Origin of the sequence: Clostridium estertheticum (genome assembly GCF_018861295.1) — a bacterium.
GTDB classification, from domain to species: domain Bacteria; phylum Bacillota; class Clostridia; order Clostridiales; family Clostridiaceae; genus Clostridium_AD; species Clostridium_AD estertheticum_D.
This window is the reverse complement of the sequence record NZ_JAHLDM010000024.1, coordinates 1-57,671: the sequence shown is the minus strand read 5'-3', so window position 1 is coordinate 57,671 and position 57,671 is coordinate 1. Positions and strand designations below refer to the sequence as shown.

The following is a 57,671-nucleotide window of genomic DNA, read 5'->3' as shown; positions in this document are numbered from 1 at the left end:
GAACTGGATCTTTAAAATGTCTTACGACAAAACCCACTTCCATTTGATACTTGGTTGCAATAGTTTTGATATAATCAGAAAGTTCATCATAATATTTCATGTGAATCATTCCTAAAATCACATGAAGTTTATTCATAAATTCATGGGTTTGAGCTCTAAGAGCATTTGCATATAATTTTACTCCAGTTAATTGCTCAGCGAGCATAATTAATTCAGTTTTGTCTCTGAAAGTAGCTATTGCTCCAATTATTTTGTGGTCTACAATTATTGGTATCCGATTTGTCATAATTGTTATTCCATTTAAATCTTGCTCTTGATCTAATTCTGTTTTTCCTGTTATAAGAAGCTCGGGTAATCTTGTATTAGGAATGCACTCATCTACCTTTTTCCTAAAAGGGTTAATATAAATGCCTGCTTTTTGAAATACTCTTGTTGCTTCATTGTTTATAAGAGTAATATATCCTTTATTATCTATAGCAAGTACACCTTCTCTAATCGATTTTAGCATAGCACTTTTTTCTTGAAAAAGTTTGGCAATAGCTAGTGGCTCTAATCCAAACATTGTTTTTTTTATGTTTTTACTTAAAAGTAAAGCTCCTATTATTCCAGCTAATAAACCAAAACCTATACCAAAATAAATTGCGTCCTTACTTTGTTCAACAGTTTGCTCTATTTTATTTAATGATATTCCAACAATAACAATTCCGATTTGTTTGCCGCTACTATTAAATATTGGAACAAACGCTCTAAGAGATTTGCCTAAAGTTCCTACTGCTGTCGAGACATATTCAGAACCGTTAAGAGCCTTATAGAAATCATTTCCAACGATTTTCTTTCCTAGATTTGATTCATCTGGGTGCGATTTTCTGATTCCATTTTTATCTGTTACAACTACAAATTGTACATTAGTTGAATTTGTAATTTTGGTTGTAAATGTCTGAATGGCTTTAGCATTGGAAGAATCATTTAAGCTATTAATTACTACTGGTGAATAGGCTACAATGTGTGCAATATTAAATGCTTTATCTTCTATATTTTTCATTGTTATAAAAGTGATTTTTTCACTTATTAGCACATTAGTAATAATCATCACTACTGAAATAATTACACACACAAATAATGTAATTCTAGTTTGCAATTTCATATGAGCATTAATTTTCATAATTAGTTTTTTCACGAGTTAATCCCCCAAACGGTTTAGATATTTTAAATATAATGTTAGATTGACTAAAAAATTGCTACACATCAAATTAATTATACAGTAAATTAGTTACTTTAGTTACTAAATTATTACAAAAGTTTAATAAACTGTTAAATTAGTAGCTATACCTTTATTATAAAAAGTAACATAACTTAAACAAAATTATTAGGGGGGGATTGTGTTGGAAGTAAACGTTAACAAATCAAATGCTAAAATAAGTCTATTTTCAAAAATCATTAATTTTAGAATAGGTGAAATACCTATACCGTTATTTATTGTAATAGCAGCTATAATTTATCTTGCCTGTATCAATAAAGTGTTACCCGTAGATATGATCGGTGGATTTGCAGTAATAATAATTATGGGATTATTACTTGGACAGATTGGATCTTCAGTTCCAATTCTAAAGAATATAGGTGGACCAGCAATCTGTACTATATTCATACCATCAGCAATGGTATATTATAAACTATTGAATCCAACAGCTATAAAAGCTATTACAGCACTTATGAAAACTTCAAATTTCTTATACTTATATATTTCTGTTCTTGTAGTTGGAAGTATACTTGGTATGAATAGGAAAGTTATGATAAAAGGATTTGTAAGAATGTTTGTTCCTTTGATAATAGGAACAATATGTGCTGTCCTAGGTGGAATGATTGTAGGTTTATTATTTGGATATACTCCATATAAATCATTTTTCTATGTAATTGCTCCAATTATATCAGGAGGTATAGGAGAAGGTATTTTGCCACTTTCTATGGGATATTCTCAAGTGCTTACAACTAGCCAAGATGCTTTTATTGCTCAACTTGTTCCAGCAGCAATGATTGGAAATGTAATTGCTATAATAATATCCGGTATTTTAATGCGTATAGCTAAAAAGAAACCTGAACTTACAGGCAATGGAGTACTTGTAAAGACTGGTGATGATCAAGAAATGCTTAAAGCTAAAATAGAAGAAAAACCAATTGATTTTCAACTTATGGGTGCTGGATTTCTTGTTGCATGTACTTTCTTCATATTTGGTACGTTTTTAAGTAAATTCATTGGTATCCCTGGTGCAATAATAATGATATTTAGTGCTGCAATTGCTAAATATTTTAAATTATTACCAAAACATATAGAGTTAGGGGCAAGTCAAGTATATAAACAAGTAAGTAAAACCCTTACTTGGCCTTTACTAATAGGAGTTGGTGTTGTTTATACTCCATGGAGTAGTTTAATAGCAACAGTAACCGTCGGATATGTTGCTATTTGTATTGCAGCTGTTGCATCAATGGTTACATCAGGCTTTTATATTGGAAAACTTATGAATATGTATCCAATTGAATCAGCACTTGTTACATCATGTCACAGCGGTCTAGGGGGAACTGGAGACGTTGCAATATTGTCTGGCGCAAATCGTATGGAATTAATGCCATTTTCACAAGTATCTACAAGACTTGGTGGTGCTGCTACAGTTGTATTAGCAGTTATATTGTTAAAGCTATTTGTTTAAATAATTAGCTCATATTGTTTTAGTGTGAAAAATATAGTAGTAGATAGTGAATTTAACAACTTATATAAACAAGGACAAAATGCTTATGTAGAAAGTATAAAATAAATTTGACTTATTTTTAATGTGAGGTGACACCATGAAAATTAATAAACCATCCAAAGCGGGAACAATGGAATCTAATGATATATACATTATGCTAATGCCAAATCCTAAGGGTGGCATTAAAATAAAGCTTCAAAGTATTGTTATGAAACAATTTGGGGATGAAATAAAAAGAGTAATACTAGAGACACTTAATGAAATTGGAGTGGAAGATGTTATAGTAACTGCTCTAGATAAGGGTGCATTAAACTATACAATAAAGGCTAGAATTGAAACTGCTACAAAAAGAGCTCAGTAGGAGGTGATTTATATGAAAAGATTCAGAAGGACTATGCTTTTTATGCCAGGAAATAATTCAGGGATGCTTCAGAATGCAGGAATTCTAGGTGCTGATTCAATTATATTAGATTTAGAGGATGCTGTTAGTTTAACAGAAAAAGATAGTGCTAGAATTTTGGTTAAAGAAGCAATAAAGAACGTAGATTACAATAATGTGGAAGTAGTAGTAAGGGTAAATCCATTTACTACTGAATATTCACAAAAGGATATTGATGTAATTGCAAGAGTTAAACCGGATGCATTAATGATACCAAAAGCTACAGAAGAAGAACTTGTGGCTATAGATGAAATACTTACAAAAATAGAAATCCAGGAAGATTTCTCAAATGGAAGTATAAAGTTAATTCCTATTGTGGAAACTGCTTATGGAGTTGAAAATGTATATAATATAATAAAATCTTCCAAAAGGGTAGTAGCTGTTTTACTTGGAGGAGAGGACTTAACCTCAGATTTAGGTATAAAAAGAACTAAAGAAGGAGAAGAAATCTTCTATGCAAGAAATCGGGTTGCAATTGCATGTAAGGCGATGAAGATAGATTCTATTGATACCCCATTTACAGATACTAACGATTTTGAGGGACTAGCAAAAGACACAGTTAGAGCTAAAAGCTTAGGACTCACAGGTAAAGCTGCAATAAATCCAAGACAAATTGATCTTATTCATTCTGTATTTGCTCCAACTCAAGAAGAAATAAAACACGCCAAAAGAGTTCTCGCGGCTATGATAGAAGCAGAAAAGGATGGTAAAGGAGTATTTTCCTTAGATGGGAAAATGGTAGATGCACCAGTTATAAATAGAGCTAAAAATACAGTAGAATTAGCAAAGCTTTTAGGTATTATGTAAAAGTATAGGTGAAATCTACTTTAGTGGATTAGCTAATTGAGGTGATAATAATGAAAAATATATTAGAGAGAGAGATACCGGAATATATAGAAGGCTATGGAAAAGTAATCCCATTTGAAGGTGCATTTAAAAATGCAGGTTCTAAACTTAAGAAAGAAGTAAAACTAAATTCTGTAATACCAGATAATGAAAAGGTTTTACCTAACATGGATAGTGTTTTTGATAAGGTTTCTTTAAAGGATGGGATGACTATTTCATTCCATCATCATTTAAGAAATGGCGATAATGTATTGAATTTAGTGGTGGATGCTATTGCTAAAAGAGGAATAAAAAATATTACCCTAGCTGCAAGCGCTCTGTTCCCAAATAATTTTCCTTTAATAAAGCATATAAAAAACGGTGTAATTACTAGAATTGTGACTAATTATATGTCAGGTCCAATAGCTGAAGAAATTTCCAGGGGAATATTAAAAACACCAGTTATAATGCACACCCATGGTGGACGTGCTAGAGCAATAGAAAGTGGAGATTTACACATAGATGTTGCTTTCATTGCAGCGCCAACAGCAGATAACTATGGAAACATCAATGGATTATATGGGAAATCTGCCTGCGGAGCGCTAGGATATGCAGTAGCAGATGCCCAGTGTGCAGATATGGTTGTAGCAGTTACTGATAATTTAGTTCCATATCCAGCTTGCCCAATAGAGATAAGTCAAATATATGTGGATTATATTGTAAAAATAGATTCCATCGGTGATCTAGATGGAATAGTATCGGGTACTACAAAAATAACTAAGGATCCAGTAGGACTTAAAATAGCTAAAATGGCAAGTGACGTTATGGTGGCGACGGGGCTTGTAAAAAATGAAATGTCATTTCAAACAGGTGCAGGTGGAATTTCTTTAGCTGTAGCTGCGGAGCTAAGAAAATATATGAAAGAGAATGCTATAGTTGGAAGTTTTGCATCAGGTGGAATAACTGGATATCTTGTAGACATGTTTGAAGAAGGCTTATTTAGATCTTTATTTGATGTACAGTGTTTTGATATGCAAGCAATTAAGTCTTATGTAAGTACTTATAAACATCAAAGAATGTCTGCGTCCATGTACGCAAATCCAGATAACAAAGGTGCAGTTGTAAACAAACTAGATATAGTTATCTTAGGTGCTACAGAAATAGACACAAATTTTAATGTTAATGTAACCACGGGTTCAGATGGAACTATCATGGGTGGTTCCGGAGGCCATAGTGATACAGCATCAGGGGCTAAACTCACAATAATTGTAACGCAATTAACTAAGGCAAGGCTTCCAATTATAAAGGATAATATAACTACTATAACTACTCCAGGAGAGAGTATTGATGTTATTGTAACAGAAAGAGGAGTAGCAGTTAATCCAAAACGGACAGACATAATAGATAAATTAAAGAATACTAACCTTCCTATAAGGAAAATTGGTGAGTTAAAAGATATAGCTGAGAAAATAACAGGTAAACCCGAGGCAATTGAATTTTCAGATGAAATAGTTGCAGTTATAGAATATAGGGATGGGTCTGTAATTGATGTGGTTCGAAAGCCACTATAAAAAATAAAATAAAGTTGAAAATAACAATTTCAACTTTATTTTATTTATATGGAGAATATATCATTTCTCAGGCTACCTTCCCATCCTATTTTTTAAGAAAAGAAGATGAAATACTAAAAGTATATACCAAAAATTCAGCATGTCAGAAATTCCGACGAACTGGAGCAAATTGACTACTAAAATATATAACTTATATGTTTTAGTAGTTTTTTTGTCGTTGAAGTATAATCCAATATCAGTTATAGAAGGTACGATATATTATGTAAAAAATCATGTTAAAAATATAGTAAACTCACAATAATGTTCTCCAATGGAGGAATTAAACATAATATGTTATAATTAAGCAATTAATGAAAAGATGGGGGATATTATGGGCATTTTTGATGTAATAAAAAAAAGTATACTTGGTGCCAGTTTTGAAAGTAAACTTATGAAATCAATAAGTACACCAATTTTTATAAATGAATTTAACAAGGAAAGTAAGAATATACTTAATCTTAAGGAGCTTTTAAACAATTCAGCTGATCAGATTGTAAAAAGTAAAATAGATAATGAACTTAATCTTCAAAAGTAATCATATTGTTAATAATACACCGGAATTACAACTAAAAGCGGCTTTCTCAACAATAAAAGATGTAGCAAGTGATGAGGACATGTTAGTTAAGGCTTTAAAAGTCTATAGAACATCTAAAGCTACATTAAATAAAATTCCACCTTATTATATTTTTAATAATCAAGAAATGGGCAAAATAGTAGAGGTTATGCCAAAAGATAAACATGAGTTTATTGCAATTAAAGGATTTGGAGAAGTTAAGTTTGAGAAGTATGGTCAAGATATTATAAATATAATTAAGAGCTTTACGAATTAGGGGGGAATTAACTAAAAAAACAAGAAAATTCTATTAGATTATATTGAAGGGAAATTGATATTATGTTACCTGGTAAAGATTATAGTAAAAGCAGAAAATTATTAGAAACATTTAGACTTATAAAATGTGAAATAGCAACAACACCACAAGAAATTGCAGACATATTTGAAATTTTACCGGAGAACATTCATAATTATGTGAAAGAATTAAATGAGGAATGGGAAACGGTTATTAAATATGATAAGTCTGATAAAAAATATAGAGTAAGTGATGAAGAAGGGGTAAATGGGGATGGAATACTTGAGGCTAATAAATATGTACAGCCTATTACAGCTGATGATGTAAATCTAATATTAGTATCTTTAATTCAATCACAAACATTTATGGAAACAAAAATGGCAATAATAAAAAATAGTTTATTAAGGCTACTTCCTAAAAATGAGGCGCGAAAATTAAAGGACATGCTATATTTTGAGAAGAATCCTAACATTGATCATCAATATATTGAATTCAATGTTAAACACTTAAGATCAGCAATAGCTGAAGAGAAAAAAGTAAGTTTCAGTTATATTTCTGCAGTAGGAAATCATAAAAACCACATAATAATCCCATATAGTTTCGCTTGTGAACTTGGAAAATATTATATTATTGGATATGAAGAAAGCAAAGATTGTTTGATACATTTTAGAATAGATAGAATATCAAATGTTATTATTTTAGAGGAAGATGGAAGAAGAGATAGTAAGTTTAATGTGTATGACTATCTTAAAAGAACTTGGTATATGTATGGTGGAGATGAAATAAGAGTAAAGGTTAAATTTGATAAATGTTGCTATAAGGTAGTAACTGAAAAGAGTTTACTCGAGGGAAGTCTAATTAAAGAAAATGAAGACAACTTTGTTTATGAGTTTGTTTGTAATGGTACATATGGAATAAAGCTATGGATTATGGGCTTTGGTGCAGATGCAGAAGTTATAGAACCAGTGGAGTTTAGAGAAGAAATTATAGATAGTATAAGAAAAATGAATAAGGTCTATAGTATATAGGCGAGGGTAAAAATAATGAAGAGCCACATCAGTTGATGTGGCTCTTTTTGCACGTTTTTCATGAGAATTGAGAGAAAAAAATTTATTTTTAATAAATAGTAGGGAAGGGCAATTTTTGATAGTTGCCTAATTATATAATTATGTTATTAGATAACCAATATGGGGGGCGTAAGACTATGAACTACAAAGAACTTGGGAAAGAAAGGCTTATAGAGATAATAGAGGAAAAAGAAAAGCTTATTGAAGAATTTAAAAGTATAAAGATTAAATTGCAATATAATGCATGCATGGATGTTGTCACTGGAGTATTAAACAGAAGAGCAGGTTTGGAAATTTTAGAGAAAACTATTTCGGAGTCAGCGCGGCAAGAAGAAAACTTTATAATATGTTTTGCTGATATTGATGATTTTAAAAAAGTAAATGATGTTGTGGGGCACATCGAAGGGGATAAAATTTTAGCAGAAGTTGGTAGTATTCTTAGAGCAAACATTAGAAAAACTGATACTGTTTTTAGAATAGGTGGTGACGAGTTCATAATTATTTTTCCAGATACAACATTACAGGTGGCAAAGACTATATGTTCTAGAGTATGCATGAATGTTTATGAACTGAAGGAAAAGAATAATACAAACTATAAGATGGGCCTAAGCTGTGGGTTATCTCAATATAATTTTAACAGCAAAATATCAGCTAGTGAATTAATAAGAAGGGCAGATGAGGGGATGTAGGTTAATAAAAGAGGGAAGAGGTAAGTGGAGAATAAAGATGAAGTATAGATTAATGGATTTGCATAATCAGACTAAATGTTAATCAGGGGTATGAGTATTTTGATGGTTACTACTCAGGCATTATCAACAGGGAATGCCTGAGTAGTAACAAGAATAGTAAAGAAAATACGGTAACCATAATAAAACAGATAATTAATGGAATCGCTAAATAATTCAGTGAAAACTTTAAAATTTATGTGGTAGTAGTTGAACTACCTAAAAATTTTCAGTGTATTCTTCTGGTAAAAGTGTTAATTTATATCCTTCTGATTGGCGATCTACGCAAGATAACATGTAAAAACTAACAATGTTTTTTCCATATATGAATATTTTTGCTGTATCGCCCTTAGATATTGACAGGTTTAATCCACTTCCATGGTGATAATTGAAATCTTTTTTGCATGCTACAATTGAATCTACCATAGGCTAATGCTCCTTTCTTGTTTAGTGTAGTACATATAAGTTAGTACCGAAATTTAATATACTTTTTTATATCCAAGGGTGTTCTTGCTATAGTACTAACAATCATGTACCTCTTAAATTTATTATACCATAAATTGTAAATTTGTTGTTTATATAGTTGCGAATTTTTTCGTATATTCTGAAAATCTGCTTTTAATAAATCCTTCAACCTCTTCTATGCTGTGTTTTTTACTTCTTACACAAATATGAGCTATATCGTCACAAATATAGCATTTTCTCATTTCTAACCCAAAATCTCTTCTACTAAGACTTCTACCTTTTTCATCATATACATCTAGGTCTACACATCTTCCTAAAATGTGGTTATCCTCTAAATTAAGTGTCATTAATTTGATATCTCTTGCTCCATTATTAATACACATGATTACAATTAAGCCTTCAGCAGTTGTAATGATTTTTTTGAAAATAATAGAATTAGAAAACAGTTCACAGATTATTTTGTCCATAATCCTAGTTATTTCATGTGAATAATAATTGTTTTTATTAATTCCTGGATAATTAACTCTAATAACAAGTAGTGGAATTTTATATTGCTTCACTAGTTCCTCTTGATATTTAATTCGTATTTCTCTTGCGAGCATTATATCTTCTGCAGTATACATATCATAATTAATGTGGAGAATCGCTGATTCTTATTTTCTCCACTATCTCCTTTCCTACTAGAGTATTTAAAAATTTCCATGTGGAAATTGGTACTATATGTTCAATATGGTCTAGTTGTTCTTCCTTAATTAACTTCCTTACATTTGAAGCACTGATAATGGCGCCCATAATAGCTTTCCTTTTTATTTCTACAACTTCGGTTCCATAGGTGGGTAGTATTTCTTTTAAGGCTTCATTATAAGCGTTTGTAACTTTACAATAAGGTTCTTCTCCTATAAATCTTTTAGTTATATTTAGAGCTTTACAAAAATATCTTCCGAAAATTGATGCATCTAATGTAGTATATGCCTTTAGTATTACATCTTCTTTTCTTAAAAAATAGGATGGGAACGTAGCCTGTGAAATAATATATTCTCCACCTTTAATCACCCGCACATTATTTAAATGGGAAACACCTTCTTTAACCATAGAATATCTATAGATAAATGGAAAAGAGGATTTATCTTCTTCAACTATAAATACCAGCACTTCTGCGCTTTGCCTTGCAGCCTCTTCTATTAAATACATATGTCCCAAGGTGAAGGGATTACAATTCATAACTATTGCTGACCTTTGAATATTTGAAGTTATATTGTATTCTTTTTTTATATTTTCTAAATATTCTTTTATATCATATATTCCACTTTCAAGCAGGGCTACATTATCTATCTTATGTACAAGTTTGTATCCAAGGGATGTAAATATATCAGTATTTTTTACCTTAGTGAATATAAAACTATGATAAATACCTTCCTTAAAAAGTTTATCTGATAGTGCTTCTAGCAATATAGTGCATACCCCGTCTCCTCTTAAATCATTTGAAACTGCAAAACATTTGAACACGTTTTTTGACTTAGAGCAAGTGGCTTTAATATCTTCATTTTGTCTAATAACTATAGTATAATCGACGTCGTCATCAAGTAGTAGATCAAATGTTTGTAGAAAATCTTTAACTTCTTTTAACTTATATTCATCCTTTAAATTAATTCTTTCAACATTATAACTATACATGAAAAGCCTCCTTATGAAAGTTTTACCATATCTATACAGATAGTTTATTCTTTATACTAAATTATGTAAAGAAAAATTACTGAAAATTAAAAAGTATTTAATTTTTAGATAATTTATAATAATAAGGATTATAATGTAATTGATTTACATGGATGTTTCTATTATGAATAATTTTAATGAATAATTGGAGAGATAAAATGGAAAATGAAAAAGTATATACAATAAACAAAGTTTCGATGACAATTAGTAGCTTTGCAATTCAGGCAATGATATATGAAATATCTTGTTTTCCATCACCGGGATTAATATCACCAGTGTCTAATGGAGCTCACACGGATATGAATTTATATACTTTTATAGATAGTACATCGGCTTTAAGTAAGTATTTAGCTTTATTTGTCCAAGAAGGTCTTTCGGGTAAGACATATAAAGAAATTTTTAATGGCATTAGACGAATAGGGTTAGAGGCCGAAAAAGATATGTTTGCTAAAACTAGAGGGATTAATACTCATAAGGGTATGCTTTTCTTAATGGGGGTTGCTTGTGCAGCTACAGGAAAAGCGATTTTTGACAAAAAAGAGTTTAAATGTATTCAAGATATTATAAAGGAAATGACTAAAGGGATAGTAGAGAATGAACTTTCATCTTTAGAAGATAATGTGGAGTTAAGCCACGGTGAAAAACTGTTTTTTAAATATAAAACTCAAGGCGTACGTGGTGAAGTAGAAAAGGGAATTCCAACAGTTTTCAATTTTGCATTGAATTTTTATAAACAAAATCTCCAGCTAAATATCAATGATAGGCTAGTTCATACACTGATTGGGATAATGCAAATCTGCGAGGATACTACTATAATTTATAGACATAACCCACAGGTTCTACATGACGTAAGAGAAAAAACAATAGATATAATTAAACTTGGAGGAATGAAAACTGATATTGGCAGGAGTAAAATTGATAGTTTATGTGTAGAGTTTATAGAGAAAAATATAAGCCCTGGTGGAAGTGCGGATTTGCTTTCCGTAACAATATTTTTATATCTTGTAGAACAATACATGAATAGCAATAATGTATAGACAGAATTAAGATCATATTCATTTGAGAAATATATGAGACCATATTTGATCCAATTTATAGCACAGGTTAAATTATTATGATTGTGCTTTTTACTTTTCGATGGAAATAGTTGATTTATACTTAATTGTAAAATATAGTATAAAACTAAGAATAAGCTAGGTAATCATGCCTAATTGAGCTAAAGGAATAAAAACAACATTAAAGGCCTATAAAACAACAATTGAATTGGATTAGTCCATATGGTAATATAAGTGAGAAATGGAGTAGTCCAATAATAAAACACGGATTAGGAGAGATTTTTATGGACATTGAAATAATTAAAAACAATGGAGTACTACTTCATATTCAAGTTAAAATGCAAATTATGGATGCAATTAAAAAAGGAACCCTAAGGGTTGGAACAAAATTACCTACAGAGAGAGAATTGTCCCAGCAATTAAATGTAAGTAGAAATACTGTAAGTGCTGCGTATAAAGCATTGGAGCAAGAGGGAGCTTTGAAATCATATCAAGGAAAAGGAACATTTGTAGTTGAAGAAGCTGTATGTTGGGAGAGCCTAGATGTGAAGAAAAAGATTATAAAATTTATTGACTTAGGACTAGAGGAAGCTTTAGAAATAGGAATGGAACCGGAAGTGTTTTTAGATTTAGTAATGCAAAGGGTAGTTGAGAAAAAACAGTTAATGGAGAAAATAGTAGCAATATACGTAGAGTGCAATATAGAACAAGCTAAAATGTTTAGTGAGCAACTTAGTAACAATAGTAATATGAATGTAATGCATATGACCATAGGTGAATTAGAAAAGATGGACAATGTTACGAAAGATAAGATTGGAAAGGCTGAGTTTATAATAACCACATTCAATCACATTAATGAAGTTACAAGGTTAACGGTTGGCCTTAATAAAGAAATTCTAGGAGTTGCTATAAAACCTAATTTAGAGCCAATAGTTAAGATTGCTAGATATGGCGAGCATACAAAGTTTGCATTTGTATGTATATCTGAACAATTCATGTTTAAAGTAAAAAGAGCGTTAGAAAAAGCGGGATTATCTGAAATTGATATAGAATACTCAAATACCACTGATTATAATGAACTTAAGGATATAATTCAAAAATCAGATGTGATGATAGTATCACCTGGAAGATTTACGGATGTAAATAATATAAATTCTAGTAATAAGGAAATAATACAATTTTTGTATAGTTTAGATGATGGCTCAGTAAAAGCACTTAAGTCGAGGATTATCGAGATAGAGTTTAAAAAATAATGTTTTAAAAAATTATTAATGTTTTAAAAAATTATTTAGGAGGTTTTTTAAAATGATTAAGAAGACTTTAGTTCTAGGAGTAATAGGATCAGATTGTCACGCAGTTGGTAATAAAATTTTAGATTATGCTTTAACGGAAGCTGGATTTAATGTTATAAATATAGGGGTACTTTCTCCACAAGAGGATTTTATTAATGCAGCTGTTGAAACTAATGCAGATGCTATAATAGTATCTTCACTTTATGGACAAGGTGAAATCGATTGCAGAGGTATGAGAGAAAAATGTGATGAGGCAGGTTTGAAGGGCATATTGCTTCTTGTAGGTGGGAATATAGTTGTAGGAAAACAAAATTGGCAACAAGTAACCAAGAGATTTCGTGAAATGGGATTTGATAGGATATATCCACCAGGTACTACGATTGAGACAACAATACATGATTTAAGAGAGGATTTAGGAATTACGACATTACTAGGAGTGATATAAGTGGATGCTTATTTACTCATAGATTTTGGAAGTACCTATACAAAACTAACGGTTGTAGATCTCGAAAAGGAAGAGGTAATTGCTACAGCTAAAGATATAACCACAATAGAGGAGAATATAATGATAGGCTTTGAAAAGGCCTATTTAAAAATAGAAAAAAAGTTAATTGGAAAAAATGTTAATTTCATTAAAAAATTAGCATGCTCCTCAGCTGCAGGAGGACTTAAAATGGTAGCTATTGGGCTTGTGCCAGAGTTAACTGCAGAGGCTGCCAAAAGAGCTGCACTTGGAGCTGGAGCAAGAGTATTAAAAGTATATAGCTATGAATTAACTTTAGATGAAATAAAAGAAATTAAAAATTCAAATTTAGATATAATACTTCTTGCAGGTGGAACTAATGGTGGCAACAAAGAGTGCATTATACACAATGCAAAAATGTTAGCTGAAAATGAAGTTAGATTACCAATAGTTGTAGCTGGAAATAAGGTAACAAGCGATGAGGTAAGACAAATATTTACTAAAGCTAAAATGTATTTTACAATTACTGAAAATGTAATGCCTTCGCTAAATAAACTAAATGTAGAGCCAGCGAGAGAAGAAATTAGAAAAGTATTTATGGAAAAAATAATTGACGCTAAGGGACTCGGAAATGCAGAAGAGTTAATAAAAGGTATTTTAATGCCAACACCAGCAGCTGTGCTAAAGGCTGCAAGGATACTTAGTGATGGCAGTGATGAGGAAAGCGGTTTAGGGGATTTAATAGTAATTGATATTGGTGGTGCAACAACAGATATACATTCTATATCAGAGGGGGAACCTACGAAGGGTGGAGTTACCACAAGGGGGCTTGAGGAACCTTTTGCTAAGAGAACGGTCGAAGGCGATCTTGGAATGAGATATTCTGCAATTTCACTAAGAGAGGCAGCTGGTAGCAGGAAGATGAGAAAGTATCTTTGTGACCCTGAGAGAAAAATTGATATTGATGCAAATTGTAAATATAGAGTAGAACACATAAAGATGGTTCCGACTACTAAGGAGGAAATACATTTTGATGAGGCTATGGCTAAAGTTGCAACAGAGTTATCAATGGAGAGGCATGTAGGTACTATTGAAAGCACACACACACCAATGGGAGCCATGTATACTCAAATAGGTAAAGATCTTATGGAAGTGAAATATATGATAGGGACAGGTGGAGTATTAATACACAGTGAGAATCCAAAAGATATTTTAAAAGCAGGAGCATTTAATGAAGAAAATCCAATGTATTTAAAACCACGTAAAGCAATGTATTTGATTGATAAAACGTATATATTATCTGCAATGGGCCTATTATCCGAATATTATCCGGATAAAGCAGTTAGAATTATGAAAAAATATTTAGTAAAAGCATAAGCAGGGGGGTAATATCATTGGAAATAAAAAATAAGAAGTGGACAACCGATGATTTCTTTGAGGTTAGAAAAGAAGTATTAGAGCAATGGCCAACAGGTAAAGAGGTAGATTTAAAAGAAGCTGTAGAATACAATAAGAAAATTCCAGATCACAAAAATTTTGCAAAAAAACTAAGGAAGGCTAAAGAAGCCGGTATAACACTTGCACAGCCAAGAGCAGGTGTTGCATTAATTGACAAGCATATTGAATTATTAAGATATTTAGAAATTGAGGGTGGAGCAGATTTACTACCAACAACAATAGATAGTTATACAAGACTTAATAGATATGATGAGTGTGAGATTGGAATAAAAGAGAGTATAAAGGCAGGACGATCGCTATTAAATGGATTCCCAGCAGTTAACCATGGAGTTAAAGGGTGTAGACAAGTTTTTGAGGCAATAAATGTTCCATTAGAATCAAGGCATGGAACTCCAGATGCAAGATTATTAGCTGAAATAACACATGCCTCGGGTTGGACTTCCAATGAAGGTGGATGCATATCGTACAATATTCCATATGCCAAAAATGCACCTTTAACAAAGTCAATTTTGGACTGGCAATATTGTGATAGACTTGTTGGATTTTATGAAGAACAAGGAATATCAATAAATAGAGAGCCTTTTGGACCATTAACAGGAACACTAGTTCCTCCTAGCACATCAAATGCAGTTGCAATAATCGAAGCTTTACTTGCTGCAGAGCAAGGAGTTAAAAACATTACAGTTGGATATGGTCAGTGCGGAAATTTAATACAAGATATAGCAGCTATAAGAGCCTTAGAGCAGCAATGCGATGAATACTTAAAGGCTAATGGCTATAAAGATGTATATTTAACAACGGTGTTACATGAGTGGATGGGGGGATTCCCAGAAGATGAAGCAAAAGCTTTTGGAGTTATATCTACAGGGGCAGGAACTGCAGCACTTGCGGGAGCAACAAAAGTAATAGTTAAAACTCCACATGAAGCTGTAGGTATTCCTACTAAAGAAGCTAATGCTGAGGGTATAAGGACTACAAAGATGACTTTAAACTTATTGCGTGGCCAAAAGATGCATATGTCCCAAGATTTAAAAACAGAGATGGAAATAATAAAAGCTGAAACAAAGTGTATGTTAGATAAGATATATGAAATCGGAAAAGGTGACTTAGCTATAGGTGTAGTTAAGGGATTTGAAATGGGAATTATTGATATACCATTTGCACCAAGTAAATATAATGCTGGTAAAATGATGCCTGCAAGAGACAACGATGGATCAATAAGATATCTAAAATTTGGGAATATACCATTTTCACAGGAATTAATAGATTTAAATATGAAAAAACTTGAAGAGAGAGCAAAATTTGAAAAGAGAAAAGTGAGCTTTCAAATGACTATAGATGATGTATTCGCAGTAGGAAATGGAGAACTTATAGGAAGACCAGCAAAAAGATAGGACTGATTTGTTATTTAAAAATTATAGAGAGGAAGGTGTATGTTATGAAAATTATTGATGTGGTATGTTCAAAAGGAAGAACAGGATTTTATTTTGATGACCAAAGAGCTATAAAAAGTGGTGCAGAACATGATGGCTTTTCATATGTAGGCGAAGCAGTAACAGAAGGATTTAAATCTATTAGGCAAGCAGGAGAGTCGATATCAGTAATGATTATACTTGAAGATGGTCAGGTGGCTTATGGAGATTGTGCAGCAGTACAATATTCTGGGGCAGGTGGAAGGGATCCATTATTCCTCTCAAAAGATTTTATACCAATTATTGAAAAAGAAATAGCACCAAAATTAATAGGTAGGGAATTAGAAAGCTTTAAAATGCTCGCAGAAGAGTTTGACCACATGTTAGTAGATGGTAAAAGACTTCATACAGCAATAAGATACGGAATAACTCAGGCTATTCTTGATGCTGTCGCAAAATCTAAAAAGGTAACAATGGCAGAAATTGTGCGTGATGAATACAATACTTGCGTAGAAATTAAGAGAATTCCTATTTTTACACAATCGGGTGATGATAGATACAATAATGTAGATAAAATGATAATAAAGGGTGCAGATGTAATGCCTCACGCATTAATAAATAATGTAAAAGAGAAATTAGGGCTTAAGGGCGAAAAATTACTAGCTTATGTTGAGTGGTTAAGAAGTAGAGTGTTAAATTTAAGAACTGATGAGAATTATAATCCAATATTCCACATTGACGTATATGGAACAATAGGAATTGCGTTTAATAATGATATAAAAGCTATGGCAAATTATATATCAACACTAGAAGAAGCTGCAAAACCATTCCATTTAAGAATCGAAGGACCAATGGATGTTGAGCACAGAGAAAGACAAGTTGAATCATTAGCAGGTTTAACGGCAGAACTTGATAATAGAAAAATTAATGTAGAATTAGTTGCAGATGAATGGTGTAACACATATGAAGACGTAGTATTATTTGCGGATAAGAAAGCAGGTCATATGCTTCAAATAAAAACACCAGATTTAGGTGGAGTTAACAATATAATTGAATCAATACTATACTGCAAAAAACAGGGCCGTGGAGCATACTGTGGTGGAACATGTAATGAAACTAATAGATCGGCAGAAGTATGCACAAACATAGCTATTGCTTGTGGAGCAGACCAATGTTTAGCAAAACCAGGAATGGGTGTAGATGAAGGGTACATGATAGTTAATAACGAAATGAATAGAGTTGTAGCTTTAGTTAATAGAAAAAATAAGGTAACTTATAAATAATTTAATTTTAGCGTGAGGTGATACCATGAAAATTAATAAACCATCCAAAGCGGGAACAATGGAATCTAATGATATATACATTATGCTTATGCCAAATCTTAAGGGTGGCATTGAAATAAAGCTTCAAAGTATTGTTATGAAACAATTTGGGGATGAAATAAAAAGAGTAATACTAGAGACACTTAATGAAATTGGAGTAGAAGATGTTATAGTAACTGCTCTAGATAAGGGTGCATTAAACTATACAATAAAGGCTAGAATAGAAACCGCTATAAAAAGAGCTCAGTAAGAGGTGATTTATATGAAAAAATTCAGAAGGACTATGCTTTTTATGCCAGGAAATAATTCAGGGATGCTTCAGAATGCAGGAATTCTAGGTGCTGATTCAATTATATTGGATTTAGAGGATGCTGTTAGTTTAACAGAAAAAGATAGTGCTAGAATTTTAGTGAAAGAAGCAATAAAGAATGTGGATTATGAAAATGTAGAAGTAGTAGTAAGGGTAAATCCATTTACTACTGAATATTCACAAAAGGATATTGATGTAATTGCAAGAGTTAAACCGGATGCATTAATGATACCAAAAGCTACAGAAGAAGAACTTGTGGCTATAGATGAAATACTTACAAAAATAGAAATCCAGGAAGATTTCTCAAATGGAAGTATAAAGTTAATTCCTATTGTGGAAACTGCTTATGGAGTTGAAAATGTATATAATATAATAAAATCTTCCAAAAGGGTAGTAGCTGTTTTACTTGGAGGAGAGGACTTAACCTCAGATTTAGGTATAAAAAGAACTAAAGAAGGAGAAGAAATCTTCTATGCAAGAAATCGGGTTGCAATTGCATGTAAGGCGATGAAGATAGATTCTATTGATACCCCATTTACAGATACTAACGATTTTGAGGGACTAGCAAAAGACACAGTTAGAGCTAAAAGCTTAGGACTCACAGGTAAAGCTGCAATAAATCCAAGACAAATTGATCTTATTCATTCTGTATTTGCTCCAACTCAAGAAGAAATAAAACACGCCAAAAGAGTTCTCGCGGCTATGATAGAAGCAGAAAAGGATGGTAAAGGAGTATTTTCCTTAGATGGGAAAATGGTAGATGCACCAGTTATAAATAGAGCTAAAAATACAGTAGAATTAGCAAAGCTTTTAGGTATTATGTAAAAGTATAGGTGAAATCTACTTTAGTGGATTAGCTAATTGAGGTGATAATAATGAAAAATATATTAGAGAGAGAGATACCGGAATATATAGAAGGCTATGGAAAAGTAATCCCATTTGAAGGTGCATTTAAAAATGCAGGTTCTAAACTTAAGAAAGAAGTAAAACTAAATTCTGTAATACCAGATAATGAAAAGGTTTTACCTAACATGGATAGTGTTTTTGATAAGGTTTCTTTAAAGGATGGGATGACTATTTCATTCCATCATCATTTAAGAAATGGCGATAATGTATTGAATTTAGTGGTGGATGCTATTGCTAAAAGAGGAATAAAAAATATTACCCTAGCTGCAAGCGCTCTGTTCCCAAATAATTTTCCTTTAATAAAGCATATAAAAAACGGTGTAATTACTAGAATTGTGACTAATTATATGTCAGGTCCAATAGCTGAAGAAATTTCCAGGGGAATATTAAAAACACCAGTTATAATGCACACCCATGGTGGACGTGCTAGAGCAATAGAAAGTGGAGATTTACACATAGATGTTGCTTTCATTGCAGCGCCAACAGCAGATAACTATGGAAACATCAATGGATTATATGGGAAATCTGCCTGCGGAGCGCTAGGATATGCAGTAGCAGATGCCCAGTGTGCAGATATGGTTGTAGCAGTTACTGATAATTTAGTTCCATATCCAGCTTGCCCAATAGAGATAAGTCAAATATATGTGGATTATATTGTAAAAATAGATTCCATCGGTGATCTAGATGGAATAGTATCGGGTACTACAAAAATAACTAAGGATCCAGTAGGACTTAAAATAGCTAAAATGGCAAGTGACGTTATGGTGGCGACGGGGCTTGTAAAAAATGAAATGTCATTTCAAACAGGTGCAGGTGGAATTTCTTTAGCTGTAGCTGCGGAGCTAAGAAAATATATGAAAGAGAATGCTATAGTTGGAAGTTTTGCATCAGGTGGAATAACTGGATATCTTGTAGACATGTTTGAAGAAGGCTTATTTAGATCTTTATTTGATGTACAGTGTTTTGATATGCAAGCAATTAAGTCTTATGTAAGTACTTATAAACATCAAAGAATGTCTGCGTCCATGTACGCAAATCCAGATAACAAAGGTGCAGTTGTAAACAAACTAGATATAGTTATCTTAGGTGCTACAGAAATAGACACAAATTTTAATGTTAATGTAACCACGGGTTCAGATGGAACTATCATGGGTGGTTCCGGAGGCCATAGTGATACAGCATCAGGGGCTAAACTCACAATAATTGTAACGCAATTAACTAAGGCAAGGCTTCCAATTATAAAGGATAATATAACTACGATAACAACACCAGGAGAAAGTATTGACGTTATCGTAACAGAAAGAGGAATAGCAGTTAATCCAAGAAGGACAGACATAATAGAGAAATTAAAGAATACTAACCTTCCTATAAGGACAATTGGTGAGTTAAAAGATATAGCTGAGAAAATAACAGGTAAACCCAAGAAAATTGAATTTTCAGATGAAATAGTTGCAGTTATAGAATATAGAGATGGTTCTGTAATTGATGTGGTTCGAAAGCCACTAATGTGAGCTACATTTGCAGTCACTGCAATGCAGCCAACTCCACTATAAAATATTTTTTTTGCTTCTGATGTCTGGGACTAATCTCAGACATTAGAATAGTAGATTCTACCTTTAAAGAATATTATCTTTATTCATTAAGGTGTTTAGCAAATCTATTTCATAGTTATCCTTTGAGGAAGTCAAAAATTTAATACTATTTTTACAATAGAATTGTAAAGTTTCATTCAAGTATATATTAAAAATTTTATTTAAATTATCATTATTTTTCATTTCATTTTTAATTTGAGCTTTTACCATATATACGATTCCAATTTCATGAGGATTTTTTAGCAATCTTGAATGTAAATCTGAATTTTTTAAATATTCTAAAGCACCTTCATAATTTCCTTCATTAATTATTATTTTAGACATAAAGGATTCTACAATAGACTTTTCCCACATTAAATCGAATTGTTTATATATATCCATAGCCCTTTGAAAATATGTTTTTGCCTTAGAATACGATCCCATATTGAAACATGTTTCACCAGCATTTATACTAAAAATAGAAAGACTGGTAAGTATATTTTTTTCTTCACATATTTTTATTGCTTTTTTAAAAAATTCTAAAGCTTCCTCAAATTTCATGTTTTGTCTTCTTATATCTCCTATATAGTTATAAGCAGCTGCTATACTTAAGGCATATTTATCAGCTACACTTTTAGTTACATTAAAAACATTTATAGATTCATTAAAGAGTTTCTCTGCTTCGTTATATTTTCCTTGCATTTTTTTATATAGTGCTTTAAATCGTAAAAATATACCTATTTCCATATGATAATTACAATCTGCTGCTTTATCTAAACCTATATTTACATATTTTATCATGTCATCAATATTATTGGTCTGTATACAATAATATATCATCTGCTTATACCCTTCTATAGAGTAATCTGAATCATCAATTTCATTAGCTTTTTCTATCATTTCACTTATGAACTCAACACCTTTTTCATAATCTCCTTCTCTTATAAGATATCTTCCTTTAATATGTAAAAATTCTATCTCTAATCTCAAAACTTCCTTAGAACTTTTATAATCATTTTTTACTTTTAATAATAGAATTTCTATTTTCGCTATGCTTTTAATGGTTTTGTTATTACTAAAATATAAGTTATTATAAAAATTAACATCTTTCGAATATAGTACTGGATAAAGTTCATGGCTAAAATTCAAATATACATTTAGACTTTTTATACTATATTTCAATGTTGATATATTATTATCTGCATTTGAAAAATGATAAACAAGTTTGTTGTAAATGGTTATATCTTGTTTGTTATTTGTTAAACTTTTTTCTATAATAAATCCTATCTTATTATGAAGAATTTTTCTTCTTGCAAAAGATAGATTAATATAAATGAATTCTCTTAACTTCTGATGTGTAAACATAAAACTTAGTAAATTATTGTTAGTAACTTCTTTTAATATGAATTTATTTTCAAGTTCTTCTATTGAATCAATTATTTTAAGTTCTTCTTCTCCTGTAAGTTCATGTAAAATGTATAAAGGAATTTCATCAAAGAATAAAGATGAGATTCTCAAAATGGTTTTACATTCTTCTGAAATATCTAAAAACCTACTTTTCATTATATCTTGCATTTTAGAAGACATAATATTTATATCACTATTAAACTTTATAGTATTAATATATTCTGTTAAAAAAAATGCATTTCCTTCAGTTTCATTGTATATTTTATTTAATATCTCTTTGTTAAAATTGTTTTTGGGAAGAACAATTTTAATGAAATTTTCTACTTCAACATTATTAAATCTTAACAAATCAAGCCTTAAAATTTTATTATGATTATTTGCTGAAACTAGGAATTTATCTATTTCGATATTGTATTCATTTCTATAGGTCATGAAACACAAAATATTAGTATTACAATGTAAAATCATACTGCTTAAAATCCTTAAACTACCATTATCAATCCACTGTATATCTTCGAAAATAAGTATTACTTTTTTTGTTTCTGCTATTTTAGTAAGTATATTAGTTATTATATTACTAATTAATTCATATTTTAACGTATATTTATTATCTGAAATTTTAATGCCTTGTTCTATATTGCTTAATTTATTAAAACCTGAAAAACAATTTTCAATAATATTTTCCCATAAACTTGGAATTTTAATTTTTTTATATTTCATAATTTGAGATAGTTTAGATAATATAACATTCCATGGCTTTAAAATGCAATCTTTTTCAAATTGAAAACAATAAGTTTCTAAAATATAAGTTGTATCCACATCAACTATTTCTATAAATTTATCTTTAAGTCGTGTTTTACCTATACCGGCTTCACCTACCAAAAGCACGGATTTTAAACATCCATTTTTCTTGAAATCATTGTAAGTATTTTGTAATATTCTCAATTCATTATATCTTCCATAGAAAAATTCATCAGTGTTTTTATTAATTCCCCTTGTATTCATAATATCTACTATTTCATTAACTACGTTTAATATTTTATCGTTAGGAGAAATGGATAGTTCATCTTTAAATAATCTCTTAATATTATTGTATGCTTCAATTGCTATGGTATATTTGCCTTGTTTTTTATAACTTTCAAGTAAATATACATAAGCATTTTCATTAAATTCATCTATTTTTATTAATAACTTTGAATATTTTTCAACAATATTATAATTATTATTTTGGAATTCTTTTTCTATTTTTTTATTCAATCTATCTATATATATACATTGCAAATTTTCACGCATTTCTAATATCCAAATTTCAAAATTCTCTGCATTTTTAGGACAAAATCCCTGTAAAAATTCTCCTTTAAAAATATCTATTTCATTTTCATCGCTCATAAACTTATATATATCTGCATTTATTTCTATATTTGGATTGAGCATAATTATTGATTTTTGAGGGGACACCAATACCGAAACATTAGAGCATTTATTTATTTTATAGATAGCATTTCTTAGATTCTTTTTGGCATAACCTTCTTCTTGATTAGCCCAAAAAAGTTCTGAAAGATGTTCTCTGTTATCTTGCTTATTTAGTAGTAAATAACAAAATAGACCTTGAGCTTTACTGTAAGGGAAGAATATTTCCTCCTTATTGACAGTTACGTTAAAATTACCAAACATTTTACAATATATATAATCCATTAAATCACTCCAATATAATTCCACAAACTTTCTTATACAAATTATACTACAATTTGTATAAAAATCCAAAATATAATTCCGAATTAATAGATGTAATATAGACGTAATGGTAAAATATTATATAAATGAAAGAACAAAAATGGAAAATATGATTTGGCCAAGGATATAAATGCATTTAGATGTGAAAAAATTTAATGAGCTACTACTGTGCAGTATATACTTTGAAATTTCGGCATATTTTGTTAACAATTTATAATAGACACTTATTTGACGCTTTGATGTTAAAATTAACCATAAGTATTCATAAAAATAAGATAACGTTTACACTACATAAATTTTAGGGGGAATAGAAATGAAAGAAATATTTTTGACAGGAAATGATTTAACTTTAGAGGAAATGGTAAATATAGCTAGAAAAGGTTGTAAGGTTTCAATAAAAGAAAGTGCTCTAGAAAGAGTTAAAAAATCAAGAGCAATAATTGATGATATAGTTAAAAATGAAAAGGCTGTTTATGGTGTAACTACAGGTTTTGGCGAGTTTTGTAATGTGAGTATTTCTAAAGAAGATTGTAGAACACTTCAAAGAAATTTAATTTGTTCACATGCCTGTGGATATGGTCCTAAATTCTCAAATGATGTTGTACGAGCTATAATGCTTTTAAGAGCTAATGCACTATCAAAAGGATTTTCAGGAATAAGACCAAATACTTTACAAACACTGATTGAAATGATTAATAAAGGTGTTTATCCAATAATTCCTGAAAAGGGATCTTTGGGAGCATCAGGAGATTTAGCTCCACTTGCACATATGGTTTTACCTATGATTGGTGAAGGTGAAGCAGAGTATAAAGGAGAAATATTACCAGGTAGCATTGCTATGGAAAGAGCAGGAATTACCATAATAGAACTTGATGCAAAAGAAGGATTAGCACTTATAAATGGCACTCAAGTCTTAACTGCAACAGGAGCTTTAGCTACTTATGATGCCATAAAGTTATTAAAAATTAGTGATATAGCGGCAGCTTTATCAATGGAAGCTTTAAGAGGAATTACAGATGCTTTTGATCCAAGAATTCATGTACTAAGACCACATCCAGGACAATTAGCAACAGCAAGAAATATATTAAAACTAGTTGAAGGCAGTACTTATGTAACAAGACAAGGCGAAATAAGAGTGCAGGATGCTTACTCATTAAGATGTATACCACAAATTCATGGTGCAAGCAAGGATGCCATAAATTATGTAAAAGCTCAAGTTGAAATGGAAATAAATTCAGTTACAGATAATCCTATAGTAACAGAAGAAGGAGATGTAATTTCAGGAGGTAATTTCCACGGAGAACCTATGGCATTAAGTTTTGACTTCTTAGGAATTGGATCAGCTGAAATTGCTAGCGTATCTGAAAGAAGATTAGAAAGATTAATTAACCCTCAATTGAATGATTTGCCAGCGTTCTTAGCTAAACATGGTGGATTAAACTCAGGATTTATGATTACCCAATATGCAGCAGCAGCTTTAGTATCTGAAAATAAAATACTAGCTCATCCTGCATCAGTAGACTCAATACCTTCATCAGCTAATCAAGAAGACCTAGTTAGTATGGGAACAATAGCAGCAAGAAAGGCTCGAGACATAGTTGATAATGCAACTAGAGTAGTTTCAACAGAAATATTAGCTGCATGTCAGGCTATAGATTTCAGAAAAGGTGCTGGATTTAAACTTGGCATGGCAACCCAAGAAGCTTACAATTTAGTTAGGAAATCTGTAGACTTTATTGAGTATGATATAGTTATGTATAAAGATTTAGATAGAGTTACTGAGCTTGTTAAGAGCGGGAAATTATTAGAAGCAGTAGAAAAAGTAGTTGAAATAGAATATTAATATAACATAAAGTAGAAAATTGGGTGTCACAGTATAGAAATTATTTTTTGTTTTGGAGCTTACAAATAACTTTGTGTAAACAAAATAAAGGGAGACTTTTATGAGTAATAATGTAGTAGAGGATACAAGTGAAAGTGGGTTAAAACGATCTCTAAAACCAAGACATATGAACATGATTGCTATAGGGGGTGCAATCGGAACAGGTCTATTCTTTACTTGTGGTAACGCCGTTAGTTCTTCAGGGCCTGGTGGTGCAATTGTAGCATACGGTATTATGGGTATTCTTGTGTTTTTCTTAATGACATCACTGGGAGAAATGGCAACATTGATACCAAGTGCTGGTTCATTTGAAACCTACGCATCAAGATTTATCGATCCGGCGCTGGGATTTGCACTAGGCTGGAACTATTGGTTTAACTGGGCTATCACCGTTGCGGCAGAATTGGTTGCAGCTGGACTTGTTATTAAATTTTGGTTACCTAGTACTCAAACAACATTTTGGAGTATAGGATTCTTGATTGTTTTAGTAAGTTTAAATCTCATGTCTGCAAGAGCATATGGTGAAGGTGAATTTTGGTTTGCAAGTATTAAGGTAGTAACAATTATTGTATTTCTTATTGTTGGTGTACTTATTATATTTGGAATCATGGGAGGCCATTCAATAGGGTTTAGTAATTGGGTGATAAATGATGGCAAAGGTCATGCTGCACCATTTGTAGGAGGTGGAATAGCGATATTATCAGGCTTTTTAGTAGCAGGATTTTCTTTCGCAGGTACAGAGGTGGTCGGTCTTGCAGCTGGTGAATCAGAAAACCCAGAAAAGGATGTACCAAAAGCAATAAATACAGTTTTTTGGAGAATACTTATATTCTACATTGGTGCAATTGCTGTTATTAGTTTTATTATTCCTTTTACTGATCACAATCTATTGAAAAATAGTGTATCAGATGTAGCATTTAGCCCATTTACTATGGTATTCCAAAGATCTGGTATCGCAGCTGCTGCTTCCATAATGAATGCAGTTATATTAACTTCTGTTCTTTCCTGTGGTAACTCAGGACTTTATGCAGGATCTCGCATGATATACGCTATGGCTAAAGAAGGAAAAGCTCCAAAATGCTTTGGAAAATTAAATAAGAGAGGTGTTCCAACAAATGCACTTATTCTTACCGCAGCTGTTGCATCAACAGCTTTCCTTGCATCGCTTGTTGGTGATGGTAAGATATACTATATACTTTACAACTTATCTGGAATCACAATTTTTATAGCATGGTTGGGAATAGCAGTTTGTCACTACAGATTCAGAAAAGCTTATGTTGCTCAAGGCAGAAAAATTGAAGACTTAAAATATAAAGCAGTGCTTTATCCATTTGGTCCTATATTTGCATTAATACTTTGTGTTGTTGTTTTATTTGGTGCTAATATATGGGTTTTCAAAGCTGCAACCTTCAGCTGGTTTGACTTTATAACTAATTATGGAATTATTCTTGTAGTTATAGGCTTTTATCTTGGATACAAGAAAGTAAACAAAACAAAGATAGTCCCTCTTATGGAATGCGATTTTGAGCTTAAAGAATGTGAGAAATCAAATAATAAGAAGTAGCAGGAGGATTTATAAATGTCTTACAACATCGAAATAATTAGAAAACAGCAACATAAAACAAGTAAATGGTCTGGGGGTACAACAACTGAGTTTAGTATTTATCCTAAGGATTCACTATATGTTGATCGTAATTTTAAATGGAGGATAAGTTCTGCAAAGGTTGAGGTAGAAGAATCTATATTTACATCTTTACCTGGAATATCTAGGATTATTATGATTATTGAAGGAGAAATACTTCTTAAACATGAAGGACATTATAATGCTGTGCTAAAAAGTTTTGAACAGGATAATTTTAGTGGAGAGTGGACAACAACAAGTTTTGGTAAGGTAATAGATTTTAATTTAATGATGGCACAAGATTATAATGGAAAATTAGAATCAATTTTTTTTAATAAAGGTGAGACTAAAGAGATAATATTATACAACAATGTGAATGCTGCTTTAAAGTTTTCTCAAATAACAGAAGCTTTTTACGTAGTGAAAGGTGATGTGAAAATAGTTACAGGAACAAAGAAAACAATAAATCTTAATAAAGGTGATTTAGTATTAGTAACTACAACAGAGAAAGAAAATAATTCAGAACTTAAGATTTATAGTAGTAGTCAGGAAGAATCTAGTATTATAAGAGCTTCAATATTTAGAAAAAAGGACAAACTTAAAAAATAGATGTTTTAATGACGATTCTTTACTAAAATGTAAGTAAATTAAAATATAGAAAGGAAGGATAATAAATGATTAGCAATATGAATATTAAAGATGCTATGACAATTTCTTTAGATGATTATTTGCCTAATATGCCTGAATTTGTTAGGGGGATAAGGAGAGCTCCAGATAGAGGCTTCCATCTTTCAAAATCTCAGACAGAAATATCACTTAAGAATGCACTTCGTTATATTCCAGAGAAATATCATGAAGTGCTTATACCAGAATTTATGAATGAACTTACTACAAGAGGCAGAATATATGGATACAGATTTCGGCCCGAAGGTAGGATATATGGAAAATCAATAGATGAATATGAAGGAAAATCCACCGAAGGTAAAGCTTTTCAGGTAATGATTGATAATAATCTTGATTCTGATGTGGCTTTATATCCTTATGAGCTTGTTACTTACGGTGAAACAGGAAGTGTATGCCAAAATTGGATGCAATATAGACTTATAAAGAAATATCTAGAAATAATGACTCAAGATCAAACTTTGGTTTTAGAATCAGGACATCCTCTTGGACTTTTCAAATCAAAACCTGATGCACCAAGAGTAATAATTACAAATGCACTAATGATAGGCATGTTTGATAATCAAAAGGATTGGGAAATAGCAGAGGAAATGGGTGTTGCAAATTATGGACAAATGACTGCAGGCGGATGGATGTATATAGGACCTCAGGGCATAGTTCATGGTACTTACAATACTTTATTAAATGCAGGCAGAATGAAGCTTGGAATTCCCAATGATAGTGACTTAAGAGGTCATATATTTGTAACATCAGGTTTGGGTGGTATGAGCGGTGCTCAGCCAAAAGCAATTGAAATAGCAAATAGTGTAGGGATTGTAGCTGAGGTTGATGAATCAAGAATTCAAACAAGACTTGATCAAGGATGGCTTATGAGGCAATCATCAGATCTTGATGAGGTATTTGAAATTGCCGAGGAGTATTTGAAAAAGAAAGAGCCAATGTCAATTGGATATCATGGAAATATAGTTGATTTGCTAGAGTATATAGTGAAAAACAACAAAAAGATTGATTTGTTATCTGACCAAACATCCTGTCATGCTGTATATGAAGGTGGTTATTGTCCTAAGGGAGTAACATTTAAGGAAAGAACAGAGCTTCTTGCTAAGGATAGGGACACGTTTTGTAAATTAGTTGATAAGAGTTTAAGACGTCATTTTGAACTTATAAAAACATTGGTTGAAAGAGGAACATATTTCTTCGATTATGGTAACTCATTTATGAAAGCAATTTATGATGCTGGGGTTAAGGAAATATCCAAAAATGGAGTAGATGAAAAGGATGGCTTTATATTTCCATCTTACGTAGAAGATATAATGGGACCACAGCTATTTGATTATGGATATGGACCATTTAGATGGGTATGTTTAAGTGGAAAGAATGAGGACTTAATAAAAACAGATCATGCTGCAATGAGCTGTATAGATCCAAATAGAAGATATCAAGATAGAGATAACTATAATTGGATAAGGGATGCAGAAAAAAACAATCTTGTGGTTGGTACCAAAGCAAGAATTCTTTATCAGGATGCTACAGGAAGAATAAAAATAGCTCTTAAATTCAATGAAATGGTAAGAAATGGAGAGATAGGGCCTGTTATGATGGGTAGAGATCATCATGATGTAAGCGGTACTGATTCACCATTTAGAGAAACTTCTAATATAAAAGATGGAAGTAACGTTATGGCAGATATGGCTGTGCAATGTTTTGCAGGAAATGCAGCAAGGGGTATGAGTCTTGTAGCACTTCATAATGGAGGTGGTGTTGGAATTGGGAAATCTATAAATGGAGGATTTGGTCTTGTACTTGACGGAAGTTATAGAGTAGATGAGATAATTAAATCTGCGCTTTCCTGGGATGTTATGAGTGGAGTTGCAAGACGTTCTTGGGCAAGAAATGAGCATTCAATAGAAACAGCCATAGAATTTAATAAGACACATAGGGGAACAGACCATGTTACTATTCCATATTTAACAAATGAAAAGCTCGTAGCGGATACTGTTAGTAAGCATTTTGATAAGTAATATGGTTGAGAGGGATGTATTTATGATAAAAAAAGATTTACTTATAATAAATGCCGCAGAGCTTGTTACTTGTAGCGGGTTCAAAGCAAAATACGGTGAGGAAATGAAAAATATTCATACCATTAAAAATGGGGCCGTTGTTATTGAAGGTGGCATAATTAAAGCTGTTAATACTACAGAAGAAATATTGAAAACTTATAATGAAGAAGATTTTGAAGTTATAGACGCATCTAATAAATGTGTGCTTCCAGGATTTGTAGACTCTCACACTCATTTTATATTTGGTGGCTATAGGGCAGACGAATTTGCTTGGAGACTCAGGGGAGATAGCTATATGGATATAATGGAGAGAGGCGGTGGAATACAAAACACAGTAAAAGCAACAAGGAATGCTTCATTTAAGGAACTTTATAATGTTGGGTTTGAAAGGCTTAATGACATGATTAAGCTTGGAGTAACAACTGTGGAAGGTAAAAGTGGCTATGGTCTTGATTTAGATACGGAAATAAAGCAGCTTAAGGTTATGAAGAAACTTAATGAAGAGCATGTTATGGACCTCGCAATTACATTTTTAGGTGCTCATTCAATTCCGCCTGAATATAAAGGAAAAAATAATGAGTATATTGACTTCATTATAGATAATGTGCTCCCTGTTATTAAATATGAAAATCTTGCAGAGTTTTGTGATGTCTTTTGCGAAGACAAGGTTTTTTCTGTAGAGGAATCACGGAAAATTCTTTTAAAAGCAAAAGAAATGGGTTTTAAACTTAAAATTCATGCAGATGAAATTGTCACTCTTGGAGGTTCAGAGCTTGCAGCAGAGGTGGGGGCAATATCTGCTGATCATTTATTACATGCTTCAGACGAGGGAATAAAGGCAATGGCTGCGAAAAAAGTAATTTCGACTCTCCTTCCATGTACTGCATTTTGCTTAAAAGAGCCATATGCAAGAGCAAGGGAGATGATTGATAGTGGATGCGGCGTAGCACTGGCATCAGACTTTAATCCAGGGAGTTGTTTTACATATTCAATCCCTTTGGTATTTGCAGTGGCAGCTATATATATGAAGATGAGTATGGAAGAGGCTATAACGGCGCTTACAATAAATGGTGCTGCCGCAGTGGGTAGAGCAGATTCAATTGGAAGTATAGACCCTGGTAAGAAGGGTGACATTGTTATTTTGAAATATCCTTCTTATAATTTTATACCATATAATACGGGTATAAACATTGTGGAGAAAGTAATTAAAGATGGAAATGTAGTTGTTAATATATAATTAATCCTAAATAGCAAAGGAGATAATAGTATGGCAAAATTAGTAGAATGTGTTCCAAATTTTAGTGAAGGCAGAAATAAGCAAATAATTGAAAGTATAGTTGACGAGATAAGAAACACAGAAAATGTAAAATTACTTGACTATTCTTCCGATAAAGACCATAACAGGACAGTCGTTACATTTGTTGCTACACCTGAAGATGCTAAAAAGGCAGCTTTTAAGCTAATTAAAAGAGCATCAGAACTTATAGATATGAGAACTCAAAAGGGTGCTCATCCAAGGATGGGAGCTACAGATGTTGTTCCATTTATTCCAATTCAAGATGTTACCACAGAGGAATGTGTCTTGATGGCTAAAGAACTTGGAAAGAAGGTAGGAGAAGAATTAAATATACCTGTTTATCTTTATGAGGATGCAGCTACTTGCACATCACGAACAAATCTTGCTAATATTAGAAAAGGTCAGTATGAAGGATTTTTCGAAAAAATAAAACTTCCAGAATGGAAACCTGATTTTGGTCCATGTGAAATGAATGAAAAAAGTGGATGCATGGTTATAGGCGCTAGATTTCCACTTGTAGCATACAATGTTAACTTAGGCACAGACAATATGGAAATTGCAACTGCAATTGCTAAAAAGGTAAGATTTATAGGAGGCGGACTTAGATTTGTAAAGGCCATGGGCGTTAAACTTGAAGAAAGAAATATAGTTCAAATTTCTATGAATCTTGTAAATTATGAAAAGACTTCTGTATACAGAGCACATGAAATGGTTAAAATGGAAGCTCAGCGTTATGGAGTAGCCGTTGTTGGTAGTGAAGTTATTGGATTGGTTCCTATGAAAGCACTAATAGACTGTGCTGAATATTATCTTCAAATAGAAAACTTTGATATAAGTCAAATACTTGAAAAGAAACTTTCAGAATAAGGAATTAACAGGATTATTTTAGGCAATTATTCATGTTATGTCTAAAATATAGAGGGAGGAGAACATTATTATGCTATTAGTTGATAAAAGTGTTAGAGAATTCATTGATCAAACTTCTCAAAATTGTCCTGTCCCAGGAGGGGGTAGTATTGCGGCACTATCAGGTGCATCTGCGGCAGCACTTGTTTCAATGGTTGCAAGTTTAACCATTGGCAAAAAAGGTTATGAAGATAGTGAAGTTACGATGAAAGAAGTTTATGAACAAGCAAATAAATATAAAGAAAAGTTTATAGAATATATTGATGCAGATTCAGAATCTTTTCATGGTGTAATGGATGCCTTCAAATTACCAAAAAACAATGATGAAGAAAAAGCTATAAGAAAAGAAATTATCCAAAATGCATTAAAGCATGCATCAGAGACTCCATACAAAATAGCAGAAAACGCATATAGACTTATGGAATATTCAGAAAAAGCAGTAGAACATGGAAATAAAAATGCAGTAACAGATGCTGCTGTGTCAGCTATGATGGCGAGAAGTGCAGTTCTATCAGCTCTTTACAATGTGAAAATAAACTTATCCTCAATAAATGACAGTGAGTTTGTAGCTATGTTTGAAAAAAAAGTATCCGTTCTTGAAACAAATGTAGTTGAGAGAGAAAAACGCATACTTAGTAAAGTAGTTATATAATAGGGCTACAACCCAAGGTAAATCATCATTTGCCTTGGGTTGTTTTTTAATATGTTTAGCAGATTGAACATTATATTCAAAATATAATGATGATAGCTATGTATTTTTATAAATAATCTGGGAGGCTAATTATTATGTTTGATAAAAATTATAAAATAACAAATGAAGGAGTTTGGCAGGGACGAACTGATAGTGAAAGCAATTATGATGCTTTTAGATGGCATCAATGTGTAAAGATAATAGATTTAAAGAGAGATGATTTAATTCTCTATACAGGAAAACTAGGATTCGCTTTTATTGGATTTTGTTGTGATGAAGGCGTAAGGCGTAATGGTGGTAGGACAGGAGCAGCTAATGGTCCCAAAAGCATAAGAAAAGAATTATCCAATTTGCCATGTGATTTTTCAAAGGAAGTAAAACTTTTTGATGTAGGAGATATATGCTGTGAGGACTGTACTCTTGAAGAAAGCCAAGATCTATTATCGAAAGCAATCGAAAAGGTTTTGAGCTTAAATCTTTTTCCTATTGTTTTGGGCGGTGGTCACGAAGTCGCTTTTGGAAATTATATGGGTACATTAAATTACTTATCACAAAAAAGAAAAAAACCTAATATCGGGATAATAAATTTTGATGCTCACTTTGATTTGAGACCTTGTACACAAGTAACCAGCTCCGGAACAATGTTTAGACAAATTGCAGATATTTGTATAGAGAGAGAACTTGAATATTCTTATCTATGTATTGGAGTTCAAAAACACAGTAACACTATAGATCTTTTTAAAACAGCTGATACACTTGGAGTTAAATATATGCTTGCAAAGGATATTATAGATAATGACAATTGGAAGCTGATGGAAGATATAGATGACTTTATAAAATTAAAAGATTATCTATATGTAACTATATGCTCCGATGTATTTTCTACAGCTTTTGCACCAGGAGTAAGTTCATCACAGCCACTTGGGTTAGATCCTGAACGCGTATTAAAGTTTCTTAAATACATTTTAAGGTCAAATAAGGTAGTAAGTTTTGATATAGCTGAAGTTTCACCAAGATTTGATCAAGATGATGTTACAGCGAATTTAGCAGCTGTATTAATTTTTTCTGTTGTCAATACCCTTTGTGGAATAAATAGGTTAACGGTTTCTTCTTATTAATGGTGGGGGATATTTAAGTTAAAACTATTGACATTAAGATTAAAAGAATGTATATTATAAACAAGAAGTTAATTGTATAAAATTTAATTTTGCACAATAGATGTAAAATATGATAAAATGTTAATATGTATTAACATATTTATTAATAGTAGGTGTTAATACTAAAATAGTTACAGGAATCGTTACTAAATATTAGATATTAAAAGGAGAGAGTAAAATGAAAATTATAGCTTTAAAATTTTATAAAAATGGCGAGATGAGGGAGGCGTTTGCACTAGGCGGCTCTATGAAGAAAGAAGATGTGGACCAAAATAAAGTATACCCAGCTAGTTTACAGAATTATTTAATAGACACAGGAAAAGAACTTATTTTAGTAGACACAGGACTTCCAGTTGAAACAGCACCTTTTGAACGAACTCCAAATCAAATGTTATACATGGGAGAGAAAATTGCTGACTTTGTAACAGCTCTAAAAAATGTTGGATATAAACCTTCTGATATTGATAAGGTTGTAATTACTCATAAACATCCTGATCATTCTGGAGAGTTGAGATTATTTAATGACTCTAAAATTTATATATCTGAAACTGAAGCAAATGATATGAAATTGGATGCAAAAAACATAACCAAAGTTAATTTTGAGGATGGCAAATACAAAAACTTTGAGAGCAGTCAGATAATAGCTGATGGGGTTAGGATGTTGCCTGCACCTGGTCATACTAATGGGAATTCCATAGTTGTTGTAGAAGATAATGCATTATATTATATGATTCATGGGGATATAACATACACAGATGAGGCCTTAAGAAGGAATGAACTCTCGGTTGTATTTGAGGACAAAGATTTAGCCATTAAAACTTTATCAAATGTTAGAGAATTTATTAAGCAAAACGATACAGTTTATTTATCAACTCATACTCCAGAAGGCTTCAATTCTTTGGAGAAAAAAGTGGTTATGAAATTGTAATAAGTTATGTATAAATAAATCTAATATTAAAATAAAGGAGATTATAAAATGTTAAATTTTGATTATTCAATACCAACAGAAGTATTTTTTGGAAAAGATAAAATAGATAAACTTGCAGAAAACGTAAAGAAGTATGGTTCTAAAGTTTTGCTTGTTTACGGTGGTGGTAGCATAAAGAAAAGCGGATTATATGGTAAAATCACAGATATATTTAACAAAAATAAAATAAACTTCTTCGAGTTATCAGGTGTAGAGCCTAACCCAAGAATATCAAGCGTAAAAAAAGGGATTGAAATATGCAGAGAAAATAAAGTAGAACTTATACTTGCTGTAGGTGGAGGAAGTGTAATTGACTGCTCAAAGGTAATAGCAGCTGGCTATTATTATGATGGTGATGCATGGGACATTGTACTTGATCCAAGAAAAATAAGTAAAGTTCTCCCAATTGCAACTATATTAACATTAGCGGCGACTGGTTCTGAAATGGATGCAGGAGCAGTAATTACAAATCTAGAAACTAGTGAAAAATTAGGCACTGGTAATAAAAATATGGCACCTAAGTTTTCAATATTAGACCCTACTTATACATTTTCAGTGCCTGCAAATCAAACAGCAGCAGGTACAGCTGATATAATGAGCCATATTTTTGAAGTATACTTTAGTAATACAAATGAAGCTTTTATGCAAAATAGAATGGCAGAAGCACTTCTTAAAACCTGTATAAAATATGGAGAAATAGCAATGTCTGACCCTACAAATTATGAAGCAAGATCTAATTTAATGTGGACATCAAGTCTTGCTATAAATGGCTTATTAAGTTATGGAAAAGAAACAGAGTGGAGTGTTCATGGAATGGAGCACGAGTTAAGTGCATTCTATGATATTACTCATGGAGTTGGGCTTGCAATTTTAACACCACATTGGATGGAGTATGCACTAAATGATAATACAGTAAACAAGTTTGTTGAATATGGAGTTAATGTTTGGGGACTGGATGCTAGTTGTGACAAATATGAAATAGCTCATAATGCTATTAAAAAAACAAGAGAGCACTTTGCATCATTAGGAATACCTTCCACCTTAAGGGAAGTTGGAATTAAGGAAGAAAAACTAGAAGAAATGGCAAAACAAGCTACTGTACGTGGAAAACTTGGAAGCTTCAAACCTTTAGATGCACAGGATGTACTAAATATATATAAAGCTTCTTTTTAAAAAATACTAAATTATTTATAAGCGGATGAAAAGAATATGAACTTAATGCTATGTGCCCTCAAGATCCAAAACCTAATATAAAATTAACGTAATAAGAACTCGCTGTAAAGCGAGTTCTTTGATTTTTGGCAAATTCACGTCGTAAACACAATTATTAGGCCCCTCGATAGCCCATTAGGTAGGGCCAGCAATATCTATTTTGTAAGCTTAATTATTATCTCTTTATGTTGTGGGTACTTATTTAATAGAGCTGCTCTTTCAAATATTTCAAAGTCTTTAAAGTCAAATCCAGGGGATACCATACAGCCAACAAGAGAGTAACCTGAGCTATTCATAGCAGAACCAAAGACATAATTCTTAGGTACTAGAAATTGGGGAACTTCTCCATTTTTTGCATTAAGACCTAGTTGTCTAGTAATAAGTTCTCCATTTGGACTTATCATATATATTGAAAGCGGAGAACCTGCATGATAGTACCACATTTCATCTGATTTTAATCTATGAAAACTTGAAATTTCTCCATCTCTTAATAAAAAATAAATGCTAGTCCAAAGTATTCTTTCACCCTCAAATTTTGTTCTTAATTCATTTGAACTAATGTTTTCACATGAGTCAAAGCTACTTTTATAAAAACCACCTTCAGGATGAGGTTCCATATTTAATGTGTTAATAAAGTATTGTGATGAGTACATAATTTATCTCCTTTATAAAAATATATTGTATATGAAATGTATGGTCAGTACAGCAAAATAAGTAATCATAACTACATATTCAGTTTATCATTTTAGCAAAGAAATTAATAGGGAGATTCAAATCCTTATAAATGAAATGCGGAAATAGTTACTGAGCTTTGTTTAAAACCTAAGGAAGAATATTTATAAATAAAAAAGAAAAAGTTCCATTTAGTATTTTAACTCTTCTTGACGATGATAGTTCATATACTATAAATGATTTAATTTATTAATGATTATACAAAGTGACAATACAGCAACTAACAAACTCATTGATATCATAGGTTTTGACTCTATTAATGCTTTTATAAAAAAGCATAATTTTAACAGTTCTATTGTACAAAGAAAAATGATGGACAATGAATCTAGACTTAAGGGCATTGATAATTTATGTAATATTTCTGATTGCGCTCTATTCCTAGAACTTATTTATAATGGTAAACTAATTAATGAAGAATATAGTAAACTCATGGTAAGTATATTAACTCACCAGTTAGACGATTCAATGATGAGAATTAATTTACCTACTAATATTACTATAGCCCATAAAACTGGAGATTTAGACTTTTTAAAACATGATGTTGGTATTGTATATACATCTAAAACCGATTATATTTTTTCTATGTTTACCTGGGAAGCTATCAGCGATAATTACGCAAAAAACTTAATAGGTAATGTTTCCAAAATAACTTATGATTATTTTATGAATGGAGGAGAATATTTTGAAAATCACCGATATTGAAATAGGATATATTTCTGTGCCTTTAAAAAGACCTTTTAAAACTGCAATACGATCAGTAACTTCTGTAGAAGATATGATAGTTATGATTAAAACAGATTCAATTAGCGTTGGCTATGGAGAGGCTCCACCTACTGGTGTAATAACTGGCGACACTAGAGGCGCTATCGCTTCTGCTATTAAAGATCATATTAAAAAAGCAATTATAGGTATGGACATAGAAAATTTTGAAGAAATCATGATCAAGTTAAACAAGTGTATTGTTAAAAATACTAGTGCCAAAGCCGCTATAGATATGGCTCTCTATGATCTTTATGGACAATTCTATAAAGCACCCTTATATAAGTTACTTGGCGGTTATAAAAATGAACTTATAACTGATATTACTATAAGTGTAAATGAACAAGATGTGATGGCTAAAGATAGTCTCCATGCAATTGGACTTGGATATAAAACGCTAAAAATAAAAGTAGGTACCGATTCGGTCACAGATATAAAAAGGTTAAAAGCTATAAGGGAAATTGTTGGTGGAGGGGTGAATATCAGAATTGATGCAAATCAAGGATGGAAACCTAAAGAAGCTGTTTTGACACTTAGAAAAATGGAGGATGCTGGACTAGATATTGAATTTGTTGAACAACCTGTTAAGGCTCATGATATAGAAGGTTTAAAGTTTGTTACTGATAACATTTCTATACCAGTTATGGCCGATGAGAGTGTTTTTTCTCCTATGGATGCTCTTAAAATCATGCAGATTCGTGCGGCCGATCTCATCAATATAAAGCTTATGAAGACTGGTGGAATTTACAATGCCTTAAAGATATGTTCAATAGCAGAGGTATATGGAGTTGAATGTATGATGGGCTGCATGTTAGAAGCGAAAATCAGTGTTACAGCAGCTGCACATCTTGCAGCAGCCAAAAGCATTATCACAAAAATAGATTTAGATGGTCCAATACTCTGTAGCGCTGATCCCATAATAGGCGGTTCAATTTTTAAGGAAAGCCTAATAAAGTTTTCAAATGCACCTGGCCTTGGAATTAGTGGAATATTGGGGATTAATTGTTCATAAAAACCCCTGGGGTAGTTAATGCTGCAGCCATTATTACAGGATCAACACCTCCTGAAATCATATTATCATTTTATTTATATTAGCACTGCAGAGGCAATTATGACTTTACAAATAATTTAAATATTATCTCTTCCTTTTCCTTATAAACTTTTATAGTTCCACCATGAAGTTTTACAATATCTTTTACAATAGATAGACCTAGACCGCTACCCTCATTACTTCTAGATTGATCCTTTTTATATAATCTTTCAAAAAAGCTACTTACTTCTGTTTCAGAAATTGGCTCCTTAGGAACATTACCCAAAGAAAAAACACCATAGTTTACATTATTATGTTTTTCTCTAGAAACTTTAATTTTAACAGCAGTATTTGGTTTAGAGTACTTTAAAGAATTACTAAGAAGATTATTTACTGCCCTTGCAAGCAAATTAGAATCGCCGTAGGTGTAAACTGGTTCATTTGACAACTCCAATTCTAGTTTTAATGACCTTTCCTCAAAGGTACTATCTTCATCGTCAAATAGTTGTCTTGCTAATTCATTTAATTCTAAGTTTTCATAGTTTAAAACTATATCCTTTGAAGTAAGTTTTGAATACTCAAAAAAGTCCTCCATCATAGTTGTAAGAAACAAACCTTTACGTTCTATTGCATTGATGTATTTATTCATTTCTTCCATGGAATCATATTTTTCTTTCTTAATCATATCAATATATCCAAGAATGGTTGTAAGCGGAGTTCGTATGTCATGAGAAATATTGGTGAGGAATTCGCTTCTTTTTTGATCTTCTTTTTCTAATTCAGAGGCCATAAAGTTGATGTCTTCTGCAAGATCTCTTAATTCGTTTCTATATTTAAGTGGAGTTCTGTGAGTCAAATCACCCTCTGCAATAATTGCCACAGAGGCTTTTATTTTAGAAATATAAGATATTCGTCCCCATATAAGCAGGAAGAAGCATATTAGAAACCCTATTAAGGCGTAAACTAGCATACCTGTGTCATCTTGTGCATATTTTAGATAAACATAATATAAGAAGTACCCGTCTTTCAAATAGTCACAACCAGAAATTTTAAAAACATTATTATCAGTTTTTGAATTAGAATATTCTTTATTACCATCTATAATTTCATTTTTATCAATAGCAAGTAAGCCTTTATTACTTCCGGCTACAACAGTACCTGCAGCATCTACTACATAAAAACTGTAACCAAAAGTGAAGCTATATTTTCTATCTAAAAGCTGCTGTAATTCAGGATGATTATTAAGGTTACTGCTGTTAAGCTCTTTTTCTAAACCAGTAATACTTTCAGAATAGATATTATTTATTCTGTAGGTAGAATTTTTACTATATAAACCAATCCCTTGATTTTTAATCATTATGGCAGCAGTCAAGGAAATCGTTAAAGAGATTAAGGAAATTATAACTAATTCACCCTTGAGTTTAATAATCCTTCTCAATTTTATACCCCATTCCCCAAATAGTTTTTATATATTTACCTTTTTTAACTTTATCACCTAATTTCTCTCTTAAATTACGCATATGAACAATTACGCTGTTATCATTTTCTAAAAAGGTCTCTTTCCATATCAATTCATACAATACTTTAGTTGAATATACTCGTCCCTTGTTTGACGCTAAGGTGCTCAGAATCTCAAATTCCTTTGGAGTTAATATAATTTTTTCTCCGCATTTTTGTACTGTATGCTCTAAAAGATTGATTTCTAAATCCTTTATTTTTAATATGATATCAGCATCAAGACCATTAATAGTGGAAGTCCTTTTTAATATTGCAAGAACTCTTAACGATAATTCTGCAAAGTCAAAAGGCTTAACCACATAATCATCACACCCTTTGATAAAGCCCTTTATTTTGTCTGTTTGCTCACCTTTAGCAGTTAAAAGAATTACAGGGGTATCACAAAATGATCTTAGATTGGCAAGCATTACATAACCATCCATTTTAGGCATCATAATATCTAATAATAGCAGGGAAAATGATTTCTTTTTAGTGATTTCTAAACCTTCTTCGCCATCACAGGCATAATCAATTTCATAACCTTCCCTAGAAAAATAATTTCCAAGCATTTCTCTTATGTCTAGATCATCATCCACAATCAATATTTTATTCGGCATGCTATCACCTATCCCTAAGTTTTTTTTTCTTAATTATACCATTTTAAATTTCTCTTCAGTATAAATAGGTAAATCAGAGGGTTTTACTTTTCTAAGAATAAAAAGTCCATAAATTAATATAGGTAGCATTACTATAATAGATGCTATAGCATTAGGTATTGATATAGTAAAATAAGCTGTATTAATACCTCCACCAACAGCGATTTCTCTAAGACTGCCCAAAATATCAAATATAGCATGAAGCATAATTGCTGGATATATACTTTTATTTCTTAAAACACATGCTGCAAAAAACACTCCAATAAACGTTCCATATGTAATTTGCGTAAGACTAGCAAGCAATGAAAAATGATGTAACAAAAAATGAACTATATGAGTTGAACCAAATAATACACTTGATAAAATTACTGAAAGGTAACAGCCTTTTTTTGTACTTCCCCACTTGCGAAGAATTACACCTAAAACTACACCACGGCACAGTACCTCTTCAAACAATCCTGTAGATAAATAGGTTAATATGAAAAGTATAATTACAAACGGTTTCGATTTATCTATAACAATACTGCCATCTATTAATCCTGCTCCATTAAGAAAAGAAAGTATTATCATAGGCCATACAATCCATAAAGACTTACATTCTTTAAACCGAGTAAATCCTACAATTTTAAATAAATCAAATTGTTTTAAAATCAATATTAAAAATAGACTAGCGATTACTTGTTCAAGTATACCTGTTATATATTCACCAGCTTGAAATCCTAGAAAAGGTGAAAAAATTGGTCCGAGTGGTATAAATGTAAATGCTACAGTAACAATAATTAGAATAGCTGAAAAAATCACGGGTCCATTAAAGGCATACGATTTTAGTCTGTTCATATAAGTGTCTCCTTTTTAAATATTTTATTTGCAGATTTTAAGTGAATTATCTAAGCAAACTCCTATTTGAAAAATTAAATCTGCTATATCTACAATTATAAAATATGAAAAGTATGAAATTTATGTTTTAAAAATAAGTAAATTATAAAGATTACATTTATATCACAGAGTATTTATTCTATAATTCGGAAATAGTTACTGAGCTTTGTATAAAATCTAAGGAAGAGTATAGCTGAATTCACGATTATGTTATAATAAGGTTACCTAATGTGGATGTATCTAACAAGTGTTTAAAATAATAGGATTAATATTTTAATTCTATACAGCCTGAAAATACGAAAAAGACAAAGAGGAGAACAATAATATTGAATATTGAAGAAAACCTCATCCTTATAAAAGGTGAGGATAAGACAGAGAAGGTTATTACTTGTGTAAATAATAATGGTAAGTGTTTAGTTACATTTGATAATAATAAAACATATACATATAGCAGTAATAATGTTAAGTGGTTTAGAAATCCTATTGAGATTAATGCAGAAACTACAATAATATATGAAAACAATGGACCTATATCAGGTGTTGTTAAAATATTCAAGTTTGAAGAGCACATTAGAGTATGCTTTAAATCTGGATACAAAAAGCTTTTTAATATATCGGATATATTAATGGAAGAAACTAGTCTTAATAATAAAATTTCAAATAATTATTTTGAGTATTTAAAGAAACTAGCAGCAAATGTTAGTATTACATTAGAGGATGAAAGTAGTTTTTTGAGCAAGCAGTATAACAAAATAAAAATTATTAGTCCTAGAAGTGTTTTATCATCCTATTTAAAAGTACAAGCTCTTAAAAAAAGAAAAATAACCAAAGAAATAATATTTCCGTTTGGATTTAATCTTAGTCAAAAAAGTGCGACTGAAAAGGCTTTAGGTAATCAAATAAGTGTTATTGAGGGCCCTCCTGGGACTGGTAAAACTCAAACAATATTAAATATTATTGCGAATGCTATTATTAATAATGAAACTGTTGCAGTTGTTTCTAATAACAATTCAGCTACAGCCAATGTATTAGAAAAACTCCAAAAATACGGTGTAGGTTTTATATCAGCATATTTAGGAAACAAAGAGAATAAAGATGAATTTTTTGAAACTCAAAAGGATTCATATCCTGATATGAAAAAATGGGAAATAGAAAATGAGAAGTTAGAAATATTGAAAAGTAGTTTAATGACGTCCAAGCAAAAACTGGATGATATGCTCCATGAACAAAACAAATTAGCTACATTAAAAGAAGAGTTTTCTGAGTTAGACCTTGAGGTAGAGTACTTTAACAAATATTATGATGAAAATAAATATAGTATACAACCTTATAGATCTATGTACAAGCTAGATTCAAATGATGTAATGTCGATACTCGCAAAGTATGAAATCATTTTAGGAAAGTATGGATCATTTAAATTAAGACATAAAATTATAAACATAATTCGGTATGGTATCATAAGCTTTAAATTTTATAAAAACTCTAGCGAAGCTATAGTGGATTATTTAAAAAAAGTCTATTATGAATTAAAATCGAGTGAACTAAGTAGAACTATCGATTTATTAGCAAATAAACTAGAAAAGAATAATTTTGAAGATCTAATGCGTCAATACAGTGAAGACTCTATGCAGGTTCTTAAATCTAATTTGGATAAAAAGTTTACATCAAAAGGTAATAGAACTATATTTACAAAAGATATTTTATGGAAAAACATTGAGGGTTTTCTAAAGGAATATCCAGTAATACTTAGTACTACACATTCTCTAAGAAGCTGTGTAAGTGAAAACTATTTGTTTGATTACGTTATTGTTGATGAAGCTTCTCAGGTTGATATAGTAACTGGTGCACTAGCTTTGTCTTGTGCAAAAAATGTTGTTATTGTTGGAGATTTAAAACAATTACCTAATGTTGTGACAGATGAAGTTGAAAATAAAAGCGATATAATTTTTAAACAATATAACTTGAATTTAGCCTTCAATTATGCTGAAAATAGTTTATTATCTTCAATAACAAAATTATATAGTGATGTTCCAAAGACTTTGCTTCGAGAACACTATAGATGTCATCCTAAAATAATAGGATTCTGTAACAAGAAATTTTATAACAATGAATTAATTATATTAACGAATGAAAGTATTGGGGATAAGCCACTTGTAGTATATAAAACATCTAAGGGGAATCATGCAAGAGGAAATTTTAATCAAAGACAAATAGATGTAATACTTGAGGAAGTAATTCCAAAATTAAATTTAGAGAAATCTTCTAAAGATATTGGTGTTATTTCACCATATAGATTGCAAGTAGATGAACTAAAAAAGCTAATTAAAACTGATAATATTGAAGTAGATACAGTACATAAATATCAAGGTAGAGAAAAAGATACTATCATTTTGACTACTGTTGCAAATCAGATAAATAATTTTATAGATGATCCTAATCTTATAAATGTTGCAGTATCAAGGGCAGAGAATAAATTGATTCTTATAGTTTCTGATAGTGATATAGCAAGTGATAATACTAATATAGGTGATTTAATTAAATATATACAATATAATAATTTTGAAATTATTAATAGCAATATATCTTCAGTATTTGATTTGCTTTATAGCAATTATTCTAAAAAGTTATTAGAAATATTAAATAGGAACAAGAAAGTTTCTGAATTTGCATCAGAAAATCTAATGAATATGGTAATTGAAAAAGTATTATGTCAGGATAAGTTTAAATTCCTTGATGTAGTATTACATCAACCACTTAAAATGCTAATTAAGGATACATCTAAGCTAACAGAGATAGAACACAAATTTGTTAAAAATATTTTATCTCATACAGATTTTATTATCTTTAATAAGTTAGATAAAATGCCAGTGCTAGTGGTCGAAGTAGATGGGTATGCGTTTCATGCTAATAATAAAGTACAATTAGAACGCGATAGGATGAAGGATGAGATACTAAACAAATATAATATACCTATTTTGAGGATAAGTACAAATGAAAGTGGCGAAGAGTTAAAATTAAGTAACAAGCTTTCTGAGGTGTTAAAAATCAAATTTTGAGGTAAAACTGAAGACACCGTAAAAATGATAGTTAAGGAAATACAATTTAAAGAAAAGGACATTATTAAGGAAGAAGTAACACCTGAGGCAGTAGTTGAAGCTATAGATGTTTATAATATTTTAAAAGCGTATAGATTAAAAACATCAAGGGATGAGGGAATAAAACCATATATGGTTTTTAGTAATGCTGAGATGGAAACACTTATTAAAGCTAATCCCAAATCAAAGAGTGAATTACATATGGTTAAAGGGTTCGGAGATAAGAAAGTTGAAAAATATGGGGAAGAAATATTGGGAATTATAAAGAATGCAGCGAGTTGAATGAGCAGGATTAATTATATACGGTAACTGTTTCAACTCATTCTTAATGTTTATTTAAAAAATTTCCTAAGTTAATTATATGTTGTTCATATATTCCAAAGCCTATTTTACATTTTTCATTGAAGACTTCTACAGTATAACTAAGCTTTCTGCCTTCAATAGCTACCAATGTCGCTTTTACGGTAACTTTCGTGTTAATAGAAGTTGGATTTATATGTTCAACATTAATTTTGGTCCCAACGGATCTATAATTCTGAGGCATGTTATCCACTACTATATGATTAGCTGTATCTTCTATAAATCTAATCATGCTAGGTGTAGATAGTGTAATGACACCTTTATTTCCAATAAAGTCTGCTGTATCTTCTGATTTCACTATATATTCATTAACTAATGTTTTTCCTACCTTAAAAAGAGTATTAAAGTCCATTTGATAATCATCCTTTCTTTTGTATTATTAAGTTTTTATATAAAAATCAATAAATTATTATAACATATCTTTCATGAACGAAAAAGTAGCGAAGTAGTTTTAAACCAATACGGTAAAATTTTCTTAAAACATATAAATTGAGCCATGTGATAAATAGACGAAGCAAAGAAAGAAATCAACAATATAGTGGATCCCTTTCATGCCAGCATCCAACTGTCACTCTTAATCTTTCATTTTATTTAAAGTAAATTTTGAATTTGTGTTTCAATACTCATTGGTTCAATAGGAGATTCAAATCTTCCTACAACATTTCCTTGTCTATCTATTAAGAATTTAGTAAAATTCCATTTGATTGAATCATCTAATAAATATTCAGGAAAATTTTCTTTTAGAACTGAAGAGATCATTTTGCCGCTTGGATCGTTCATGTCAAATCCTTCAAATGCTAATTGGTTAGTTAAATATTTAAATAAAGGATGGATGTTATTACCTCTAACCTGAACCTTTTCTGATAGTGGGAAAGTTACTCCGAAATTTATTTCACAAAACTGTTTTACCTCTTGATTATTTGCAGGTTCTTGCTTAGCAAATTCATTAGATGGAAAACCAAGTATTTCAAAGCCTTCAGCATTATGTTTCTCATAGAGTTTTTGTAAATCTTTGTATTGTGGGGTAAAACCACATTTACTTGCAGTATTTACAATTAATAATACCTTGCCTTTAAATTGATTAAGGGTTTCATCCTCACCATCAATAGTTTTAAACTTAAAGTCATAAATTGTCATAATATAAAATCCTCCTTTATATACTTATCTAATTAATATGGTTGCTATTTCAGTTGATTTCATTCAATTACATAAAATTAAATTGAATGAAATCTATTTTCTATTTAAAGATATCATTTTAGTTACATAATGTCAAGTATCAGTCTTAAACATTGATATCTATTGGAGTATTTTGTTATTTTAATAATTGATTTATGGTTAATGGTCCCACAATTCCATCAGGTTTTAAAGCTCTTATAGTTTGAAATTTCTTCACAGCCACTAGCGTATTTACACCAAAATATGAATCAGCTCCAGTTTTTCCACAACTAAAGGCTAATGCAATAAGTCGCTGCTGTATCCACCTTGTAAGTTCATTATGCGATCCATTAGTGAAAAATATCTTAGCTATAACCTCATTGGTATGTGTACCTTTGATACCATCTTCAATAAGCTTGTCCCCGTTTTTATCTTTTAATCCTACTAAGTTGACAGCATGTTGAAAAGCCTTTACAACTATATTTATAATTATTACAGGGGTTATTGGTGGAATTGAACTAACAAATATACTAGTACTAAATTCATCTAAATCAACAGATCCATTTATTCCGTCTATTCTTCCAGATTCTGAATATTGAAACCCTATATAATTAGCTGCATCTGGTTTTGCTACTCCATAATGTGCCACCCATAAAGGTATATTTTTAACTGAGCTATTTAAATTATTTGCGTAAAAATAATCTCCTGTATAAATGCATACTTCATTGTTAGTTGATATTAGATAATTCGCGAACTGCATTATATTAGAGCTTGTCTTAGTTATTGTTTGACCTAATGATACTTCCACATCTATAGCGTGTTTACAATCGGAGGAAAGCCCTTTTATAACACTTAAGAAAAATTTTGCTTCTAATATTGGATCGTTTGCTCTTAGATAATGATAAAAACCAATTTTAAGTCCTGCCGCTTTTGCTCCAGCATATTGAGACTTTAAAAGCGGATTGGTATAAGTGATTCCTTCAGTGGCCTTAATATAAACTATTTCTATTCCACTGTTTTTTACCTTCTCAAAATCTACATTTAGTTGATAACTAGATATATCTATTCCTTTCATAAAACATCATCTCCAATTTTAATTATATCTGATTATTTATAGTCCCCCATTAATGTTTTTCGTTCTATAATCTTTTGCTTATATACATTATGAAAATTGCCAGAAAATGTACCATATAAGAGATGTTATTAATAAATAATGTATCTAAAGAATTGTAAATATACTTAATGCTTTATTTCAAAGGAAAATGCTTGAATAATATTTAATAGCCTCAAAGTGAAATTAACACAATTAAAGTAAGTAACCCCATATCATCATTAGATAGGGGGTTACTTACGACGAAATATTCAAAAAGTAGGAATTATTTCTTTTTAAGTAAATCATAAATCTTCGTAATATATATATTAATGCTAACTAGAGATACTGTAATAACTCCAAGAAAAAAACTTTGCCAATCAATATTCATTCATTATCTTCCTCCTACCCATATAATTCTACAAACCCGTTTTAAAACATATATAATCATACCATTATTTCCATAAATTAAATATAGATATATTTTAATCTACATAGACTTCTGTATATCTACAAAGATATTCCGTTTGTGCAATAAGACTTACGTTTAACGTCATTTTGATTATCATATAAGTTTATATATGATAATATAAAATACATAGTTTGGTGACATGAAATAATGCCAACAAAAGATATAGTTTTTATGTTACTAGCCTCTGAAATTTGGCTATGTAAGGGAACTGGAATTACAAACTTAATTATATAAATAAAGTGATTAGTTGTTTAAAACAGACTTTACATGATTCTAAAATGATAATAAAAGGAGATGAAAATATGGAACTTGTTAGCTCAATGCTTAAATTTTTAGTAACATTTTTAATGTTTTTTTTTCCTGTTCAAATTATTCTATATATTGTTAATGATAAATTTAATATATTTACACCAATTCAGAAATTCATTAAGAAAAGTGGTAAAGAAAATTTGATACGTATATTTGTTTTTATTATATCACTTGTTTTATTCCTACTTATCGGTAATTATATTACTCCTGATGATTTCGAGTTTGGAATTTTAGCTGGTGGTTACTACGGAATAGTATTTACAATATTACCAAGACATTAAAAAATAACATATGATATAGGTTGATAACATGATGCATTGTTTTGTTACGATTATATCAGTTGTGAGGCGGATATTCATATAAATTATAAATGTGAAATAGCTAAAAATAGAACATTTAAAAGTATAATTAATATATTTGTTATAGTTGTTTTATTTACTTTTACAATGTGGGGTGCCAAAGAACTTCTTGATATAATGATAAGCTACCAAAATCATGAAAACATAATTTTTTCAGAGATTTTATTTAAAATTATTGTGGTGTATTCTTTTTCTGTGTTTTTTCACGAGATTGGTCACTTAATAGTTTTAAAGTTATGTAAATATAATTTTAGATTATTTATTGTAGGTCCATTTATAATAATAAATGATAATAGTAAATTAAAGTTCAGATTTAAGATTACTAGGTTAGTTACAGGTGGAGCAGTAATTATAGATGTAAATAATTCCATAACCTGTGAACAAGATTTTCAAAAGTTCGTTGTAAACTTAAAATTAATATTAAGTGGCGGGGTTTTATTTAACATAGTATTAATATTAATAGGAGTATCGTTTTTGTTTTTTAAATTAACTATAGATATAGGAGTTATTTTATTAATACTAAATATAGATTTCATAATTTCATGCATACTACCCAATTGTGATATACATAGGGTCATTAAATTAAATCAAAATCCTGAAGCTAGTGTACTTTTTTTTATTGAAGATTTAGTGACAAATTATAAATTTAATGATTTTTGCAAAAAAAGATAGATAGCTATATTGATGAAATTTTAATAAATAAACAGTATAATTTAGAGTTATTAGGTTGTATATTTCCTATTATTGAAGATAAACTAATACATAATGAGAAGCAATTGGTTCAAGTTAATACGTTTATTAATTGGTTTGTAGATAACTATAAGGAAATAAAATCTTTGAAAAATATAAATATAAATATAAAAATAAAGGTAGATAAGTTGATGTATCGGATTATTTTATATAAACTGTTACCTATAGATAGGATAGGAGGAATAAGAATAACTAGCAATATGAGAAAGCTAAGCAACCATCCTTTAGATAAAATTTATATGGAATTTGAAGGCTATACAAAAAAACGATTAAGTTTAGAAAGTATTAGCAGGACTTAGGTATGAAAGTAAAAAGAACTGGCTTAGCAACATATGTTTTTACAACCCACCAATCTAAATGATGTGGGGGTTAATATATTTATAGTATATTAATATTATTTAAGTATTCTAATAAACTAATTAAGACGTTTATAAATAATATATATAATTACTAATAACATGAATATTACATATAGTGCTGTGAAAACATTAGACATTTTCTTTATCTCTTTCTGTTCTTTTTTATAGGCATCTCGACTAAGTTATATCCTGTAAAACTTCTTTTAATATATCTAGTCATCACAATTGTGGTATGTGCAATCATAGAATCATAGGAAAGACCTTGAAATTCTTTTCCAAGGTCCAAATAAGATTTACATATTTTAAAGAAAACTTAGATACATAAAGAGCAATAATCTGTTCTTCTGTTAAGCTTAAATCAGTACAAATGAGTCCAATCCATTTCTTTTTAAGTAAATCATAAATCTTCTTAATATATATATTAATGCTAACTAGAGATACTGTAATAACTCCAAGAAAAAAACTTTGCCAATCAATATTCATTCATTATATAATGTTATTGAAAATTGTAATTTATATGCACTAATTGTCATTGTGTCAGGGAGGAGATAAATGAACAAATCACGAAACATAATAAAAAAAGCAATGTTAATATTCTGCGTTGCTATCCTGCCTATATCATTCTCAAATCGCGCAATATATGGCACATGGAATGTATTTGCTTATCCTAATAGGGTGACTATTAATGGATACCGGTATGATAATAATAGAGAGATTATGGCTTTAACAGATAATAATAAGCCAAAATATGAGGTGTCAACAATTATTGATAGAATTACATTTAAAGCAATTTACAGTAATGGAATAAAATCCATTGGGTATGGGAAATCTGTTTATTTGTATTTAGGGGGTGATAGATACCTTATTCTTAGGTGCGGTGGTGGAGCTTGATGTAGAGTAATAGATATTTTATAACACAATCGTATAAAAAAACGAACTAATATTAGGGAGGATGTAGCATGGCAAAGTATGAAAAGACTATTAGTGGTCAATTTGAGGAAGTAATTCATCAGTTGGAAAACGATATTGCCAGCAGTGGCATAACTATGAATTTAGTGGATGAAAGCAACCAAACTTATGGAGACACCAATATAGCGGTTAGGGTGTATGATAAATATTTTATGAGGAACGGCAATAGAGCAAGTTTAAGCCTTACTGTAGTAGGTAAAGGGAGTAATATTTTTATTTCTGCAATCGGTGCTGGTGGAGGAAAAGGTATTATTTTTAACTTCAGTCTCGGTGCTGAAGATGACATGGTGGCGGTAGTAGAAAGAAGTGTAGAAGGAATGAATAACTCTTATTGAGTTATTCATTTGCAACTTTCTTAAGCATGAGTTGTAACTGTAACCTATATTGTAACAAGCAACCATTTAATTAATGTGTGGGTTAATATATTAATATTATTTAACTATTCTAATGGACTAATTAAAACGTCTATAAATAATATATATAATTCCTAATAACATGAATATTACATATATTACTGTGAGAACATTAGACATTTTCTTTATCTCTTTCTGCTCTTTTTTATAATCATCTCGACTAAGTATTTTATTCCTATTAGGAAAAAAAGGTATGGCTAATGGTAGAATAAGAAAATTTATTAATAATATTAACACATCAGATCTAATAATTCCTGTAGGGTTAGCAAATAATTTGAACTCAAATAATAAACTAATTGTAGTTAATACACTTATAATTATTGATAGTGTAGTTAAAAATTCTCCGATTTTTTTATTTTTTTTGAAAGAAACGCTAAATCCCTTTAATTCAAGATAATATAGTAATAATGTTAAAAGGCTCAAACCCTCTATACCAAAGAAAATCACATTAATACTAATAACACCACTACCGGAAACTAGTTTATAAAGAGAATATCCCATTAAAGTCAATATTGTTATTATAACGGAAACTCTGATTGCTTTATTCATTGCGTATTGATGTAATTCATCATCGTCTACAGTCAATGTCATAAAAAAACAAGCTATTATAAAAGTGGCAAACACAACATGTGCAGACAAAAATATATTCCCTAAATTATTCATTATTTATCCTCCTCAACAATCTCAAAAACTTCATTAATGCTTTTATTAAAGTAGTTTGCTATAGAAAAAGTCAGTTTTAGAGAGGGATTAAAAGTTCCCCGTTCTATTTCTAAAATAGTACTTCTATTTACGCCTAAATCTATAGCCAAGTCTTCTTGTGTTAAATTTCTTTCAGCTCTAAGAACTTTTATCTTTGTATTAAATAACTTTTTTCTTTTTACCATAATACGCCTCCATATAAATTTATTATAGTATCAATGTTGTATATAGTCAACAAAAAGTTGATTATAATTATTATAATAGTATATATAGTTATCAATTAAAGGTCTTAGCCTATTAAATTTGCGATGAGAACAAGAACTTTAATTGTTGGACTATTAGTTATTTATGAAATTATTAAAAGTAATTTATGATAATTATGGTATGATTAGCTTAAAATTCATAAAAATACATAATAAAATTTCTTATGTATTTTTAAAATCAAAAGGGGGTGTGGTAATGAACTATTTTTATGAAACTTTATTTATAGAAATGATTGTTGGAATTTTTTATATTTATAAGATAGGAACAGTTTTAAAATTATTTCGAAAGGGGAGAAAAAAGATTTATCTAGTATTGATAATTATATTAGTACCGCTAGGCGGTTCACTTTTTTATAATATTACGTTACCTAAAATTAAGGATATAAAGTATGCTTTGAATGAAAAGTTGTTAGTATACGAGGGGACAGTACAAAAAACGTATATGACTGGATGGCCTAACTCATTTATTTTAGATGATAAAGAATATCAATATAATCCTTGGAAATTTAAGCCTATAGAAAAAAGCAGATATAAGCTTTATTATTTACCTACTAGTAAATTTGTTGTGAAATATGAAAAAAAACAATAATTTTAGCGACTAGGTTACTTATATTAATATTTCATTATTTGAGGAGGATTTTATGAGCATAAAAATGATGCACCATGTCTGTATTCAAACAGAAAAATATGAGGAATCATTTCAATTTTACACTAAGGTTTTAGAATTTAAATTAGTTACAGAAACAGAAGATTTCCATAAAAGAGCTTTTAATACATGGTTAAGACTGGGAACATTTATGATTGAATTACAGACGGGTAAAAATGGCGATAAATTAAAGAAGTGGAGTTCATTAGACCAAGGAATAGTTCATATGTGTTTTTTAGTGGATAATGTTCAAGAAGAGTTTGATAGGATAAAAAAACTAGGCTATACCAATTTTAAGATTAAAAATGGAGAAGAAATATATAAAGTTGAGGGCGGATATTTATTTAAAATTAAAGCACCTGAAGGTACTGAAATTGAAATAAGGGATACACAGATATAAAAATCTAAATTGGTATAGGGAGTTTTTATTATTTGAATTTGTAAAATAAATAACTGATGAATTGTATTATTAATCCGCTAATCATGCATAGATTTATCAAAGGAACTCATGGCAGCGAGATAGATTGAAGAATAAATATTGTTAATGACAATATAACTACAGTTGAAAATGTTATGCTTAATTGGTAGTAACATGGTTGTCTTATCAGTAAACTTATTTAGGGGTGGTTTAAAATGACTTTCCTGGAACAAGTGCATTAAGTGTTTTTTTCATGGCGGAATTATTAAATAATAGATTAATTGGATGTTGTTTTTAGTTAAATGATATTATTCAGATGCATCAAGAATGTTTATGATTGGACAAGTAAGTGATGAAGCTAGAAAGATAGTAGAAATAACAAAGGAATAGAAGTAGTGGAACCTTGGGGCTTTTTAGGTGACATAAGCTCAGCGGTGCAAGGATATGCAGAAAGTAATGGATACTCAGTAGTTAGGGATTTTGGAGGGCATGGGGTTGGACTAGATATTCATGAGGATCCATTTGTTTTTCATTTTGGAACTAAAGGAACAGATATGATTTTGGCGCCGGGAATGGTATTTACGATTGAACCAATGATAAATGGTGGAAGCCATGAAATATTTATAGATGAGGATAATGGATGGACAGCATTTACTGCCGATGGATCACTTTCAGCACAATGGGAGCATACAATTCTTGTAACCGAAGACGGAATGGAAATAATATCAAAATAACAATGATTCTTTAAAATAGTATAAAATTTTTTTAATGTTTTGTTGTAAATAAAGATTATCTCAAAAGTCCAATTCATGAATTATGTAAAATATAACTTTCATTTATAATGCAAAAAGCTATGAAATTAAGATATTAATCTTAAATTGTATAGCTTTTATTTAAATTTAAACCAATTGGCATAAAAGCCTTGACTTGTACCTCAAGTCATAAGATTAAGAGAGACTTTAGAACTTTCATTAGCTGAAAAAAACGGGTTTGTGTCAAACGCATTGATTAGAATTTCCCATGGCAATTTCGGTGAGATTTTTGTGTGTTGCTTTGAACCTTTTTTAAACATTACTATAGACAATAATGAAAAGAAAGAAGCATGGTTAAAGCTTTAATTAAATCTTATGATATGCTTAATAGTATTGGAGTACCTGGAAAAACTTTTTATTTATATTTAGAAATATTAAATGAGGATTACTAAAGATATACGCAAATCGATAAGAAAATAGATTTAAAACAAACTTTAAAAAATATATTTTCTTATTTAAAGGAAGGTGGGATACTGATATTTAGTTGGGAGCATCCGATTTATCAATGTTTAGGAAGTAAAGATACTAATATAATTGTGGAAAGGTCATACTTTGATGATGGGGTTCAGCCAGATAAAACATTTAGGGGACAACCAGTTACTTTGAATAGAATTAGATTAAGCACTTTTATTAATGATTTAATATCTTCAGGTTTAAATATTGAAAAACTCATTGAGGGAGATATTTCAGAAAAGTACACAAATTTGGAGGTGGAATATTCGGAAAAATATTATTCTCTTTATATGGCTAAGTACATGCCTACTTCATTTATAATTAAAGCAAAAAAATTAAATTAAGAAATTTGCACATTTTTCATTAACTACGGACTAAACTTATTTTAAGGTGGGGTGAACTGTGCATTAAAAATAATTGAATTTATTTCATTTTGATGTTCTTCACTTGATACGATAACTTCAATACCATTTTTCTTAAATCCGTCTTGATAAAAAGAACTTTGCATAGTATATTTTATGCCAGTTAATAGTACCTTTTGTAAATTCAATTCAATCGCTTTTGTACTGTAGTATCAATAATACTTATCATTGGAATATCTACATGTTGATTTACTTGATGAAATACAGAGTGAGGAGAATTTGCAGCTATGATTACAAAATCTGCTCCTTCATTTTTTAATGAATTTAACAAGCTTTGCAAAAATGAAAGCAAAAAAGGGTTATACATTATGTCAGATTGTAATAATCCTACAACATATACTCTAAATAATAATCAACGAATAAGCATAGCATACCAAATGGCAAAGAATTTATTAGAATGGACTTTAAACAATAATTATATATATTAAGTATACATTCAGATGGGGGCTATTTCTAATTTTTAAAGAATTGTAAACATATTTAATTTATGGCAATTATGGTATAATTAAATATATATTTTATGATAAGCTTATAAAAAATCGTATAGTAATGATTTGAAAATGTAAAGGGGAGGAGTAATTTGAAAACAATTGGGTTAATAGGTGGAATGAGTTGGGAATCATCACTTGAATATTACAGAATTATAAATGAAACTGTCAAATTAAAATTAGGAGGACTTCATTCGGCACAATGCTTAATATATTCAGTAGATTTTGAAGAAATAGAAGTATTACAGCATGAAAATAAATGGGATGAATTAACTAATATTATGGTTAATGCTGCTGAAAAGCTTAAAAATGGTGGTGCCGATTTTATTATAATATGTACTAATACAATGCATAAAATGGCAAGTGATATAGAGAATAAAGTTGGAATAAAAGTTTTACATATAGCCGAAGTAACTGGTGAAAAAATAATTGGAAAGGGAATGAAAAAGGTAGGATTACTTGGAACTAAATTTACTATGGAACAAGATTTTTATAAACAAGTCTTAAAGGAAAAATGTAATATTGATGTAATTATTCCAGATGAAAATGAGAGAGAAATCATTCATGAAATTATTTATAATGAATTATGTAAGGGTATAATAACTGAAGTTTCAAAGGACAAATATATAAATATTATAAATAATTTAGCATTAAAGGGTGCTGAGGGAGTAGTGCTAGGGTGTACAGAAATACCTTTATTGATAAAGCAAGAAGATGTTAATATACCAGTTTTTGATACAACAAGAATACATGCTACTTCTGCGGTTGAATTTGCTTTAGATAAATAGTCTACAAATTGTTATGATGTTAGTATCCAATATTAAACTTTCACGACATAACACTTTTGAAATAATATTTTTAATGATTGTAGTTAATATATAGAATAATATAATTAAGCAAATATTCTATATATTATCACACAAAAATGAGAAGTAAATACTATTGATACTATATTCAGTGATAGAAAGGATGATATTTATGAAGGTGATTGGAATAAATGGTAGTGCCCGTGAAAATGGGAATACTGCAATATTAATTCAAACAGTGTTTAATGAATTGGAAAAGCAAGAGATAGAAACAGAATTGATACAACTATTTGATAAAGAAATTAAAAGTTGTAAGGGCTGTTTTGCTTGTAAAGGGAATAGAGAATGTATTATTAGAGATGATGATTTTAATGAATGTTTTCATAAAATGGTTGAGTCAGATGGAATTATACTCGGTTCACCAGTTTACTCGGCAGATATATCATCTAAGATGAAAGCTTTTGTTGAACGTTCAGGAGTTATTATTTCAACTAATCCTAAACTCCTTAAATATAAAGTTTGTGCCTCTGTTGTGGCACTTCGGCGTGGTGGTGGGATGACTGCTGTAGATACTTTAAATCATTTTTTATTAAACAAAGAGGTTTTACTGGTAGGTTCTACTTATTGGAATATGGTTTATGGGAAAGAAGTTGGTGATGTTTTAAAGGATAAGGAAGGTATGGAAAATATGAAAAATCTAGGTCAAAATATGGCATGGGTAATAAAAAAAATTAATAGTTAATGTTTTTAAAAAAACACTAAATCTTAAATTAAGTTAATGAACTATAGTATTTTAAGTCGAACTACAGATTTTTTATATTAAGTAAAAAATGGGAGTTATTAGTACATGAGTATTAAATTTAAAAAAGTGAGCGACTTTAATCGAGGAATACTTTTCGAATTATTGGCAGATGCGTATTCATTTGATTGTAGATATGAACAAAGTTGTAATTCTGATTGGCAAGTTTTTGACAACTTTTTCTTTGACAATTTACAAATTGCAGATAAATATGGGTTTATCACAACAGTAAACGATGAAGTCATCGGATTTGTTTCATGGGATCCGAGAAATATGCCTGAGTATGCAGAGATTGGGCATAATTGCATTGCTTCAAAACATAAAGGCAACGGTTATGGCAAAATACAGCTTCAAGAAGCGGTCAATAGAATCACCCAAAATGATGTGAGAAAAATCATTGTAACCACGAATGATGACCTAATCCCTGCTCAACGAATGTATGAGAGTGTTGGATTCACAATACATAAAAAAAGGAAGAATCAAAGTATCGCAGATTTTGCTGGTGAACACATAGATTATGTATATTTTTTATAGTAAGTTTATGCATTTACCGATGCAACCTTGACAAGTGGACAGGTCGGTGGGACTTGAGTAACCCTCAACATTGCCACTGGGGCTATTCTATAATAATTGTTATGACATGAATATAATAAGCATAACAGGTAGTTAAGTTGGTTCGATATCTTCATTTACCGCGTCACAATGGTATAGTACTGTGAATTCGTATATAAAGTAAATACTTGGAAGGATGGTGAGATAGTATAAACAAATTTTTTAGATTTATAACTATTGCTTTAATATTGTGTATAGTATTTGTAATGGGATGTTCTAAGGGTATATCACTTACAAATACTATAAAAGCGCTTAAATTTAAAAATATAAAATCTGCAAAAATTGAATTAGCAAGCGCTGGTGGAATGACTGCTAAAACTTATACTTTTGATTTTAATAACTCTGACCATACTAAAATGCTAAAAGACGTTATAAACTATTTAAATTCTGCTAAGATCCAAGGAAATGCATATGATAAAAAAGTTACCAATAAAGGTGGTTTAAAATGTACCCTATAGAGTAGACGATTTAAAAAAACCTACGCTATAGGGTTTTTCTATGTATAATTAAATATAAGAATAGAGGTGGATAA

The 57,671-nt window shown here is 30.5% G+C and carries 61 protein-coding genes and 1 pseudogene (1 of these 62 running past the window's edge); 46 read left to right on the top strand and 16 right to left on the bottom strand.

All coding sequences use genetic code 11. From position 1 onward, the window contains the following. Positions 1–1,177 carry the 5' portion of a DcuS/MalK family sensor histidine kinase gene (gene dcuS, locus KPL54_RS19620; protein ID WP_268038000.1) on the bottom strand. The gene continues 449 nt to the left of window position 1, outside the view, so 1,177 of the gene's 1,626 nt are visible here — the first part of the coding sequence; the start codon lies at positions 1,175–1,177; its stop codon lies off the left edge, out of view. 202 nt (positions 1,178–1,379) lie between these two features. Between dcuS and KPL54_RS19615 the strand changes: the two genes are divergently transcribed. From KPL54_RS19615 to KPL54_RS19575, 9 genes are all read left to right on the top strand, one after another. Next, entirely contained in the window at positions 1,380–2,702 is a 1,323-nt protein-coding gene (locus KPL54_RS19615; protein ID WP_375373005.1) for a 2-hydroxycarboxylate transporter family protein, read from the top strand. Positions 2,703–2,838: 136 nt separating this feature from the next. Further along, positions 2,839–3,102, top strand: coding sequence for a citrate lyase acyl carrier protein (gene citD, locus KPL54_RS19610; RefSeq protein WP_216108225.1), 264 nt, complete (start codon positions 2,839–2,841; stop codon positions 3,100–3,102). Between the two features lie 12 nt (positions 3,103–3,114). Continuing rightward, positions 3,115–3,987 carry an HpcH/HpaI aldolase/citrate lyase family protein gene (locus KPL54_RS19605; RefSeq protein ID WP_216108224.1) on the top strand — a complete coding sequence of 291 codons (873 nt, stop codon included), beginning with the start codon at positions 3,115–3,117 and terminating at the stop codon, positions 3,985–3,987. 50 nt (positions 3,988–4,037) lie between these two features. Continuing rightward, entirely contained in the window at positions 4,038–5,576 is a 1,539-nt protein-coding gene (gene citF / locus KPL54_RS19600; protein WP_216108223.1) for a citrate lyase subunit alpha, read from the top strand. Between the two features lie 14 nt (positions 5,577–5,590). Continuing rightward, positions 5,591–5,749 (top strand): hypothetical protein, encoded by a 159-nt coding sequence (locus KPL54_RS26170; RefSeq protein WP_253203589.1) that lies wholly within the window; start codon positions 5,591–5,593, stop codon positions 5,747–5,749. A 197-nt stretch (positions 5,750–5,946) separates the two neighbouring features. Then, the gene (locus KPL54_RS19590; protein WP_216108222.1) at positions 5,947–6,150 is read left to right on the top strand and encodes a hypothetical protein; all 204 of its coding nucleotides are present in this window, start codon (positions 5,947–5,949) and stop codon (positions 6,148–6,150) included. Next, complete coding sequence (locus KPL54_RS19585) at positions 6,128–6,445, top strand: HRDC domain-containing protein (RefSeq protein WP_216108220.1); 318 nt, start codon at positions 6,128–6,130, stop codon at positions 6,443–6,445. The genes KPL54_RS19590 and KPL54_RS19585 overlap by 23 nt, the downstream gene beginning before the upstream one ends. A 62-nt stretch (positions 6,446–6,507) precedes the next feature. Continuing rightward, entirely contained in the window at positions 6,508–7,491 is a 984-nt protein-coding gene (locus tag KPL54_RS19580; RefSeq protein WP_216108218.1) for a helix-turn-helix transcriptional regulator, read from the top strand. 176 nt (positions 7,492–7,667) lie between these two features. Next, entirely contained in the window at positions 7,668–8,219 is a 552-nt protein-coding gene (locus KPL54_RS19575) for a GGDEF domain-containing protein (RefSeq protein ID WP_216108216.1), read from the top strand. Positions 8,220–8,474: 255 nt separating this feature from the next. Here KPL54_RS19575 and KPL54_RS19570 read toward each other — a convergent pair whose 3' ends face one another. The 3 genes from KPL54_RS19570 to citC all read right to left on the bottom strand — a co-directional run bounded on the left by KPL54_RS19570 (position 8,475) and on the right by citC (position 10,394). Continuing rightward, positions 8,475–8,681 (bottom strand): hypothetical protein, encoded by a 207-nt coding sequence (locus KPL54_RS19570; RefSeq protein WP_216108215.1) that lies wholly within the window; start codon positions 8,679–8,681, stop codon positions 8,475–8,477. A 149-nt stretch (positions 8,682–8,830) separates the two neighbouring features. Further along, entirely contained in the window at positions 8,831–9,343 is a 513-nt protein-coding gene (gene citX / locus KPL54_RS19565) for a citrate lyase holo-[acyl-carrier protein] synthase (protein ID WP_268037996.1), read from the bottom strand. 7 nt (positions 9,344–9,350) lie between these two features. Beyond that, positions 9,351–10,394 (bottom strand): [citrate (pro-3S)-lyase] ligase, encoded by a 1,044-nt coding sequence (gene citC / locus KPL54_RS19560; protein ID WP_216108212.1) that lies wholly within the window; start codon positions 10,392–10,394, stop codon positions 9,351–9,353. A gap of 197 nt (positions 10,395–10,591) precedes the next feature. Here citC and citG point away from each other — a divergent pair, with 197 nt between their 5' ends. From citG to citF (KPL54_RS19515), 9 genes are all read left to right on the top strand, one after another. After that, positions 10,592–11,470 (top strand): triphosphoribosyl-dephospho-CoA synthase CitG, encoded by an 879-nt coding sequence (gene citG / locus KPL54_RS19555; protein WP_216108211.1) that lies wholly within the window; start codon positions 10,592–10,594, stop codon positions 11,468–11,470. Between the two features lie 302 nt (positions 11,471–11,772). Next, positions 11,773–12,741, top strand: a complete 969-nt coding sequence (locus tag KPL54_RS19550; protein WP_216108209.1) for a GntR family transcriptional regulator — start codon at positions 11,773–11,775, stop codon at positions 12,739–12,741. A 52-nt stretch (positions 12,742–12,793) separates the two neighbouring features. Beyond that, positions 12,794–13,225, top strand: a complete 432-nt coding sequence (glmS, locus tag KPL54_RS19545) for a methylaspartate mutase subunit S (RefSeq protein ID WP_216108208.1) — start codon at positions 12,794–12,796, stop codon at positions 13,223–13,225. Further along, positions 13,226–14,620, top strand: a complete 1,395-nt coding sequence (gene glmL, locus KPL54_RS19540; protein WP_216108207.1) for a methylaspartate mutase accessory protein GlmL — start codon at positions 13,226–13,228, stop codon at positions 14,618–14,620. Positions 14,621–14,637: 17 nt separating this feature from the next. Further along, positions 14,638–16,095 carry a methylaspartate mutase subunit E gene (locus KPL54_RS19535; protein ID WP_216108206.1) on the top strand — a complete coding sequence of 486 codons (1,458 nt, stop codon included), beginning with the start codon at positions 14,638–14,640 and terminating at the stop codon, positions 16,093–16,095. Positions 16,096–16,139: 44 nt separating this feature from the next. Further along, positions 16,140–17,396 (top strand): methylaspartate ammonia-lyase, encoded by a 1,257-nt coding sequence (locus tag KPL54_RS19530; protein ID WP_216108205.1) that lies wholly within the window; start codon positions 16,140–16,142, stop codon positions 17,394–17,396. Between the two features lie 25 nt (positions 17,397–17,421). After that, positions 17,422–17,685, top strand: coding sequence for a citrate lyase acyl carrier protein (citD, locus tag KPL54_RS19525; RefSeq protein WP_216108204.1), 264 nt, complete (start codon positions 17,422–17,424; stop codon positions 17,683–17,685). 12 nt (positions 17,686–17,697) lie between these two features. Then, positions 17,698–18,570 carry an HpcH/HpaI aldolase/citrate lyase family protein gene (locus KPL54_RS19520; RefSeq protein ID WP_216108203.1) on the top strand — a complete coding sequence of 291 codons (873 nt, stop codon included), beginning with the start codon at positions 17,698–17,700 and terminating at the stop codon, positions 18,568–18,570. Between the two features lie 50 nt (positions 18,571–18,620). Beyond that, the gene (gene citF / locus KPL54_RS19515; RefSeq protein WP_216108202.1) at positions 18,621–20,162 is read left to right on the top strand and encodes a citrate lyase subunit alpha; all 1,542 of its coding nucleotides are present in this window, start codon (positions 18,621–18,623) and stop codon (positions 20,160–20,162) included. Between the two features lie 105 nt (positions 20,163–20,267). Here citF (KPL54_RS19515) and KPL54_RS19510 read toward each other — a convergent pair whose 3' ends face one another. Further along, positions 20,268–23,324, bottom strand: coding sequence for a tetratricopeptide repeat protein (locus tag KPL54_RS19510; protein ID WP_216108201.1), 3,057 nt, complete (start codon positions 23,322–23,324; stop codon positions 20,268–20,270). A 352-nt stretch (positions 23,325–23,676) separates the two neighbouring features. Here KPL54_RS19510 and hutH point away from each other — a divergent pair, with 352 nt between their 5' ends. The 10 genes from hutH (at position 23,677) to KPL54_RS19460 (ending at position 35,798) form a co-directional block, all read left to right on the top strand. Beyond that, positions 23,677–25,206: a histidine ammonia-lyase gene (hutH, locus tag KPL54_RS19505; RefSeq protein WP_216108200.1), complete on the top strand. Its 1,530-nt coding sequence runs from the start codon at positions 23,677–23,679 to the stop codon at positions 25,204–25,206. A gap of 100 nt (positions 25,207–25,306) precedes the next feature. After that, a complete protein-coding gene (locus KPL54_RS19500; RefSeq protein ID WP_216108199.1) occupies positions 25,307–26,809 on the top strand; it encodes an amino acid permease in 1,503 nt (500 codons plus the stop codon). A 15-nt stretch (positions 26,810–26,824) separates the two neighbouring features. Beyond that, the gene (locus KPL54_RS19495; protein WP_216108198.1) at positions 26,825–27,475 is read left to right on the top strand and encodes a HutD/Ves family protein; all 651 of its coding nucleotides are present in this window, start codon (positions 26,825–26,827) and stop codon (positions 27,473–27,475) included. 65 nt (positions 27,476–27,540) lie between these two features. After that, on the top strand, positions 27,541–29,568 hold the full coding sequence (locus KPL54_RS19490) for a urocanate hydratase (RefSeq protein ID WP_216108197.1): 2,028 nt from the start codon (positions 27,541–27,543) through the stop codon (positions 29,566–29,568). Positions 29,569–29,590: 22 nt separating this feature from the next. Beyond that, the gene (gene hutI / locus KPL54_RS19485) at positions 29,591–30,844 is read left to right on the top strand and encodes an imidazolonepropionase (RefSeq protein ID WP_216108196.1); all 1,254 of its coding nucleotides are present in this window, start codon (positions 29,591–29,593) and stop codon (positions 30,842–30,844) included. A gap of 30 nt (positions 30,845–30,874) precedes the next feature. Next, positions 30,875–31,771, top strand: a complete 897-nt coding sequence (ftcD, locus tag KPL54_RS19480) for a glutamate formimidoyltransferase (RefSeq protein ID WP_216108195.1) — start codon at positions 30,875–30,877, stop codon at positions 31,769–31,771. Between the two features lie 70 nt (positions 31,772–31,841). Then, positions 31,842–32,462, top strand: a complete 621-nt coding sequence (locus KPL54_RS19475; protein ID WP_216108194.1) for a cyclodeaminase/cyclohydrolase family protein — start codon at positions 31,842–31,844, stop codon at positions 32,460–32,462. A gap of 134 nt (positions 32,463–32,596) precedes the next feature. Then, a complete protein-coding gene (gene hutG / locus KPL54_RS19470; RefSeq protein WP_216108193.1) occupies positions 32,597–33,619 on the top strand; it encodes a formimidoylglutamase in 1,023 nt (340 codons plus the stop codon). A gap of 217 nt (positions 33,620–33,836) precedes the next feature. Beyond that, positions 33,837–34,586: an MBL fold metallo-hydrolase gene (locus tag KPL54_RS19465; RefSeq protein ID WP_216108191.1), complete on the top strand. Its 750-nt coding sequence runs from the start codon at positions 33,837–33,839 to the stop codon at positions 34,584–34,586. A 48-nt stretch (positions 34,587–34,634) separates the two neighbouring features. Then, positions 34,635–35,798 carry an iron-containing alcohol dehydrogenase gene (locus KPL54_RS19460; protein WP_216108189.1) on the top strand — a complete coding sequence of 388 codons (1,164 nt, stop codon included), beginning with the start codon at positions 34,635–34,637 and terminating at the stop codon, positions 35,796–35,798. 194 nt (positions 35,799–35,992) lie between these two features. Here the strand turns inward: KPL54_RS19460 and KPL54_RS19455 are convergent, their stop codons facing one another. Next, the gene (locus tag KPL54_RS19455; RefSeq protein WP_216108188.1) at positions 35,993–36,490 is read right to left on the bottom strand and encodes a cupin domain-containing protein; all 498 of its coding nucleotides are present in this window, start codon (positions 36,488–36,490) and stop codon (positions 35,993–35,995) included. A gap of 271 nt (positions 36,491–36,761) precedes the next feature. Between KPL54_RS19455 and KPL54_RS19450 the strand changes: the two genes are divergently transcribed. After that, positions 36,762–37,271, top strand: a complete 510-nt coding sequence (locus KPL54_RS19450) for a serine hydrolase (protein ID WP_216108187.1) — start codon at positions 36,762–36,764, stop codon at positions 37,269–37,271. Next, positions 37,252–38,340 carry a dipeptide epimerase gene (locus KPL54_RS19445; RefSeq protein ID WP_216108185.1) on the top strand — a complete coding sequence of 363 codons (1,089 nt, stop codon included), beginning with the start codon at positions 37,252–37,254 and terminating at the stop codon, positions 38,338–38,340. Before KPL54_RS19450 ends, KPL54_RS19445 begins: the two co-directional genes overlap by 20 nt. 97 nt (positions 38,341–38,437) lie before the next feature. Here KPL54_RS19445 and KPL54_RS19440 read toward each other — a convergent pair whose 3' ends face one another. The 3 genes from KPL54_RS19440 to KPL54_RS19430 are packed head-to-tail and all read right to left on the bottom strand — an operon-like array spanning position 38,438 to position 41,348. Continuing rightward, positions 38,438–39,796 carry a HAMP domain-containing sensor histidine kinase gene (locus tag KPL54_RS19440; protein ID WP_216108183.1) on the bottom strand — a complete coding sequence of 453 codons (1,359 nt, stop codon included), beginning with the start codon at positions 39,794–39,796 and terminating at the stop codon, positions 38,438–38,440. Then, on the bottom strand, positions 39,780–40,472 hold the full coding sequence (locus KPL54_RS19435) for a response regulator transcription factor (RefSeq protein WP_216108182.1): 693 nt from the start codon (positions 40,470–40,472) through the stop codon (positions 39,780–39,782). Before KPL54_RS19435 ends, KPL54_RS19440 begins: the two co-directional genes overlap by 17 nt. 33 nt (positions 40,473–40,505) lie before the next feature. Beyond that, the gene (locus tag KPL54_RS19430) at positions 40,506–41,348 is read right to left on the bottom strand and encodes a CPBP family intramembrane glutamic endopeptidase (RefSeq protein WP_216108181.1); all 843 of its coding nucleotides are present in this window, start codon (positions 41,346–41,348) and stop codon (positions 40,506–40,508) included. 365 nt (positions 41,349–41,713) lie between these two features. On the opposite strand from KPL54_RS19430, the gene KPL54_RS19425 reads away from it, so the two are divergent. Both KPL54_RS19425 and KPL54_RS19420 read left to right on the top strand, forming a co-directional pair. Beyond that, positions 41,714–44,443, top strand: coding sequence for an AAA domain-containing protein (locus tag KPL54_RS19425; protein ID WP_216108180.1), 2,730 nt, complete (start codon positions 41,714–41,716; stop codon positions 44,441–44,443). A 24-nt stretch (positions 44,444–44,467) separates the two neighbouring features. Next, complete coding sequence (locus tag KPL54_RS19420) at positions 44,468–44,764, top strand: HRDC domain-containing protein (RefSeq protein ID WP_216108179.1); 297 nt, start codon at positions 44,468–44,470, stop codon at positions 44,762–44,764. A gap of 43 nt (positions 44,765–44,807) precedes the next feature. Here KPL54_RS19420 and KPL54_RS19415 read toward each other — a convergent pair whose 3' ends face one another. The 3 genes from KPL54_RS19415 to KPL54_RS19405 form a co-directional block, all read right to left on the bottom strand. Further along, entirely contained in the window at positions 44,808–45,194 is a 387-nt protein-coding gene (locus KPL54_RS19415) for a thioesterase family protein (RefSeq protein ID WP_216108178.1), read from the bottom strand. Between the two features lie 239 nt (positions 45,195–45,433). Then, the gene (locus KPL54_RS19410; RefSeq protein ID WP_216108176.1) at positions 45,434–45,979 is read right to left on the bottom strand and encodes a glutathione peroxidase; all 546 of its coding nucleotides are present in this window, start codon (positions 45,977–45,979) and stop codon (positions 45,434–45,436) included. A 175-nt stretch (positions 45,980–46,154) separates the two neighbouring features. Next, positions 46,155–47,072: a GH25 family lysozyme gene (locus KPL54_RS19405; protein WP_216108175.1), complete on the bottom strand. Its 918-nt coding sequence runs from the start codon at positions 47,070–47,072 to the stop codon at positions 46,155–46,157. Positions 47,073–47,861: 789 nt separating this feature from the next. On the opposite strand from KPL54_RS19405, the gene KPL54_RS19400 reads away from it, so the two are divergent. From KPL54_RS19400 to KPL54_RS19380, 5 genes are all read left to right on the top strand, one after another. Continuing rightward, positions 47,862–48,149 (top strand): hypothetical protein, encoded by a 288-nt coding sequence (locus KPL54_RS19400; protein ID WP_216108174.1) that lies wholly within the window; start codon positions 47,862–47,864, stop codon positions 48,147–48,149. 36 nt (positions 48,150–48,185) lie between these two features. Next, the gene (locus KPL54_RS19395; RefSeq protein ID WP_216108172.1) at positions 48,186–48,899 is read left to right on the top strand and encodes a site-2 protease family protein; all 714 of its coding nucleotides are present in this window, start codon (positions 48,186–48,188) and stop codon (positions 48,897–48,899) included. Between the two features lie 104 nt (positions 48,900–49,003). Then, on the top strand, positions 49,004–49,276 hold the full coding sequence (locus KPL54_RS19390) for a hypothetical protein (protein ID WP_216108170.1): 273 nt from the start codon (positions 49,004–49,006) through the stop codon (positions 49,274–49,276). A 612-nt stretch (positions 49,277–49,888) separates the two neighbouring features. After that, positions 49,889–50,227: a hypothetical protein gene (locus KPL54_RS19385; protein ID WP_216108168.1), complete on the top strand. Its 339-nt coding sequence runs from the start codon at positions 49,889–49,891 to the stop codon at positions 50,225–50,227. A gap of 68 nt (positions 50,228–50,295) precedes the next feature. Further along, complete coding sequence (locus tag KPL54_RS19380; protein ID WP_216108167.1) at positions 50,296–50,640, top strand: DUF6054 family protein; 345 nt, start codon at positions 50,296–50,298, stop codon at positions 50,638–50,640. Between the two features lie 117 nt (positions 50,641–50,757). Here KPL54_RS19380 and KPL54_RS19375 read toward each other — a convergent pair whose 3' ends face one another. After that, complete coding sequence (locus tag KPL54_RS19375) at positions 50,758–51,381, bottom strand: hypothetical protein (protein WP_216108165.1); 624 nt, start codon at positions 51,379–51,381, stop codon at positions 50,758–50,760. Beyond that, positions 51,381–51,605: a helix-turn-helix transcriptional regulator gene (locus KPL54_RS19370; RefSeq protein ID WP_071612342.1), complete on the bottom strand. Its 225-nt coding sequence runs from the start codon at positions 51,603–51,605 to the stop codon at positions 51,381–51,383. The genes KPL54_RS19375 and KPL54_RS19370 overlap by 1 nt, the downstream gene beginning before the upstream one ends. A 274-nt stretch (positions 51,606–51,879) precedes the next feature. Here KPL54_RS19370 and KPL54_RS19365 point away from each other — a divergent pair, with 274 nt between their 5' ends. The 4 genes and pseudogenes from KPL54_RS19365 (at position 51,880) to KPL54_RS19350 (ending at position 54,356) form a co-directional block, all read left to right on the top strand. Further along, positions 51,880–52,272: a hypothetical protein gene (locus tag KPL54_RS19365; RefSeq protein WP_216108164.1), complete on the top strand. Its 393-nt coding sequence runs from the start codon at positions 51,880–51,882 to the stop codon at positions 52,270–52,272. 52 nt (positions 52,273–52,324) lie between these two features. Then, the gene (locus KPL54_RS19360; RefSeq protein ID WP_216108163.1) at positions 52,325–52,729 is read left to right on the top strand and encodes a VOC family protein; all 405 of its coding nucleotides are present in this window, start codon (positions 52,325–52,327) and stop codon (positions 52,727–52,729) included. Positions 52,730–53,053: 324 nt separating this feature from the next. Then, positions 53,054–53,481, top strand: a pseudogene (locus KPL54_RS19355) (M24 family metallopeptidase); the annotation flags it as partial. 680 nt (positions 53,482–54,161) lie between these two features. Continuing rightward, positions 54,162–54,356, top strand: a complete 195-nt coding sequence (locus tag KPL54_RS19350) for a hypothetical protein (protein ID WP_216108161.1) — start codon at positions 54,162–54,164, stop codon at positions 54,354–54,356. A 41-nt stretch (positions 54,357–54,397) separates the two neighbouring features. On the opposite strand, the gene KPL54_RS19345 is transcribed toward KPL54_RS19350, so the two are convergent. Further along, positions 54,398–54,562 (bottom strand): aspartate/glutamate racemase family protein, encoded by a 165-nt coding sequence (locus tag KPL54_RS19345; RefSeq protein WP_216108159.1) that lies wholly within the window; start codon positions 54,560–54,562, stop codon positions 54,398–54,400. Next, positions 54,559–54,741 (bottom strand): aspartate/glutamate racemase family protein, encoded by a 183-nt coding sequence (locus KPL54_RS26850; RefSeq protein WP_375373004.1) that lies wholly within the window; start codon positions 54,739–54,741, stop codon positions 54,559–54,561. The genes KPL54_RS19345 and KPL54_RS26850 overlap by 4 nt, the downstream gene beginning before the upstream one ends. On the opposite strand from KPL54_RS26850, the gene KPL54_RS19335 reads away from it, so the two are divergent. The 5 genes from KPL54_RS19335 (at position 54,662) to KPL54_RS19315 (ending at position 57,597) form a co-directional block, all read left to right on the top strand. Next, entirely contained in the window at positions 54,662–54,862 is a 201-nt protein-coding gene (locus KPL54_RS19335) for a hypothetical protein (protein WP_216108266.1), read from the top strand. The genes KPL54_RS26850 and KPL54_RS19335 overlap by 80 nt on opposite strands. A 152-nt stretch (positions 54,863–55,014) precedes the next feature. Then, on the top strand, positions 55,015–55,710 hold the full coding sequence (locus KPL54_RS19330; protein ID WP_216108156.1) for an aspartate/glutamate racemase family protein: 696 nt from the start codon (positions 55,015–55,017) through the stop codon (positions 55,708–55,710). Between the two features lie 190 nt (positions 55,711–55,900). After that, a complete protein-coding gene (locus tag KPL54_RS19325) occupies positions 55,901–56,470 on the top strand; it encodes a flavodoxin family protein (RefSeq protein WP_216108155.1) in 570 nt (189 codons plus the stop codon). 105 nt (positions 56,471–56,575) lie between these two features. Further along, entirely contained in the window at positions 56,576–57,061 is a 486-nt protein-coding gene (locus tag KPL54_RS19320) for a GNAT family N-acetyltransferase (RefSeq protein ID WP_216108153.1), read from the top strand. Positions 57,062–57,345: 284 nt separating this feature from the next. After that, positions 57,346–57,597, top strand: coding sequence for a hypothetical protein (locus KPL54_RS19315; RefSeq protein WP_216108151.1), 252 nt, complete (start codon positions 57,346–57,348; stop codon positions 57,595–57,597). The last annotated feature ends 74 nt before the right edge of the window (positions 57,598–57,671 follow it).

Coding starts and splice junctions, on each gene's coding strand:
- citD (WP_216108225.1), top strand. CDS start 2,839: ATGAAAATTAATAAACCATCCAAAGCGGGAACAATGGAATCTAATGAT.
- KPL54_RS19605 (WP_216108224.1), top strand. CDS start 3,115: ATGAAAAGATTCAGAAGGACTATGCTTTTTATGCCAGGAAATAATTCA.
- citF (WP_216108223.1), top strand. CDS start 4,038: ATGAAAAATATATTAGAGAGAGAGATACCGGAATATATAGAAGGCTAT.
- KPL54_RS19590 (WP_216108222.1), top strand. CDS start 5,947: ATGGGCATTTTTGATGTAATAAAAAAAAGTATACTTGGTGCCAGTTTT.
- KPL54_RS19585 (WP_216108220.1), top strand. CDS start 6,128: ATGAACTTAATCTTCAAAAGTAATCATATTGTTAATAATACACCGGAA.
- KPL54_RS19580 (WP_216108218.1), top strand. CDS start 6,508: ATGTTACCTGGTAAAGATTATAGTAAAAGCAGAAAATTATTAGAAACA.
- KPL54_RS19575 (WP_216108216.1), top strand. CDS start 7,668: ATGAACTACAAAGAACTTGGGAAAGAAAGGCTTATAGAGATAATAGAG.
- KPL54_RS19570 (WP_216108215.1), bottom strand. CDS start 8,681: ATGGTAGATTCAATTGTAGCATGCAAAAAAGATTTCAATTATCACCAT.
- citX (WP_268037996.1), bottom strand. CDS start 9,343: ATGTATACTGCAGAAGATATAATGCTCGCAAGAGAAATACGAATTAAA.
- citC (WP_216108212.1), bottom strand. CDS start 10,394: ATGTATAGTTATAATGTTGAAAGAATTAATTTAAAGGATGAATATAAG.
- citG (WP_216108211.1), top strand. CDS start 10,592: ATGGAAAATGAAAAAGTATATACAATAAACAAAGTTTCGATGACAATT.
- KPL54_RS19550 (WP_216108209.1), top strand. CDS start 11,773: ATGGACATTGAAATAATTAAAAACAATGGAGTACTACTTCATATTCAA.
- glmS (WP_216108208.1), top strand. CDS start 12,794: ATGATTAAGAAGACTTTAGTTCTAGGAGTAATAGGATCAGATTGTCAC.
- KPL54_RS19530 (WP_216108205.1), top strand. CDS start 16,140: ATGAAAATTATTGATGTGGTATGTTCAAAAGGAAGAACAGGATTTTAT.
- citD (WP_216108204.1), top strand. CDS start 17,422: ATGAAAATTAATAAACCATCCAAAGCGGGAACAATGGAATCTAATGAT.
- KPL54_RS19520 (WP_216108203.1), top strand. CDS start 17,698: ATGAAAAAATTCAGAAGGACTATGCTTTTTATGCCAGGAAATAATTCA.
- citF (WP_216108202.1), top strand. CDS start 18,621: ATGAAAAATATATTAGAGAGAGAGATACCGGAATATATAGAAGGCTAT.
- KPL54_RS19510 (WP_216108201.1), bottom strand. CDS start 23,324: ATGGATTATATATATTGTAAAATGTTTGGTAATTTTAACGTAACTGTC.
- hutH (WP_216108200.1), top strand. CDS start 23,677: ATGAAAGAAATATTTTTGACAGGAAATGATTTAACTTTAGAGGAAATG.
- KPL54_RS19500 (WP_216108199.1), top strand. CDS start 25,307: ATGAGTAATAATGTAGTAGAGGATACAAGTGAAAGTGGGTTAAAACGA.
- KPL54_RS19495 (WP_216108198.1), top strand. CDS start 26,825: ATGTCTTACAACATCGAAATAATTAGAAAACAGCAACATAAAACAAGT.
- KPL54_RS19490 (WP_216108197.1), top strand. CDS start 27,541: ATGATTAGCAATATGAATATTAAAGATGCTATGACAATTTCTTTAGAT.
- hutI (WP_216108196.1), top strand. CDS start 29,591: ATGATAAAAAAAGATTTACTTATAATAAATGCCGCAGAGCTTGTTACT.
- ftcD (WP_216108195.1), top strand. CDS start 30,875: ATGGCAAAATTAGTAGAATGTGTTCCAAATTTTAGTGAAGGCAGAAAT.
- KPL54_RS19475 (WP_216108194.1), top strand. CDS start 31,842: ATGCTATTAGTTGATAAAAGTGTTAGAGAATTCATTGATCAAACTTCT.
- hutG (WP_216108193.1), top strand. CDS start 32,597: ATGTTTGATAAAAATTATAAAATAACAAATGAAGGAGTTTGGCAGGGA.
- KPL54_RS19465 (WP_216108191.1), top strand. CDS start 33,837: ATGAAAATTATAGCTTTAAAATTTTATAAAAATGGCGAGATGAGGGAG.
- KPL54_RS19460 (WP_216108189.1), top strand. CDS start 34,635: ATGTTAAATTTTGATTATTCAATACCAACAGAAGTATTTTTTGGAAAA.
- KPL54_RS19455 (WP_216108188.1), bottom strand. CDS start 36,490: ATGTACTCATCACAATACTTTATTAACACATTAAATATGGAACCTCAT.
- KPL54_RS19450 (WP_216108187.1), top strand. CDS start 36,762: ATGATTATACAAAGTGACAATACAGCAACTAACAAACTCATTGATATC.
- KPL54_RS19435 (WP_216108182.1), bottom strand. CDS start 40,472: ATGCCGAATAAAATATTGATTGTGGATGATGATCTAGACATAAGAGAA.
- KPL54_RS19430 (WP_216108181.1), bottom strand. CDS start 41,348: ATGAACAGACTAAAATCGTATGCCTTTAATGGACCCGTGATTTTTTCA.
- KPL54_RS19420 (WP_216108179.1), top strand. CDS start 44,468: ATGATAGTTAAGGAAATACAATTTAAAGAAAAGGACATTATTAAGGAA.
- KPL54_RS19415 (WP_216108178.1), bottom strand. CDS start 45,194: ATGGACTTTAATACTCTTTTTAAGGTAGGAAAAACATTAGTTAATGAA.
- KPL54_RS19410 (WP_216108176.1), bottom strand. CDS start 45,979: ATGACAATTTATGACTTTAAGTTTAAAACTATTGATGGTGAGGATGAA.
- KPL54_RS19405 (WP_216108175.1), bottom strand. CDS start 47,072: ATGAAAGGAATAGATATATCTAGTTATCAACTAAATGTAGATTTTGAG.
- KPL54_RS19400 (WP_216108174.1), top strand. CDS start 47,862: ATGGAACTTGTTAGCTCAATGCTTAAATTTTTAGTAACATTTTTAATG.
- KPL54_RS19385 (WP_216108168.1), top strand. CDS start 49,889: ATGAACAAATCACGAAACATAATAAAAAAAGCAATGTTAATATTCTGC.
- KPL54_RS19380 (WP_216108167.1), top strand. CDS start 50,296: ATGGCAAAGTATGAAAAGACTATTAGTGGTCAATTTGAGGAAGTAATT.
- KPL54_RS19375 (WP_216108165.1), bottom strand. CDS start 51,381: ATGAATAATTTAGGGAATATATTTTTGTCTGCACATGTTGTGTTTGCC.
- KPL54_RS19370 (WP_071612342.1), bottom strand. CDS start 51,605: ATGGTAAAAAGAAAAAAGTTATTTAATACAAAGATAAAAGTTCTTAGA.
- KPL54_RS19365 (WP_216108164.1), top strand. CDS start 51,880: ATGAACTATTTTTATGAAACTTTATTTATAGAAATGATTGTTGGAATT.
- KPL54_RS19360 (WP_216108163.1), top strand. CDS start 52,325: ATGAGCATAAAAATGATGCACCATGTCTGTATTCAAACAGAAAAATAT.
- KPL54_RS19335 (WP_216108266.1), top strand. CDS start 54,662: ATGATTACAAAATCTGCTCCTTCATTTTTTAATGAATTTAACAAGCTT.
- KPL54_RS26850 (WP_375373004.1), bottom strand. CDS start 54,741: ATGTATAACCCTTTTTTGCTTTCATTTTTGCAAAGCTTGTTAAATTCA.
- KPL54_RS19325 (WP_216108155.1), top strand. CDS start 55,901: ATGAAGGTGATTGGAATAAATGGTAGTGCCCGTGAAAATGGGAATACT.
- KPL54_RS19320 (WP_216108153.1), top strand. CDS start 56,576: ATGAGTATTAAATTTAAAAAAGTGAGCGACTTTAATCGAGGAATACTT.
- KPL54_RS19315 (WP_216108151.1), top strand. CDS start 57,346: ATGGGATGTTCTAAGGGTATATCACTTACAAATACTATAAAAGCGCTT.